This is a genomic window from Phascolarctobacterium sp. Marseille-Q4147 (genome assembly GCF_017968825.1).
Classification (GTDB): domain Bacteria; phylum Bacillota; class Negativicutes; order Acidaminococcales; family Acidaminococcaceae; genus Phascolarctobacterium_A.
The window spans coordinates 1,963,509-2,021,179 of record NZ_CP072874.1 but is presented as its reverse complement, the minus strand read 5'-3'; the positions used below and the strand labels follow the sequence as shown (position 1 = coordinate 2,021,179).

The following is a 57,671-nucleotide window of genomic DNA, read 5'->3' as shown; positions in this document are numbered from 1 at the left end:
ATGCTTGCGGATGTACTTGTTGGAGCCTACGCCGCCAACCAAAATCACATCACGCACACCATATGCCGCTGCGCCGTTACGCAACAGACGGGCAAAGGTCTCAGCCAGCGTATACTCTACGCCCAAGGCCAGAGAAGCAGCATCCGCCCCCGCCTCCAGCTTGCGCATAGCGGCAGTTGCAGGTCCCGATAAGCTCACATCCAGCTTACGCACGGACACCGGCAGCTCCAGCGGCGCTTCCGCCTGTTCTGCAAGCTGCTCCAGTGCCGGACCTGTCGGAAACTGCAGTCCGAGCGCCACACCTATGCGGTCAACAAACTGACCGGCGTGCAAATCCAAACTGCCGCCAGCCTGCGTCAGATTGTAACGGCTGTCCTCACGGCGTTCGCACAACAGCAAATCGGTAGTGCCGCCGCTGGCATGCAGCAGCAAAAAACGCTCCGCTTGCGGACCGCCTGCCGACCAAAGACCGGCCTCCAAGTGATTTTCCTGATGGCTGATAACCTCCAGCGGCACATTATAAACAGCCGCCAGGCTGCGAGCAACGCTCATACCGGCTAGGAACGCCGGCATATAGGAGTCCGCGAGCGGACGCGGATAACCGCTGACACCAATCGCCGCCAAGGTACAATCCTTATCGGCAAAGACATCCTCCACCAGGCGCGGCAGATTACGTGTATGCTGAAAAACCATTTCGGACTGCTGCAAGCCGCAGCGTCCCGGCTTAACGCTTAAAATCTGTCTGGCCTCGGCAAGCAGGCTGCCATCCTCCGCCAAAAGTGCGGCAGAAGTAGTATAACAGCTGGTATCAATGCCTAAATAAACCTTTTGGCTCATTTTCTTGCCAGCTTACCTAAAACACCGTTGATAAAGCGCGGAGATTCTTCGGTACCATAAGCCTTGGCAATCTCCACTGCCTCATTGATAGCAACACCTGCAGCCAGAGCAGGCTTTTCATGGCGCATTTCAAAAACCGCCACGCGCAGGATATTTCTGTCGGTAGCAGGCATGCGCTCTACAGTCCAGTCGGTTGCACAGCTGTTCAAAGTCGCATCAATAGCTTCTTTATTTTCTACAACACCGTTAACAAGCACCATGGAATATTTCTTTACATAATTTCTAGCACTTGCTGCACCCAGCTCCTTATGCTGGTCCAAAGCCTTGTCTACAGCAGCCTCAGGATGCAGCAGTTCTTCATGCTCATCCAGCGCTGCGTCAACAGCCTGTTCTACCTCATTACCGGTAAAGTCTATTTGGAATAACGCCTGTAAGGCAACCTCTCTTGCAAGTCTACGAATCATTTGCACACTCTCCTTGTATAAAAATTTTTAATAAATATCTTGTATGATGATGGATTTAGATTAGGCAGATGGGGCCTTATCTTTCGTTGCTACCTATTAATTTGAGGCGAAATAGAAGGTTTCAGATGTGAAGCAAGGGCAACGACGGCGTACTGCCGCGTACTCTTAGGAACCCTTGTAAAACAGATGATACCTTATCTTTCGCCGCTGCCACTGTTATCTGTGGTAGCCTGGCGGCAGCAGCCTATCCAACCACTCCAGCAAATCCTCTTTCTTATCCAGCTTGTTGCCGATAAAAAAGCCCAAGCCGATGCAGATCATCAGAAACAGTGCCTGGAAAAATCCCAGCCACAGCACAACCACGCCGATAAACAGGCCAAACACCGAGCAAAGCAGACGGCCGCGATAATTATTCCAGATATCATTAAGAATATCGTTAAACATAGCTTCTGCCTCCTATTCTTCCTTTGCCTTAATCTGTTTGAAGAACAGCTCTATTTCCTTAACCTCAATGCCGGTAACCTTTTTGATGGTTTCACGGACGTTGTTCTTAATCTCACCGGAGGTTTCCGGAATATTTATGCCGGGTTCAATCGAAGCATTAATGCGCACATCAATGCATTGATCCTCCAGCTTAACAATAACCTTTACATGATGAATGCCGTAAATTTCCTGCGACAGAACAGCAATATAATCCTCCAAGGCGCCCTTGCCTACAAGCACCTTGCCCTTATCGCTGTCACTCAGTTTCAGCGAGCTTACGCCCGTCAGTCCCAGGCCGGTAATCAGCAGGCGTACGCTCACCAGCAGCATAATCACGCCGCCGACAGCATAAACCCAGTTGCCGGGAATATGGCTGATAAACGCCACCATACCGGTATCAGAGAAAACGCCCAGACTGCACAACAGCGTCAGCACTGAAGCTACCGTCATCAATATCGTATACAGCGTCAGGATAATTCTATCCGCAATACCCATAACAGTTAATCCTCCTCTAAAAACTTCCTATGCTTTTCATCCATGTCTTCCTCCGGCGGCAGTTCAAAATCATGGTCATCATGCAGATTAACCAACTGCTGCTCAAAGGAATTGGCCTCCGTTGCTTCCGCACGCTTAGCCTGCGCCTGCAAAATCTCTGCCATATCAACATCAGATGAGCTTTCCTTTTCCAGCTCACTTTCACGCCTCTTGGCCACGCCTTCAACATTGACGTCAACAAACTGCACCTCGTAACCGGTCATAGCCTCAATGGCATCTTTAACCTTTTCCTGTACCTCCAAAGCAATCTCCGGAATGCAGCAGCCGTATTCAATAACAATATACACACTGGCATTTACCGTCTTGCCTTCAAAATGCAAGTGTACGCCCTTAGAAGCGTTCTCCTTGCCCAAGAAGCGGTTAATGCCATCTGTCAGACCACCGCTCATGCCGACAACTCCCGGCACCTCCTGCGCCGCCAGGCTAGCAACGATACAGATAACCTCGTCGGCAATACGTATATCACCATATTCTTCCTTGTCCTGTGTTTCCGCTGCTTCGGCAGCAGCTTCAGCGGCTTCTGCAGCCTTGGCCCTGATAGTGTCCTTTATATTTTTTTCTTCCATATCCGGCACCTCCTGCTCGCTTACGTGCCGGCAGAAGCGCGACAGCGTAATGAAGACAGTTATACATTATTATCTTCTTATTATAACACATTTTATACAATCCGTATGCATAAAATGTATAAAAAATAAGTGCTTAGCCTACATATGATTGATTCCGCTTTTCGCTTACAGTACATGAGCAATACAAGGGAACACAGTACTTCACATATCATATGTAATCATGACCACCCGTCAAACGGGTGGTTTGACGACGGGCTATAAGCCCTTAATACTAGCCAGCGCCTCAAGACGCTGGCTTTCACTTTGTTCAAGCCACATTGCACTTTTCTCTTTCGCTGCCCCTGTCAGGGGCGTTTTGAATACTAGTTACCCTTAAAAGGGTCTTCGTACTCTTTTACACTTAACTTATCTAAAGCTATATCGTGCTTTTCTTGTTCCGCAATATATTTCTTTACGGTGGCTTCATTTAAACCTACTGTAGATGCGTAGTAACCTTCTGCCCAAAAATGTCTATTGCCAAACTTATACTTTAAATTTGCGTGTTTATCAAACATTTGAAGCGCTGACTTTCCTTTAAGATAGCCTATAAATGTCGATACTGCAATTTTAGGTGGAATACTAAGTAGCATATGCACATGATCAGGCATCATATGACCTTCGATAATTTCTACACCCTTGTACGAACATAACCGTTTAAAAATTTCTATTAAATCCTCACGGTATTGATTATAAATGATTTTTCGTCTATACTTAGGTGTAAAGACTATATGATATTTGCATACCCACTTTGAATGCGATAATTCGTTAGTTTTATTTGCCATTAATACGTCATTCCTTTCTTTGCAATAGTGACTTGAACACTTACTATTGTATATCGGAATGACGTATTTTTGTATAACAATCAATGCGCACCCGCATAGCGGGTGGTTCTGTGTGAAGCACTATCTCATTTCTTTGAAAAGAAACTCGATAGCGCTCCACGGGCTAAAGCCACATAACGCAAAAAGACCACTCCGCAGAGTGGTCTTTAAGAACAATTTCAAATTAAGCTTACAGCGCTGCTTTTACCTTTGCAACCAGGTTTTCAACAGTAAAGCCGTATTTTTCCATCATTACATCGCCAGGTGCGGAAGCGCCGAAGGTGGTAATGCCCAGAACATTCTTTTCAGTGCCGGTGTAGCGGCTCCAGCCGTAAGGAACGCCTGCTTCAACAGCAAACTTGGTTACGCCTGCAGGCAGAACGCTTTCCTTGTACTCATCGCTTTGAGCATCAAAAGCATCCCAGCAAGGCATAGATACAACGCTAACGTCAATGCCCTCTTCTGCCAGCTTAGCCTGTGCAGCCAGTGCCAGATGTACTTCACTGCCGGTACCGATCAGAACAGCCTTAGCCTCATTCTTAGCCGGGCTCAGTACATAAGCGCCCTTATGAGCGTTTTCATGGATAGTTGCTGCATAGTCATGCAGTACAGTCAGCTTTTGACGGCTCAGCAGCAGGCAGGTCGGTTTATGCTTGTTCAGGCAAGCCTGTTGCCATGCGGTAGCAGTTTCCAGAGCGTCAGCCGGACGGATAACGCTTACGTTCGGAATCAGGCGCAGAGCCATAGTGGTTTCAATCGGCTGATGAGTAGGACCGTCTTCGCCCAGTGCAATGCTGTCATGAGTCAGTACGAATACAGACTGAATGCCCATGAGTGCTGCCATACGAATGGTAGGACGCAGGAAGTCAGCGAATACCAGGAAAGTACCACCGAAGGGAATGAAGCCGCCATGCAGGGAAATACCGTTCAGAACGGTACCCATAGCGTGCTCACGAACGCCAAAGTGAATGTTGCGGCCGGTTCTGTCCAGCTTGGAGAAGTAACCGCCGGTTTTCATGATAGTTTTGTTGGACGGGCCAAGGTCAGCACTGCCGCCAACCAGCTCAGGCAGCTGTGCAGCCAGAACCTGGATAATATCGCCGCTTGCTTCGCGGGTAGCGTTTTTAACGGTATCCTTGAAGATTGCTTCCAGAGCAGTCAGGTTAACCATGGAGTTGCCGGCAATGCGGTCTTCCAACTCTTTAGCCAGCTCAGGATATACCATCTTATAGTCATCCATCAAAGCATTCCAAGCAGCTTCATTTGCAGCGCAGCCATCCAGCTTAGCAGCAAAATGTTCTTTAACCTCAGCAGGTACATAGAACATTTCCTGCGGCCAGCCGGCTTTTTCTTTAGTAGCTGCCAATGCTTCGCCACCCAGCGGCTCGCCATGGCAGGACGGGCTGTCCTGTTTCGGGCTGCCGAAGCCGATGTGAGTGCGTACAATAATCAGAGAAGGATGCATTGTATCAGCCTTAGCCTCTTCGATAGCTGCCTGCATAGCGTCAACATCCTCGCTGCTCTCTACGCGCAGAACCTGCCAGCCATAAGCTTTGAAGCGGGCTTCAACATCCTCGGTGAAGGCAATATCGGTGCTGCCTTCGATAGTAATCTTGTTATCATCATATAAGTAAATCAGTTTGCCCAAGCCAAGGGTACCAGCCAGAGAAGCAGCCTCGCAGGAAACGCCCTCCATCAGGTCACCGTCAGAAGTCAGGCCAAAGGTATAGTGGTCAACAACCGGGAAATCGGGTTTGTTGTACTTTGCTCCCAGCATAGCTTCAGCAATAGCAAAGCCAACGCCCATAGCAAAGCCGTGGCCCAGAGGACCGGTAGAAACGTCAACGCCAGGAGTCAGGCCGAATTCCGGATGGCCCGGAGTCTTGCTGCCCCATTGACGGAAGTTTTTCAGCTCGTCCAGGGACAGGTCATAGCCTGCCAGATGCAGCATAGCATAAAGCAAAGCGCTACCGTGACCCGGAGAAAGGATGAAACGGTCGCGGTTGAACCATTGCGGATCAGCCGGATTATAATTCATAAAGCGGTCCCAAATGGTGTACATCAAAGGAGCGGTACCCAAAGGGAAGCCAGGATGGCCGGATTTAGCCTTTTCTACCTGGTCTGCTGCCAAAAAGCGAAGAGTGTTTACACATGCCTGATCAATTTTCTGCATCGAGAAAACCTCCATTTTTCCAAAATTATCTAAATTAATTATATCACATTTCCTTATATTGTCTACACTTTTTCATTAAAATTGTAAACTATTTACACTTTTAACTGAATCTCCAAGCGAAGTAATACTGTGATATTATTATTTGCCTGTGCTGCCGAAGCCACCGCCACGGACTGCTTTTTCTACCTTATCATCATCATCAACAGTCAGATAGTTGTAGAAAATGCCCTGCGCAATGCGTTCACCCTGCGGAATCGTCACTGCCTCGGTACCCATATTCAGCAGTGCCACCATAATATGACCTTCATTATCAGCATTATTATAATAATCGGCATCAATAATACCGACATTATTCACCAGCATCAGATGCTTCTTCACCGCCATGCTGCTGCGGATATGCAGGCCCAAGAACTCGCCTGTCTGCATATAGGCCTTCACACCGGTAGGCACCAGCACCAGCTTGCCCGGCTCCAGCACAACCTTCTCGGCAGCGCTGATATCATAACCGGCACTGAACTGCGTCTTGCGCTCCGGCATCGGGAACTCAACATCCATATACTTGGCAACCTTTTCAAAGCCTCGTGTTTTCATTAGTAAACCTCCTATTCTATAACCCCCTTCCGCCTCGCTATGCTCGGCACCTTCCCCAAGGGGCAGGCAAGAGGGTTCGTCAAAAACCAAGCATGAGTAAGTTGTATATCGTACAGCGAATAAAATTTTTTTCTGAGCGAAATGACATATCACTTACGATACTAACAACATCATACACATTCCAATCTACAAAAAAGAGCTGTCACAAAAGCGACAGCTCTTTTAAATTCACAAATTATTTTTGCACGCTCTTCATCAGAACAGCCTTGCGGGACAGGTTAATGCGGCCCTTGTTGTCGATTTCGGTAACCTTAACAACAATTTCATCGCCAACACTTACAACATCCTCAACCTTTTCTACATGCTCGGTAGACAGCTGAGAAATATGTACCAGACCTTCCTTGCCCGGCAGAATCTCAACGAAAGCACCGAAGTTCATCAGACGGGTAACCTTACCGGTATAAACCTTGCCAACCTCAGCTTCGGCAGTAATGCCTTCGATCATCTCGATAGCCTTATTAGCAGCCTCGGTGTTAACAGCAGCGATAAATACGCGACCGGTATCATCGATATCAATCTTAGCGCCGGTTTCGTCAACAATCTTCTTGATCATCTTGCCGCCAGGTCCGATAACCTTAGCAATCTTATCAGGATCTACATGGATAGTAGTAATCTTCGGAGCATATTTGGACAGCTCTTTGCGCGGTTCGCTGATGCATTCCATCATTTTGCCCATGATGAACTCACGGCCGCGTTTAGCCTGTGCCAAAGCCTGAGTGAAGATATCCTTGTTGATACCGTCAATCTTAATATCCATCTGGATAGCAGTAATACCTTTTTCAGTACCTGCAACCTTGAAGTCCATATCGCCCAGAGCATCCTCCAGACCTTGGATATCAGTCAGAATAGTGAAGTATTCGCCATCCTTAACAAGGCCCATAGCAACGCCGGCAACAGGAGCCTTAATCGGAACGCCTGCATCCATCAGGGACAGGGTGCTTGCGCAAACAGAGCCCATGGAGGAAGAACCGTTGGATTCCAGAACCTCGGATACCAGACGGATTGCATACGGGAACTCCTCTTCAGAAGGAATAACCGGACGCAGAGCACGCTCAGCCAGAGCACCGTGACCGATTTCACGACGGCCGGGGCTGCGCAGCGGTTTAGTTTCGCCTACGCTGTACGGTGGGAAGTTGTAGTGATGGATATAACGCTTGGTTTCCTCAGCGCCAAGACCATCAAGAATCTGTGCTTCACGCAGCGGAGCCAGAGCCAGAACGTTCAAAATCTGAGTCTGACCACGGGTGAACAGAGAGCTGCCATGCGGACGAGCCAGCAGGCCAACCTCGCAGCTTACCGGACGTACTTCGTCTAATTGACGGCCGTCAGGACGAATCTTATCTACAGAGATAGTGCGGCGAACGATTTTCTTAACCAGCTTTTGGGTGATGTAAGCAACGTCTTTAGCATTATCAGGATATTTCTCCAGGAATACTTCAGCGATTTCAGCTTTAACCTTAGCAACGTTTTCTTCGCGCTCCAGTTTGTTAGCATCCATCAGAGCATCTTTGAGCTTTTGAGCACCGTATTCTTCGATTTCCGCAACCATTTCTTCAGGCGGAGCGTAGAACGGAACTTCCATTTTCTCTTTACCGATTTCAGCAACGATTTTCTCCTGGAACTCAACGAGTTGTTTGATTACGCCATGACCGAACCAGATAGCGTCCAGCATGGTTTCTTCGGAAACTTCGTTAGCACCTGCTTCTACCATCAGGATAGCATCTTTGGTGCCGGCAACAGCCAAGTTCAGTTGACTGATTTTAGCCTGTTCAACAGTCGGGTTGATGATGAATTCACCATCAATCAGACCTACGCGCACACCGGCGATAGGACCTTCAAACGGAATATCGGAAATAGACAGTGCGCAGGATGCACCGATCATAGCGGGCATATCCGGAGCATTGTCGGGATCAACGGAAACAGCGGTAGCAACGATTTGTACATCGTTGTGGTAGCCTTCCGGGAACATCGGGCGAATCGGGCGGTCAATCAGACGGCTGGTCAGGATAGCCTGCTCAGACGGACGGCCTTCGCGTTTAATAAAGCCACCGGGGATTTTACCTACGGCGTACATTTTTTCTTCAAAATCAACAGTCAAAGGGAAGAAGTCTACACCCTCACGCGGGGTTTTGGTGCCGGTAACGGCAACTACTACGGCGGTATCGCCATAACGAACTAATACAGCGCCATTAGCTTGTTTTGCAATCTTGCCGGCTTCAATAGTAAGAGTTCTGCCGCCAAGATCCATGCTGTAACTATGCATATCTTATGCCTCCTATTCTTTTCACACATTGTGTACCTGCATATTATTCGCCGTCAATCAGAAAAATCCTCTATATTTTTACGGCTTTTTAAAATTTTTTTGAAAAAATTTCTACAACAGACGAAAACAACCGGCAGCTCTGCCCAAGGCAACACTGCCGGCCGTCAGAAATACATTTTTTAAGCCATTAAAAGCCCATAAAAAGGCGCATGATAAACAAAACAACTGCGCCCACAGCGGCAAAGACAATAAACGTCGGCAGCAGGAAGAAGATAACTGCCACAATGCCGCACAAAATCAGAAAGGTAATCAGAATGCCGCTGCCACAGCCAAAGGTATGTACCTTGATATTCGGCGGCACCTGCTGCTGTCTTTCATTGTAAGCATCAGCGCCGCTGTCATATACAGCGCCTTCCCGGGCACTTTTATTTTCCTCTGTGCCTGCGCTCTCGTCTATAGTCACGCCCTCAAAGGTATCGCGCTCCTCCGGACTGAGCACCTGCGCATCAATCTTGAACTGATAATGGCAGTACGGACATTCCACTGTGCCGGGAGCAACCTCGTGGCCACAAAAATCACATTTCATATTCGGGTGCCTCCTCTCACTGCAGCAGCATCAGCAGCAAACCCTCTTCGTTAACGTAACGCGGGTCATGCGCCTCCAGCTGCAAGGTTTCATTTAGCATATCTATCATCTGCTTCAGCTTTGCATGGTCGGTAGCACGGCACATAGCAAAAACCTGCTTTTCCGTAAAGGTATAAACATCATTCAGCTTCACAAAGCAGTACATAACAGCTGCCGTCCAATGCTCAAAATCAGCGTCTGTATTATCAGGCAAAGCATTGCCACGAAGCATAAAATCGCTCCACATGGTACGCATCAGCTGTATATCATAGGCAGAAAAAAGGCCTGTTCCTCTAAGAGATTCCAGCATAGCCGAGGTCTTGTCCACAAGCAGCGCCGCCGGCTGATAATCGCTGATCTGCGTGCTGAAATTAAAGCCTTCCATACGCACATAGATGGCATACAAAACAGAAATATGGCGTACGAACATCGGATTACGGTTGATGAACTCCTCCCAGCTCATCTCGCCGCTTTGGCGCACGGCAAACCAGTCTTTCGCCGCACTGACAACCTCGAAAAAGCGCTTACGCGAGGTTTGCGACATCACCAGTCCGCGCAGGAAGTTCATCACCATAGTATTTTCATAAAAAATATGGCCCATGAAAATATAGCCTTCCGTGTCAATATTATCATCTACCGGCAGCATCAGCGTATATTTTTCATTGGTGAAAATATTTCTGCAGACATACATTCCCTCCTCCGTGCGTCTTTGCACATCAAAGAGAACCAGCTTTGCCTTAATCAGCTCATTCAAAATATCAACAGAGGTATCCATCTCTGAAGCGTCACGGCAGATTACATCACGGTAATGCTGTAGCGGCGTTTTGTCATCTTCAAGCAGACGATAATCAAAAAGAAAATAATCCCAGAAGGTCTGTGAGTATTCCTCCGTGCCCGGCTTTTCCTGAACCGTACCATTCTGGAAAATACCGCCGAAAAGGAAATCGGCCCGCTCCAGATCGCGGCGGAACTGCTTCTGCGTATAGTAGCTTTGCACATCATCCAGCAGATTCTGCATCCTCTCGCCGATGTTCAAGTACACCTTCGTCGGCAAATCCGGCGTAGAATACACATTGTAGCGGTCATGCCCGGGTAAAAAGCTGCCATCCTTGCCGACAATCTGCAGTTTTCCGTCAACCAGCAGCTTGGCTTTGGCTTCGGCAGGCGCATTATCACGGGTAATAATGCGTTTCTTTTTCATATATGTATAAAACTCCTGCATAACATCCAGGAAATGTGCGATATTGCTCTCCGTTGCCGGGAAACCGGAAACATTGCGGCAGCACCAGCCTACGCAGTCAATAAAATCCTCACGCGACATATCACCGAGAAAATTCTCGGAATTGCCAAGGTAAATACAAAGAATCGTAATATAATCCCAAATCTTGACCAGCTCGCCGTCCTTGGCTCCCTGCCATGTTTTATAGCGCAGGAAATCTTCAGCACAAGCTTGCTGCAGTACCGAATTCCATTCTTCATCCTGTGTATAAAATTCTTCTATCAAATCGAAAACATTAGTCATTTTTTCTCCATTCTCTGACGTATTATGGAGATATTATACCACACTTTTGTGGCTAATTTATGTTTTTTTGCGCCAGCTGTGCCGCCAGATAGATATCCTGCAGCGGCACTCCCTGCTCCTGCGCCAGTTTGGCAGCGCTGTCATATTCCACATAACAGCGTTCGCCGTTCTCCAGCAGGCAGCGCTTCACCGCCACATCACCGTAAGCAGTGTGCACTACATCCCTGCGACGCGGCAGCACAGTGCGCTCCAGACGCGCACGACGGATGCCGATGGTTGTCGTTTCCGCAAAAATCAGCACTTCCAGCTTCGCTCTGTCCTCCTCGCGGCAGATAACAGTAAGCTCCCACGCCGGACGGCTCTTCTTCATAAACACCGGCTGATAATGCGCATCCAGCGCACCTGCCGCCAGCAGGCGCTCCAGCGTGTAGCCCAAAAGCTCGCCGCTGCAGTCATCAATATCAGACTGCAGCTGGCAGATGCAATCTGTCTGCAAAGCATTGCTATTTACAGAGTTTTTTTTTGCGCGTTATCCTCAATCAGCAGCGCACGCAGAATGCTGGGGCGCTCATACTGACGCTTGCCTGCACCCAGACCAATGCCCAGAATCTTAAAGCTCTGCGGCAGCTCGTCCGTAGTCATCAGCGCAGCAGCGGCAGCAGCACCGGTCGGTGTAACGAACTCGCCCTGCACCGGCAGCAAGCGTACATTAAAGCCAAAGCGTTGCATAATATTAGCTGTTGCCGGAACAGGCACCGGCAGCACGCCATGCTGGCAGCGGACAGTACCGCGGCCCTCGCACAGCTCCGGCACAATTACGTTTTCAACACCAAGACTATCGGCACACACAGCAATCGCCACAATATCAACGATGGAATCAATCGCACCAACCTCGTGGAAATGCACTGCATTCTTCTCCACTGCATGTGCCTTTGCCTCGGCATCCGCAATAATATCAAAAATCTTCAGTGCCAGTTCCTTGGCTGCAGCACTCATATCCGTAGCATCAATAATCGCAATAACCTCTTGCAGACCGCGGTGCTCATGGTGATGATGATGCTCATACGGTACATGGCTGTGTTCATGTTCGTGACAATGCTCATGGTCATGATCATGATGATGTTCATGCTCGTGCTCATGTTCATGGTCATGATGATGTTCGTGTTCGTGCTCATGCTCGTGGTCATGATGATGTTCGTGTTCATGCTCGTGGCTATGCACTACAGCATCACCATTGCCATGCAAAAAGGCCATATCATGGTCATGATTAGCATGCTCCTCGTCTAAAATAACATCAAAATCACAGCAGTCAACGCCTGCCTTAGACACTCTGCTGATTTTATACTCAAAGCCCTTTGCAGGAATACTCTGCAGAGCCTTATCAAGCGCCTCTTTGTCCGCGCCCAAATCCAAAAGTGCTGCTACCAGCATATCGCCGCTGATGCCGGCATTACATTCCAAATATAAGCTTTTCATAAATCTTCCTCCTAATTTGAAGCCTGCATACTTGTAGCAGGCTAATGCTAAAATTCGCTGTAAGTACAAATTAATCCTGCTTTAAAGTTTCATTCATGCTGCCTGTACGATAGCCCTGTAAATCAAGTGCCACATAAGCAAAGCCTGCAGCCTTCAATCCTTTGTAAATCGTACTGCGCATCGGCTCAGCCACCGCCTGCTCCAGCTGCTCTGGCAACAGCTCAACCCGCGCCAGGCTACCATGCACACGCACACGGAACTGCTTAAAGCCCAGCTCCCACAAAAGCTGCTCCGCCTTATCCACCGCCGCCAGTTTCTGCGCCGTGATACGCTCACCGTAAACAAAGCGCGAAGCAAGACAAGCAAATGACGGCTTATCCCAAGTCGGCAGCTGCAGCTTGTGCGACAGCAGGCGGATTTCCGCCTTTGTCAGCTCTGCAGTGCGCAGTGGGCTCTGCACTTTCAGCTCAGCCAAAGCCCTCAGACCGGGGCGGTAATCGCCCAAATCATCCATATTCGAACCTTCGCAAAGCACAGCACCGTTTTCCTGTGCCATGCGCAGAAAATTACTGAACAGCGTTTTTTTGCAGATATAGCAGCGGTCCGGCGGATTTTCAGCAAACCCCGGCACCTGCAGCTCATCAAAATCAAAGTAAAGATGACGGATTCCCTGCTTTCGACAGAACTCCTCCGCCTCCGCTATATCACGCTGAGGCACAACGCCCGAACGCGCCGTCACAGCAAGCGCCTTATCTCCCAACGTCAAATGCGCCGCCTGCAGCAAAAACGTCGAATCAACGCCGCCGCTGAACGCAACCAGCACACTGCCCAAGCGCCGCAGCTCCTGCTGCAGCACGGCAAACTTGGCTTCCGCCTGTATTTCTAAATCTTTATCTTTTGGCATATTTTTCTCCCTCATAACAAATTAAAGACATAGCTTGATTTTCCCCATTCCGCCTCGCTTCTCTCGGCACCTTCCCTATACTAAGACCCATTTTTCATAAAATGAAAAATGCTGGTCGTGTTATACTCGAAGAGTGCGAGGGGCAGGCAAGAAGGTTAAGCTAAAGCTTACACAAGCAATTAATATATTGCAGAGCACAACCCTCAGTCATCGCCTACGGCGATGCCAGCTCCCTTGCAGGGAGCATATAAAGTTAAGCAGATTTGCGAAGTTTAGCCTTCCGCAGGTCTGAGATATCTTCCCTGAAAGGGAAGGTGGATGCGAGCTTTAGCGAGCAGACGGAAGGGTTGCAACGCGATATATCAATTGCGACGCACAGCCCCCTTCCGCCTCGCTTCGCTCGGCACCTTCCCCAAGGGGCAGGCAAGAAGGTTAAGCTAAAGCTTACACAAGCAATTAATATATTGCAGGGCACAACCCTCAGTCATCGCCTGCGGCGATGCCAGCTCCCTTGCAGGGAGCATATAAAGTTAAGCAGATTTGCGAAGTTTAGCCTTCCACAGGTCTGATATATCTTCCCTGAAAGGGAATGTGGCTGCGAGCTTTGCGAGCAGACGGAAGGATTGCCCCTCACTTACACGCCAGCCTGTTAATCTGCGTCGCAATAATACCCGCACCATATCCATTATCAATATTCACAACCGAAACACAGTTAGCGCAGGAATTAATCATCGTCAGCAACGCGCTCAGCCCATGAAAGCTCGCACCGTAGCCGACAGAAGTCGGCACCGCAATCACCGGATTACGCACAAGGCCGCCGATAACGCTCGCCAGCGCGCCCTCCATACCTGCAGCCGTCACCACACAATTCGCCTGCTGCAGCAAATCAACCTTATCCAAAAGACGGTGAATACCGCTCACGCCAACATCATAAAGCCTCTCCACATGCGTCCTGAAAAACTCCGCCGTCTGCGCCGCCTCCTCCGCTACAGGAATATCGGCAGTACCCGCAGTACACACAACAACACAGCCGCAGCGCTCCTTATCCGGGCGTTCCTGCTTCAACGTCCGCGCCACCGGGTCATAAACAATATCAGGCAGCTGCCGCCGCACCAGCTCATACTGCTCCTGCGTTGCCCGCGTGCCGAACACCTCGCCCTGCTCCGCCAAAAGACGCTTATAAATCTCCGCCAAATACGCGTCAGGCTTACCGCTGCAGTAAACCACCTCCGCAAAGCCAGTACGCTGCTCACGCGAAGTATCAAGACGCGCATAATTCAAATTCTCGTACGCTTTACGATTAAAATAGCGCTCCGCCTCAGCCACCGACAGCTTGCCGCTGCGCACCTGTTCAAGTACACTCCTGGAGTCCACTTTATACCTCCTTTTATGACAAAGACTTAGTCCGCCGCCCGGCAGACTAAGTCTTGCATATATAAATATTAAATTTCGGTTATATTATAGCGGAAACATACCCGCAACGCAAGTATTCTCCGCATCAAGTTACAGTTAAACCAGGTTCTTCACAACCGCCAGCTCCATCTTGTCCGCAGGAATAACCTCGGAATGCAACACAGGCAGATTCTCCAATGCCAGCATACGCGGCGGAATCTCCGTACCGGTATCGGCATGCAGCTTCTGCAGCAGCTCAAAAGGATTGCTGCTCTGCGGCTGAGCATCATCAAGCGCTGCCAGCACGCTGTCGGCAAACTTATACGGACTTGCGGTAGACAGCACCACAGTATAGGTTTCATCACTGGTCAGGAAGCGATATTTTTCCATCGCACGCCAAGCAACGGCAGTATGCGTATCCATCAGATAATGATGATCATTATAGATACGGCCGATAGCCTCCTTCGTTTCCAGCTCATCAACCCAGGCACCGAAGAACTGGCTTTGAATCTGCTTCAGATCATCGCTATCAATCTCATAATGACCTTCGGTATTCAAACGCTTCATATAATCTGCCACACGCGCAGCATCATGCTCCGTCACGCTGTAAAGCAAACGCTCCAGATTACTGGAAACAAGAATATCCATAGAAGGAGAAACAGTCTTAAAGAACTCACGGCGTCTGTCATAAACACCGGTATTGATAAAATCAGTCAGCACGTTATTGCTGTTGGATGCACACAGCAGTCTGTCAATCGGCAAGCCCATCAGCTTAGCATAATAACCTGCCAGGATATCACCGAAGTTGCCGGTCGGGACAACAAAATTAATCGGGTCACCGGCAGTAATCTTACCTGCCTTCACAGCATCAACATAAGCGCTGAAGTAGTAAACAATCTGCGGCACCAGACGGCCCCAGTTAATAGAATTGGCCGAAGAGAAGGTATAGCCCTTTTTCTCCAGCTCATCACTGAGCGCAGTATTACCGAAGATTTCCTTCACGCCGCGCTGAGCATCATCAAAGTTACCCTCAATGCCAAAAACCTTCACGTTCTTGCCTGCCTGGGTAATCATCTGCTGCTTCTGGATATCACTTACACCCTCACTGGGGTAGAAAACAATAATCTGCGTACCAGGAACATCAGCAAAGCCCTCCAAAGCAGCCTTGCCGGTATCACCGGAGGTAGCAACCAGAATAACAACCTTATTCGTTTCACCGGTCTTTTGCATCGAACGTGTCAAAAGATGCGGCAAAAGCTGCAGTGCCATATCCTTAAAAGCAGACGTCGGGCCATGCCACAGCTCCAGCACACCGGTGTTATCATTTACCTGTACCAAAGGCACAGGATTATCACCGAATTTTTCCGGCGCGTAGGCAGCATTTACACATTCGCGCAGCTCGTCCTCGCTGAAATCAGTAAGATACTGTAGCAACACATCAACAGCACGCTCTGTATAAGGCTTGCGCTCCATCGCCTTTATATCGACCATACGCATCGCAGGAATATTCTGCGGTACAAACAATCCTCCATCCGCTGCCAAGCCACGGGTTATCGCGTGTGCAGCGGAAAACAAATCAGTTTTCCCTCTTGTACTAACATATAACATATATTCAACCTACTTTCCTCTTTAAATTTTGACGTCATACTGCCATCAGCGTTAACTATACGCCTTCAGGCCAGCACAGCCGTATTTCTTTCAAACACAATTGTGCAAATAGGTTATCAAGATTATAATAGCATATTTTATAGGAAGGAACAAGAGTTACTCTGCAAAAATCAGCGGTGCCACCGTTGCTGCCGTAGCGCGCTGCAAATCGGCAGGTGCTGCAATAATCTGCATACCGCGCTGACCGGCGCTGATTGCAATCTCCGGCCAATTATTGCTTGTCTCGTCCATATATACAGGATAGTTTTTTTTCGCGCCCAAGGGTGAACAGCCGCCGCGAATATAGCCTGTCAGCGGCAGCACCTCCTTCAGGTGCACCAGCTCGGCACGCTTATTGCCGCTGGCTCTGGCCAACGCTTTTAAATCAAGCTCGCCATCACCGGGAATCACGGCAAACATAATGCCGTTCTTGTCACCGCGCACTACCAGAGTTTTGAAAACCTGCGACGCAGGCATACCAACCTCCGCAGCAACATGCACAGCATCCAGATGCTCCTCGTCCACCGGATATTCCATAATACGGTATTCTATCTTCAGCTCGTCCAGACGGCGGGCTGCATTAGTTTTTTTGTTATGTTTCATAAGGAAAAACCCCCTCTAAGCTAGAGAAATTACTTCATCTCTGTTATAATAGCACTATAGTAATGTAAAATGCAAATAAAATTGTGAGGACAATAAATTGAAGCTGAAAATTATCTGCGGACAGCTGGAAATAACTCCCGGCCGTCCTGATGTAAACTATAAGAAAATCATTGACGCTATTGAAAAAGCACGTTGCCTTGAGGCCGATATCCTGCTTCTGCCCGAAATGGCACTGCCGGGTTATCTTATCGGTGACATCTGGGAGCAGCAGACCTTTTTGGATGACTGCGCCTATTATGCCGAAAAAATCGTCGCTGCCACCAAAAATATCTGCCTAATCTTCGGCAGCGTTGCCACCGAACCCGGTAAGCTCAACGAGGACGGACGCGTGCGCAAATACAACGCCGCCTTTGCCTGCCAAAACGGTAAATTGCTCGGCGGTTATCAGGGACGCAGCTTCTTCATCAAGACATCGCTGCCCAACTACCGCGAATTTGACGACTGCCGTCATTTTTACAGCCTGCAGAAGCTCTGCGCCGAAGAAGGTGCAAGCGTCAGCGAAGCACTGCAGCCTTTGGAAATCATCATCCGCGGCGCCACCCTGCGCATCGGCGTCATGCTGTGCGAGGACGGCTGGACGGAAAACTATCACCTGAACGTACCGCAAACATTGGCAGCTAACGGAGCACAGCTTTTATGCAACCTTTCCTGCTCACCCTATACGCTGGGCAAAAACCGTAAGCGCAACCGCCTTTTCAGTGCGCAGGCACGCACCGCAGGCATTCCGCTCATCTATTGCAACAACGTCGGCATTCAGAACAACGGCAAGAACATCTTCACCTACGACGGCTGCACTTCCGCCTATAACAGCGACGGCAGTCTGGTAACCTCTGCGCCCATGTATGCCGATATCTTTTTAGAATTCACCTGGGATACAGAAGCGAACCGCATCATTCCCACCTGTCCGCCGGCAGAGCTGCCACAGGAGCCGGAATCCGTATACCGCGCTCTGCGCTACGGCACCGCCAAATTCCTGCAGCAATGCGGCATCAAACGCATGACCGTCGGCCTTTCCGGCGGCATCGACAGCGCTGTAACCGCCGTCATGTATGCGGATATTTTGGGACCTGAGAACGTGCTGCTGCTCAATTTGCCTTCACGCTTCAACTCTGCTGCCACACGCAATAGCGCGCAGCAGCTGGCGCAGGCACTGGGCGCAAACTATGCCGTAATGCCCATCAGCGAAAACTATGAGCTGACAGTCAAGCAGCTGGAAGAAACTCCCATCACTCATCTGGCAGACGGCACAAACTTCAACCTGCAGCTCAGCGGACTCATTAAAGAAAATATTCAGGCCCGCGACCGCGGCGCACGCGTCATCGCCGCCGCATCAGCAGCCTTCGGCGGCGCCTTCAGCTGCAACTCCAACAAGGCAGAGCTGGCCATAGGCTACGCCACCTTCTATGGTGATATCTGCGGCGCCATGGCCATGATCGGTGACCTTTGGAAGCATCAGGTATATGCTTTGGGACGCTATCTTAACGAAGTGATTTACAAACGCGAGGTAATCCCCGAAGCTATCTTCAATATCCGTCCCAGCGCCGAGCTTTCGGATGCACAGACAGTAGGCAACGGTGGTGACCCGCTGGTTTACGGCTATCACGATTACCTGCTGCGTGCCTTCATCGAAAACTGGCACAAAACAACACCGGCAGACATCCTGCGCTGGTACAAGGCAGGCACGCTGGCCGCAGAGCTTGGCTGCTCGCAGGAAGCGATTGACGAAGCCTGTCCCGATGCCGCTGCGCTGATTGCCGATTTGGAGCGCTGGTGGAAACTGTTCGCCGGCTTTGCTGTTGCCAAACGCATTCAGGCACCACCGGTTTTGTCGCTCACCAAACGCGCCTTTGGCTATGACCATCGCGAAGCACAGCTTACGCCCTATTTCTCACGCGAATATTACGAGCTTAAGGAAAAACTGCTGAAATAAGCAATCTGTCAGGCAGAAGGAAAATATGATTTCAAATATTTTTCTTCTGCTTCATGATTAACAAAGTATATATTTTCTCTTGACATCTGTTTAATTAAATAGTATAATACCTTTTGTATTCGGGGTGTAGCGCAGTTTGGTAGCGCGCCTGCCTTGGGAGCAGGGTGTCGCAGGTTCGAATCCTGCCACTCCGACCATGCGGGTGTAGTTTAGTGGTAAAACCTCAGCCTTCCAAGCTGATGTTGTGGGTTCGATTCCCATCGCCCGCTCCAAGTTAATATGGTTCAGTAGCTCAGTTGGATAGAGCAACGGCCTTCTAAGCCGTGGGTCGGGGGTTCGAATCCCTCCTGGATCACCATGAGAGAAACCCCGCAACCATGCAGGTTGCGGGGAATTTTTGTGTGTAAAAAAAAAGCCCACAGCATGGCTATGAGCTTTTAAAGTATTTCAATTTCGGTAATTTCATGCTTAGCAATTTCAATAAGTACATTATTTTCATTTCTAATAATAATGCTTTCTTCTTCATCCTCTTCAATGGTCGGAATATAGTCAATAACGCGACCTTCAATCGCACCACCATCTAAGCACAAAATTTTAATTTTTTTCCCAAAAGTTTCTTTTAACTTCATATCATTCATCCTTTCTAGGATAAATATGACTACCAGTTTTAGAATAAACTATAACCGCTGCTTTAGTCCTCGTTTCTTTACCATTTTCATTATCTACATGAGCACCTATAATTTTATCACTAACAACCATTTCTTTATTTTTCCAATTACCATTGCTGTCAAAAACAGCCTCACCAGTAGTACTCAACTCATCAACTAACCGTTGAGCCTCTGCTAAATCACCGTCCAAATAGCTTCTTCCGTCAATATAGCCTCTACTACCCTTAATATGCATGTTTTGCTTGTCAGCATTAATGGTTTTAGAAATTTCGCCGAGCCTTAGCTTTTCTTTTATTATACCATTATCTTTATCAGCTTGCTATTTCTCATCAGCGTGAAACTGCAACATAAGTTCAAATACTCTGCTCTCCGCTTCCCGCAGCCCAGCATACCCACGCATATACTTGCGCCAATCCTTGCCGTCTTCCCAAGCCTTCAAGCCTTTACGCCTCAGCACCTGCGCCCTGCGTGATTCTGGCAAGCTATTCAGCCATTTGTCGCCTGCTTCCCGCACCTGGTCACGTTGCTGCTTCATATCAACCTCGCCTTCAATGACTTCCACGTAGCGGCATAAGCAATGCGGGTGTACCCGTAAAGGCGGCAGCGATTTTGTGCTTGGGAGAAGCAACGGAATACTTGACTTCATGATTGTTTGATGATACAGTATCATTTATAGAAGCAGTATTACCACTACCGGTTTTGGACGTATACTGAGGGCTGATTTCATCAGCATGACGTTTAGTGGTTACTGCTTCTTTTCTTGTTCAACACGGTCTTGATTGCAAATCAGTAACACTCATTTCATATAATAAAACAACGCAGAATGTACTCATCTTCTCAGTACATTCTGCGTTTTGCTTTACAGGCTCAAAAAGTTTTTCAAAATCGTCCGTCCCTGCGGCGTCATAATCGACTCCGGATGGAACTGCACACCATACACCGGCAGAGTTTTATGCTGCAGCGCCATAATCTCATCCTTCGCCGTTTTCGCCGTAACCTCCAGGCATTCCGGCAAGCTTTCCGGCTCCACAATCAGCGAATGATAGCGTGCTGCCTCAAAGCCATCCGGCATATCCTTAAAAATGGGGCTTGCCTCCTCCAGATACACCTTATCTGCCTTACCGTGCACAATCTCCGGCGCATGCACCACGTTGCCGCCAAAGGCTTCACCAATCGCCTGATGCCCCAGGCAGACGCCCAAAATCGGGAACTCACCTGCCAGCTGACGAATAACCTCCAGACAAATACCTGCCTGCTTGGGATTACCCGGACCGGGCGAAATAATAATATGGTCAGGTTGCATAGCTCTGACATCCTCAATCGTCAGCTTATCATTGCGCACAACCTTGATATCAGGATTGATTTCGCCAATCAGCTGATACAGATTAAAAGTAAAGCTGTCGTAGTTATCTATAATTAAAATCATTGCTTACTCCTCCTCTGCCGTCATGCGCAGCGCCGTCATGCAGGCGCCTGCCTTATTCACGGTTTCCTGAAATTCATTATCCAACACGGAATCCGCAACGATACCGCCACCGGCCTGAATATAAACCCTGTCGTTCTTTTTAACCATAGTGCGGATAGTAATGCAGATATCCATGTTACCGCCAAAATCGAGATAACCCATGCCACCGCCGTAAATACCGCGGCGCTCCGGCTCCAGCTCGTCGATAATCTCGCAGGCGCGAATTTTCGGCGCTCCGCTCAGCGTGCCTGCCGGGAATACTGCCCGCAGTGCGTCCAATGCGTCCTTATCGGCGCTCAGCTGGCCTGTAACCTTGCTCGTGATGTGCATAACGTGTGAAAAACGCTTAATTGCCTTATAATCGCTCACCTTGACGCTGCCAAAATCGCAGACACGTCCCACATCGTTACGCCCCAAATCAACCAGCATATTATGCTCGGCGATTTCCTTAGCATCTGCCAAAAGCTCCTGCTCCAGCGCTTTGTCCTCCTCGCTCGTCCGTCCGCGGCGGCGTGTTCCCGCAATCGGCATGCTGATGACCTTTTTGCCAACCACCTTTACCAACGTTTCCGGCGAGCTGCCGGCAATTTCCATATCGTCATTATGTAAAAACACCATGTACTGCGAAGGATTCGTCGTTCTCAAATAGCGGTAAGCGCTGAAAAGGCTTTGGTCATAGGTTGCACTGAACTTTTGCGCGTAAACAATCTGAAAGGCATCACCGTTTTTGATATATTCCTTGCAGCGAAGCACATTTTTATTATACTGTTCACGGCTCTGGTTACTGGTGAACTCGCCTAGCTTAGCCTTCACAGGCTTCTTCGGCTGCACAGGCTGCAGCAGCATTTTCTCCATTGCCGCAATTTCGCGTTCCGCTTTAGCGTAGTTGATAGCAGCATTATCCGTTTTGACATTCACAATCAGGAAAATCTTCTGCTTGAGATGGTCAAAGGCAATCAGCTTATCAAACAGCATCAAATCGACATCGGCAAATTCCGCCTTGCGCTCTTTATTCACACGCATATCCGGCTCGCAGTAGCGCATAAAATCAAAGCCAAAGGTGCCTACAAGACCGCCGGTAAAGTTAGGCAGACCATCAATCTGCGGTGCCTTGTATTCCTCCAGAATATGGCGGATGCATCCTATGGGATCGCTTTCCTGATACTTCACGGCAGCACCGCTGATGATTTCCGCATTGCCATCGGTTATTTTCAAACGCAGCACAGGATCATAGCCTACAAAGGAATAGCGCGCCCAGTGCTCACCGCCCTCAATGCTTTCCAAAAGGAAGTAATTGCGGCTGCTGCGTCTTACATTGTCCAAAAATGCCAGCGGCGTAAGCATATCCGCCAAGCATTCCTTCGCTACCGGCACAGCCTTGTAGTCCTTTGCATACTGCATGACCTGCTCCAAAGATAAATTCAACATTTTGTCACCTCATCTGCTTATTTTCACCACCCGTGTCAACAAAAAAGCCTGTCCTCGTACTGCTCGCTCTGAGCAATATCAAGGACAGGCTATAAATACTTATACCTGCGGTACCACCTTGCTTCGCCGTACATCGGCGCTCTCTCGCAGAATGCTGACACATTCCTCACCCTTAACGCCGGTGTAACGTTGCCGAATACTCTCGCCTACGCGATTTGACAGCACCCTCAACGGTCCATTTATCAGCCTGCATCTCTATCCGGCTCCCAGCCTCCCGGACTCTCTGTAAGCGCATCTGCTGACTTGATCTCCGTCTCAACGGTTTGTGGTCTTTTTTGAAGTTGTGCCTAGTGTAACACTCTACATTGATAGAGTCAACAAAATTTTACATATTGAGTGCTTTTGCTTATTTTACAACAAATAATGTAAAGCAGGTTACAGTTTTGCAGTTTCAGTGCAACAATCAGCAAGCTAAAGATTAGATTACGCTAATTTTTCTTCTCTCCAAGAAAAGCTCACCCAAAATCAGAAGTTTTTCTTTTGTAAGCGAAAAACTTTGGATTTTTAAGCACTTTTTCTTCTCCAGGCGAAAAACTTTGGATTTTTAAGCACTTTTTCTTCTCCAGGCGAAAAACTTTTGGTTTTTAAGCACTTTTTCTTCTGCAAACGAAAAACTTTGGATTTTTAAGCACTTTTTCTTCTCCAGGCGAAAAACTTTTGATTTTCAAGCACTTTTTCTTCTACAGACGAAAAACTTTGGCTGCTATTTTTTCTTTCACATGCCAAAATGTAGTCTCTATGTCTACTTTTTTAAATTGAATTTGCGCAACTCATTTTATACGTCATCAAAAAAGGCGGTGCACCAGCACCGCCACAAGGCTTCAATTAACAACTTCTTATTTCATGCACGCATCACGTGGCAGTCCCAGCTGCTCACAGATATCGCCCCATTTTTGCTGACGTGTCTTCATCGCCAGCAGCTCCTCCACACTCTTGTCGCAGTGGCGCGCCAGAAACATCGCGCGCTTCACCTGATGTGAAGCGTAACCCATGCGCATGTACTTGTCCACCAGCTTTTTATCCAGGCCGAACAAACGGTGGATGCGGTCAACCTTGTACTCATGCTCGGCACGCGCCAGCTTCTCCGGTGTCAGCCCAAGAAGATAATCAACGCGTGTCCATACGTATTTGTCGCGCAGCTGCGCAACCTCCTTCACCGGCTTTTTCGCTGCGTAGGCATGCAGACAGAGTTTTTTCAGCTCCATATAGCTGATACCGCTGTCAAAAAGCTCGCCAAGCTCTTCCTTGTCAAAAAGAAAGCTGTCGTGCAGGCCGTTCACTGCCTTTTCCTTATCCATAGGCTTCTTGCCTGCGGCACTGGCAGTAGCTCCGCCAACCACGAAAAGACCGCAAAGCATCAGGCAGATTAAAAGCGTTATTTTTTTCATTCTACACCTCCGAGGTAAGTCAGCAAGTCAAAAAGTGGCGGCGCAAACGCGCCGCCGAAATGGTTAAGTGTTAGAAGCTGTATTCGTAGCCAACCATGAAGTTACGGCCCAAGGAATAAAAATTCGATGTACTGTTACTTGTAATATCTAATCTGTCAAAAATGTTGTTAATGTGCAAAAATGCCTTTTGATTTTTTTCGGGAGCATAGGTAAAATGCAAATCAGTAAAGCATTGCGGCTTGATTTCTCTTTGAGGTTTGGTGATAGAGGCTCTGGTAGACATCCTGTCACCTACAAAGTTTACAGACATGCTGGCAGCAAATTTGCTTTGCGTATAATCAACAGCACCCTGCAGCTGATATTTATTATAAATCTGATGCCAATCCATATCACCGTAGTTATGAATATTTTGTGCTTTAGGATTTTGGTAGGTAGCACCCCAACGTGTAGACCAATTATCATCATGCTTTATTGCATAAGATAATTCAACACCGGTGTTTTTAACATCTTCGTTGAAATAGTCTACTTCATCAATAACGCCATCTTTATCATATTTTACGTCAGCGTCTATGGAATCCTTAATTTTATAATTGAACACTGCAAAACGCAAGTTGCCTTTACCAATGTTCGATTTATAACCGATTTCATAATGTGTTCCCTGTTCAGGTTTCAAATCAAGAGCAGGATTCATATTACCGTTACCGAAAATCTGTGTCAAATTAGGCAAACGGAATGATTTACCAATCTTTGCATAAAAACTGCTATCATCATTCACCTTATAAATATATTGCAGTTCAGGAGTAAATTTGCTTAAGTTATCATTGTGGGTATATTTACTGGTACCGGTTTTATTATCCTTTTGGTAGCCGTCACAGCCTGTTGCCCACGTTTCACGCGCATTAAAAATTAAATTGGAGTTATCGGAAACCTTCCAATCATAAGAAGCATAGACAGAATAGTTATCACGTTGATATGTACTATTATTATTTTTGCTAGACGAGAACAAATCCATATCTTCTTTTTGATAACCGGCACCGACTAACAATTTGTTTTCACCCATATCAAAGGTTTTTTGTAAATCAATATTGGTATTGTGTCCTTTGCGCCAGCTGTAAGGAGACTTTGCGGACCAGGCACCTTTCGCAAACTTGGACTGATCATATGATTTTTCCTGAGTTCCGTAAGACACATTAGCTTTCAAACCATCTTTATCGTATTGAAGCAAAAACATATTGTCGGTATCTTCGTAATAGTTATTTTGAGTACGTTCGCCGGACAAAGCCTTTTTCTGCCAGTATTCATGCTTGTTGTTTGAATAACTATGCGTAAATGTTAAACCGTCAAGCATTTTCCAGTTCCACAAAACGCTCTTTCTATCACCCTTACCATAATCATAAACAGTAGTCTTAGCGGTAGGTTTACCGATATAGCCACTCATATTATCGGCTTTACCACGCTTCTCATAGCCGGCAACAATGTTAAATTTATCGGCACCGACACTTACATTATAGCGTTGCTTGCCAAAATTGCCCGCAGCAACTTTAACAGTATTGCGCATTGCTTTCTTGGTAATAATATTAATTACACCGCCGGTAGCTTCACTGCCATATAATACAGAGCCACCGCCCTTTACTACCTCAATTTTTTCAATGGATTCGGTCGGAATATCCTCCAGGTTATACTTACCGTCCTGATTCATAGGAACGCCATTAACCAAAACCAATGTGCCCTTTTCAACGCCACGAATCATAACCTTACTGGTCATTGTACTCATACCGGTACCGTTGAAACCTTGAGATTGTGTATTAACGCCTAATGTATTTTGCAATACATCATAAGCGTTGGCAGCACTGCTTTTTTCAATCTGCTCTTCAGAATAAACCTCAACAACAGCCGGAATATCCAAATCCTTTTTTTCTGTTCTTGTTGCTGTTACAACCATTTGGTCCAACGAATACTCCTGCAGCTCTTCGGCAAAAGCAACTGCACTGCTCATTACCGTACCGGTAATCAAAGCGGTCATTAATAAGCCTTTTTTCATCTTCATTTTACACATGCTCCTATCAAAAAAATTATTGAAAAGCTTCAGTACATCCAATCTTTCATGGCCATATACCGCGAGCCTTAAAATAGTAAGGCAATATCTATATAATTGATTGCCTAAATGATATTATATCTCATATTAAACCATTTGACTACTTCATAATGAAAATCTCGCAAAAAAAATTTGCAGACGAAAAAGGCGGCGCAAATGCGCCGCCGTAATGGTTAAGTGTTAGAAGCTGTATTTTACACCAATCAGGAAGTTAATCGGAGTATAGTAATATGATGTAGAAGCAGATCTGTAAGAAATATCCTCTCTATCAAGAATATTATTAACTGTCAGGAAAACACTGCCGTTTTTAGTCATCTGATATTCAGCATTGAAGTTAGTGATTAAGGACGGTGTAGTATCCTTATCAGACAATACTCTGTCGCCGGTATAAGCCGCATTCAAGGCTGCACTGAACTTATCCATTCTATAAGTCAGTCCTGCTTTAAGATATAATTTTGCGTAATCTCTTTCCCAATCACCAACAACACCATTCTTCATATTTCTGGTTTTAGGACTGCTGTAGGAAGCAGATAAGCTGTAACCAAAGCCTTTATCAGCACTTAAGGAGTATTCAGCCTCAATGCCGGTATTCTTCAGATCTTCGTTTTCATAAGTGAAATCATTTAATTTATCGTCATACTTAGCTGTAATATTGTCTTTTACTTTATAAGAGAATAAAGCGATTCTTGCTTTTCTAAAATCATCAAAATCCTTCTTCAAGCCTAACTCATAATGCATACCTGTTTGAGCCTTTAAGTCAGCACCGGCTTTAGTCTTATAAATCTGATGTAAATCAGGCATCTTATAAGATTGGCCAATGCTAGCATACAGATTCGTATCTTCTGCTAATTTATGAGTATACTGAACCTGTCCGCTGAAGTTGGTATTGTTATAATCATTAGGTGCACCGGTAGTCCAAGATTCACGCGCACTTAATGCAAGTGTATTCTTCTCATCAAATTGTTTTTCGTAGGAAGCATAAACAGAATAGTTATTTCTGCTCTGCATAGCTTGTTCATACGGTGTATATTGTTCTGCCTTATAGTTAGCACCAACCAATGCTACATCGCCGTCATTCAGATTCCAGGTTTTCTGTAAATCCAAGCCAAAGTTTTTGTTATTTTCTTCATCGTAAGCTAATTTGCCAGTTTTCAAGGTAATAGCATCTTTTTCACGGTTTCTGTCAACATAATAAGCAGTTGCCTTGAAGCCGTTATCATCATAAGCTAATTGAAGATTGTTACGTTTAACATGTTGTTTGGTATCGGTAGCTTTTTTACCTTTGGTAATGTAATGATACTTAGAATCATTGTGACCGGCAGTAAACAGCAATTTGTCATTAATCTGATAGCTTAAATCGAAGTTGTTGTTTTCAGGGCCTTTCCAATCTCTGCCATCACTGGCAACATTGTCAGTAGTGCCTACTTTGGTATATTTATAGCCAAAGCCAAAGCCTTCAGCCTGGAAGCTGCCGCTATATTCCTGACGGCCGTCGTTACCTACAGCAGCTTTAACATAATTCTGTTTAGTTTTCTTGGTAATAATATTGATTACACCGCCGGTAGCTTCACTGCCGTAAAGTACAGAACCGCCGCCACGGACAATTTCAACACGTTCAATATTTTCAACAGGAATATCTGTCAAATCATACGTTCCGCGAGCATTTAACGGAATGCCATTAACAAGAACCAGCGTACCGTTGGCGTTACCACGCATAACAATTTTACTGGTCATATTACCCATGGAGCTGCCTGCAGGACCATACTGATGTGCTTCCAGACCTGCACCGAATTTCAGTGCGTCATATAAGTTCGTTGCACCTGTCTGTTCCAATTTTTTAGTATCAAGAACCTCGGTAGAAGCTGCAACCTCTACATCTCTTTTCTCATAGCGGGTAGCTGTTACAACCATCTGGTCAAGAGTGTACTCCTGCAGTTCCTCGGCAAAAGCAGCTGCACTGCTCATCAAGGTACCGGTAATCAACGCCGTCATCAATAAGCCTTTTCTCATCTTCATGTTTACTCATACTCCTATCAAAAATATTTATTGAAAAGCCCTCACATATCCAGTCTTTCATGGTCATATGCAGTAAACTTCACAATCGGTAAAAAATATCTGTATACCAACTCATCTAGATAACATTATATCTTATTTTAAACCATATAGCTACGCTATACGCAAGAGTTTTATGAAAATTTTTACAAAGAAAAAGGCGGCGCAAATGCGCCGCCGTATGGTTAAGTGTTATTAGAACTTATAGGTATAAGTAAGCAGGAAACTTGTCGGAACAGCATAATAATCAGAACCAGAATGGTTCAAGTTATCTTGTCTGTTAAGCAAGTTATCAATAGTTAAAGTGATATCGCTATTTTTATCAGGGCTATAAGTAGCATTTAAAGTAGTGATGAAATAAGGTTTAGTCTTAGAAGAATGTGCACTGCTCGGAGTATTTACACGATCAGCCAAATAGCTACCTGTTAAGCTGCTTCTAAATTTATCTTTAGCATAGGTAATGCCACCATTAAGCTGCCAACGACCAAATTTTCTATCCCAGTAAGTTTTGCCTGTTTTAGCTTTAACCTTAGGATCGCTATAGTTCACGCCATAGTTATAAGAGAATCCGTTGTCACCTTCAATGTCACAAGTAAGTTCTATACCGGTATTTTTAAAATCTTCATTTTTGTAAGTGTATTCAGTTTTGCTTGGAGTCCATGTAGCAGAAATATTATCTTTTATATCAATATGATACAATGCTGCTTTCCAGCTATGGCTATCAGATACTTTTTTCCAACCCAATTCGTAGTTTTTACCTGTTTGTGGTTTTAAATCCGGATTCGGTTTTGCAGTATCACTGGCGCCATTCATCTGAGCATAAGTCGGCATAATGAAAGATTCTGTATAGCTTGCATAAATTGTCTGATCATCATCTAATTTATGGATGTATTGTACTGCACCACTAAAGTTGTTATAGTTTTGATCTCTGAACGCATTAGTTGTCCAAGTTTCACGCGCACCAAAAATCATAGAATTTTTATCATCAAATTTTTGATCCCACTGACCGAAAACTGCCCAAATATCACGACTTAATGAACCACCACTGAATACTGATTTCTCATACATTTCATGTTGATAATCTACACCAAGAACTGCTTGAGCTTTTTCTCCAATTTTCCAATTACGTTGCAAATCTGTACCAACTGTAGAATTTCTCTCTTTAGTATGATACATACTAAATTTCTTTGCACCACCACTTGTCGTACTTGTATTGTAGAAAGTCGGACCTTCTGATTCTACGTTAGTGATATTATAGTAAATACTAGCTTTGTAATCATCATCTTTATAATTTAATTGAATGTTATTTTGTTTTGTTGTATACAATCGACCATTAAACTGATCATCGATTTTCGCATCACCCTTTTCAACATCAACAAATATTCTCTCATAGTTAGCTTGAGACTCATAGTAATTATAAGCTAAGCTAAGTCTATCATTAAAATTATACCCTAAATTAACGCTCTGTTTCTTAATATCATCCGCATCAGTTCTTGTTTTACCTTTCAAAACCGGTTTTTTGCTAGGGTAATTAACATCACTTATGTTACGATAATTAACTCTTCCCATTTTTTCCAAAGAGTAACCAGCAGTAAATTTTTCGTCGCCAACATTTACTCTATAATTCTGATGGCTTCTGTTACCATAACCTACGCTAATTTTATTACTGCCCTTTTTCTTAGTAATGATATTAACAACGCCACCCATTGCCTCAGAACCATAAAGTACAGAGCCACCACTCTTTACAATTTCGATACGCTCAATACTGTCCGTAGGAATAGATTCCAAATTATATTTACCACGCCAAGAAATAGGATTACCATTGACTAATACCAATGTACCATTACTGATACCACGAATATTAACCTCATTAATCATTGTACCCATCGAAGTACCCAAAGGGCCAAAGGATTTGTACTCGATACCTGCTTGTTTGCCTAAAACTTCAGCAATACTATTGGAACCAGAATCCTCCAATTGTTTTGAAGTAATTACAGTTGTACTTGCAGGAACCTCAACATCACGTTTCTCCGTTCTCGTTGCCGTTACAACCATCTGATCAAGCGTATACTCCTGCAGCTCTTCAGCAAATACGTTTGTGCCCCCCCATATTACACTACCGGTAATGAGGGCCGTCATCAATAAACCCTTGGAAAAATTACTCTTCATGTTTACTCATACTCCTCAAAAATATATTTTGACCACTCTTCCCCCGTCCAGTCTTGCATGGCCTCAGGCTACCAAGCGCATCAAGCAGATTTACAAGCTATACGGCAATATAGCTATAAAAAAAGCGCCCTTGCTTTTATAATCAGCAAAGGCGCAAGTTTCTCTTCTGATAATCTATGAGAAAACTTCCTTGCAAAATCAGATTTTGCATTAAGAACTTCTCTTTTTATATACATATAGTATACTACACAAACCTTACATATTCAATGCAGATTCTTATTTTTGAATTAGATTCGATTAGGAAATTTTTCTTTCAACCATAAAAACAGTATCGGCAATACCAACAGCGTAAACACTGTCGACGTTATCATACCGCCGATGATTACCCATGCCATGCTCACGCGCGTTTCCGAGCCTGCGCTCAGCGACAGCGCCGTCGGCAGCATACCCACCACCATCGTCATCGCTGTCATAAAGATTGGCTTCAGACGCGTTTTGCCTGCTTCGATTACCGCTGCCTTCGCCGTCATGCCTTCATGCATCAGCGTCAGCGTATAGTCCAAAAGCAGCGTACCGTTTTTCGCTACCAATCCATCCATAACCAAAATGCCGATGAGCGAATACAAATTTATCGTATTATGTGTCAGCAGCAAACAGAAGATGGCACCGATAATACCAAGCGGCAGTGAAAACATACGGATGAACGGCGTGAATACCGATTCATAAAGCACTGCCAAAAGCAGATAAATCAACAGCAGCGACAGTGACAACGCCATAGCCATTTCGGCAAAGGAATCGTTCATGGTCATAGCCTGACCGGAAAAAGCATAGCTGCTCTTAAGCCCTGCGGCATTGAGCTTTTGCGTCAGCTCTTTGATTACTTCGTTCAGCGGTCTGTCTGTCAGGTTGCACTGGATGTTGATAATGCGCTCCTTGTTCACGCGACGGATAGTAATTGGGCCTACGCCCTCTTCTACGTCGGCAAGGTCGCCAAGAAAGACGCTTCCTCTGCCTGTCTGCACGGGAATAGCGCGTACATCCTCGATATTATAACCGCTGCCGCCGGCAAAACGTACTGCAATGTCTGTATCATTGCCATGGTTTTGCACATCGTTCGCCAGCACGCCGGCACTACGTCCGCCAATAGCGGCGTTAAAAGACTGCGCCACATCATTAACTGTCGCATGATAATATTTCAGCTTGTCGCGGTCTACCGTCACCTTCAGCTCCGGCATACCCTTGACATAGGAATTTTTTATATCCTTCAGGCCTGCGGTCGAAGCAAAAATCTGCTCCACCTTGGCAGAATCATCCACAAGCTGGTCCATATCACTGCCCTTAAGCTCTATCTGCACCGGCGAACGCACAAGGTTACGGCCGCCGGAAACGCCGGTAACAGATGACTGAATTTCGTTGACACGCACTTTGATTTCGCCCAAATTCTGTTTGGCGAAGCTGCGGATGCCCTGTGCTACCTGCCAAACGTCCTTACTGCGTTCATCGCTGCTTTTCAGCGCAATGACTAGCTTGCCCATGCTCTGCGTGGTCGTTACATTCGTCATATAATGCTCGATTTCCGGCACCTTGGCCAGATAATCTTCGAATAAAAGCAACGCCTCGTTGGTTTGGTCGGCGTTATAACCCGTCGGCAGCTCGATATTAACCTGAATAGCGCTTTCGTCGGTACGCGGCATGTACTCCGAGCCGACGATACCGAGCGGCACCAGCGCCACCGCCACCGCAAAGGCTGCCAACACCCCCAGCACCAGCCTCTTCGGCTTTTCTATGCATTTGCGCAGAAGCACGTCATACTTTGCAATCGTCTGCTCTTCAAAAGCATCCAGTCTGCTCCACAGCTTGCCCTTAGGCTCTTCTACGCCGTTTTTATAAAAGCGCGAAGCCAGCATCGGCGTTAGCGTAAAGGAAACAACCAGCGACATCAGCGTTGCAAAAACAATCGTCATGCCAAACTGCTTGAAGAACTGTCCTGTCGCGCTCTGCATAAAGGCAATCGGCAAAAATACCACCACATCACAAAGCGTCATGGCAATTGCGGCCATACCAATCTCATTGCGGCCTTCCTCCGCCGCCACGTCGGCGCTTTTGCCCATCGCCAGAAAGCGATGGATATTCTCCAACACAACAATGGAGTCATCGACAAGAATACCGATACACAGCGCCATACCCATAAGTGACATCATATTGAAGGTAAAGCCTGCCAAATACATAAGGAAGAAGGTTGCAATCAGCGAGGTCGGAATAGCAATCATAACTGCCATAGAGGACTTCCAACCACGCAGGAACAGATACAAAACAAGTCCTGTAGTAACAAGACCTTCCAGCAAAGTTTTAAGCGTGTTGCTAAGGGAATCACGCACGAAATGCGACTGATCATAGACAACAGTAAAAACGTAGTCCGGATAATCCTTACGCAACGTTTCCAGCTGCTGCAGAACGCCATCCGCTGTATCAACGATATTGGCACCGCTGGCCTTATACACCTCCAGCGATACCGCCTCGTTACCATCAACACGGCTATAGGCCACGGCACGCTTATCCTTGGCCTGCACGTTGGCCACCTGGCCCAGCTCGATGTATCTGCCGCCTGCACCCTTAAGCTGCAGATGCTGAATCTCCTCCGGAGCCTTATACTGCGCCTGCAGACGCACGGTTTTTTCCAAAGCATCGGTATAGACGGAGCCGGAAGAAACAATGACGTTTTCCTTGCGCACCGCCGTAATGATATCCTGCAGCGTCAGTCCGTAATAATTGAGCTTATCCTTATCAACCTCGATTGCTATTTCCTTGGCACGTCCGCCTGTAACGTCAACATCGGCTACGCCGGCTGCCTGCTGCAGGCGTTCCTTAAAGCTGCTGTCTGCCAAGGCAAAAATATCATCCAGGTTATCCTTGGATGTTGCTGCAATCTGGATAATCGGATATTCCTCGGAGGAACGCTTGAGCACTGCAGGCTCATCAATATCCTCCGGCAGATTCTTACGTATACGGCTGACTTTTTTCGTCGCCTCGATGGCCACCATATCAGCATCAGCCTGACTGTCCAGCTCGACAAAAATCTCTGCACGGCCGGGACGGGTAGCGGAACGCACCTGCTTAAAGTGCGAAATTGAGGACAGCTCATCCTCAATCGGCTTCGTCACCTGCTGCTCTACGGATTCCGTACTGGCGCCCGGATAGTTGACAATGACACTGATAAATTTAGAGTCCACGTCCGGCAGCAGCTCCACGCCAATGCGAAAGAAGCTGATAAGACCGAGGACGCAGACTAATATGTAAATCATGCAGATACCGATAGGCCGTTTAATAGAAAAGCGCGTAATATTCATTACTTCGCCTCCTCCTTGGCCACCTCAACCACCATGCCGTCACGCAGACGCGCAAGATTATCAAGGATAACCGTTTCGCCTACCTTCACACCCTGCACTATTTCAATGCTTTCATTATTACTTGCACCGGTAGTAACAGGCTTTTTCAGAGCCTTATTACCCTTGCCCAGCACATAGACAAAATATTTGCCATCCCGTTCCAGAACGGCATTTTTAGGTAAATATATAGTGGATGGCTTTTGCAGAAAACGCAATTCACCCTTGGCAAACAAGCCTGCCTTTACATTGGAGCCAGGCTCATCCAGCCTGATGCGGAGGGTAAATTTGTTTGTTTCCCTGCTTCTTACAGGGCTCACATATACAACGGTACCCCGGCATATTTCGCCAATCGCCTCCAGCTTCAGCTCGACCTGCGTGCCAACGGTCACAGAAGCAGCCTCTGCTTCCGTAATATCGCAGTCCACTGTAAAACCACTGTCATCTAAAAGGGTAAGCAGCCTGCTGCCTGCAGGCGCATAGCCACCCACTTCTGCATCGCGGTAGGTAATAATACCTGCGCGTGGTGCCTTAAAAATCAGATCTTGATACTTGTTTTGCGCAATAATGTACTCCTGCTCGCGTCTGGCAGCAATCTTCTCCTGACGATAGACCTGCGACGGTGTGCCGTCATAGCTCACCTGCTGCGCCAAAGCATCATACTGCGCCTTTTTATTCGCCAGCATCTGCTCCATACTGTCCAGCTCGGACTTGGAAACAGCGCCCTGCGCATACAGCTTACGGTAACGCTCCGCGTTGACCTGCGCAAGCTTATAATCCGCCTCATAACGGGTCAGACTGGTACTGTAGCTCACATCCGTAGTTGCCGCATTAGCTCCGGCCTCGGCATAGCGTGCCTTGGCCTTGAGCATTTCGGCGCGGGCATCATCAAGATGCTGCACCAGCAGAATATCTCCTGCCTGCACCTTGCTGCCCAAATCCACATTAATCTCATCGACGATGCCGGCATACTTATTGATGATATCAATCTGTGCTTTGGCCTTGAGCTGTCCAAAAAGATTAATGCTTTTATACAATGGTCGTCTGCTTACTGTCTGCGTGTGCACAATAGGTTTCATTACTGCTTTTTTTGACATAGACTGGTTGGAGAGATGCCTAAGGCCCAGTGTCAAGGTAATGCCTATCACACAGATAGTAAGCAGACTAAGGAGTTTGTGTTGTACTATATAATTTTTTGCCTGAGTAAAATCGGGGCGCAGCATTATTTCGCTGCTGCTTGGGCATCAGCAGCTACGGCTTGCTGGCAGACTTCCAGCATAGCCTCGGCAAAACTGCCTGCGGGAACCGGAACAAACTTCAGTTCCTTAGCCTGATGGCTCAGCAGAGTTTTCTTGCTGCCATAAACATCCATTACCTCTACGCCGTAGGTTTTATCCTGCAGATTAAAGGTCATGACGATTTCACAGTATTGCACCTTCTCTTTTTTAGTCAGAGAAGCCTTGTATTTTTCATTGAGCTTTTTCAGCATATCCTTATCGGTAAAAACGGTTTTCGTCAGCACGGAAATAATATTTTTATCGGGCAGGCCGTTAGTAACCTTGCTGAAGGTCAGAGAATCCATATCGTAAGCATAAATACCTACGTTGTTTTCTACAACGATAGACCAACGTGCCTGCTCCTGTTCTTCTTCGCTCGGTTTAGGCATCATGCTGATTTCCCAGTTCATGCCCTCCTGGGTTGCAGGCTTCTTGTCTGCATCCGCAGCAAAAGCGGTGGCACAGCAAAATAAGGTCATCAATAAAATAAGCAGTTTTTTCATGAAAACTCCACTCCTTTATATTTCAATATACCTATTAGTATACTATACTCTTATCTTTAATTCAAATTTCTTACGATATGAATGATATTTTCCTTAGACAGCTTCTGCAGCGTATAATAATTGGCCTGCATTGCGGCGGCAACCTTCTTTGCCAGGCCCAGCTTAATAAAATCGCTTTCCGTATCAATCACCACAGAGGTAATTTTAGTCTTGGCGATTTTTTCGGCAATACTTATCGCTGCAGCGACGGGATCCTTTTCGCCCTCGTGCACGGCATTCGCGCGTCCGTCAGTTACAACAATCAAAATCGGCTCCAGCTCGCTGTCACGCTTGTTCAAAAGCGCCAGTGTCTGCAGTGACAGCGCAAGTCCATCAGCCAGCGGCGTTTTGCCACCGGTCGGCATTTCTGCCAGACGCTTCTGCGCCAAATCCACGCTGCGTGTAATCGGCAGCAGCATATCTGCCTTATCGCGACGGAAAGCAATCATGCCTACGCGGTCACGCTTTTGGTAAGCCTCCTGCAGCATATAGAAAATAGCACCCTTAACGGCACGCATACGCTCGCGTGCACCCATGGAACCGCTGGCATCCACTGCAAATAGGAAGGTGTTACCGATGCGTTTTTCGCGCACCTTCTGGCGTAAATCCTCTTCCTTAATGTTCAACGCACAGCCGTTATCCTCACGCAAGCGCTGATAAGGCGCTGCAGCACGAATGGTTGCGTCAAAGGCCAGGTCCGTAACCTTGCTCTTAGGCTGTTCGGCGCGCACGTAACGTCCCTGTTTAAGGTCAGTCTTTGTCACGCTACGCTTACCGCTTCCACGGCGCACATTGCGGTCCTTGCCCAAATCCAGCAGCATCTTCGGCAGGCGGAAGCTCTTGTCGATATCGGCAAGCTGTTCCTCCGGCGCAAGATTGCTGTTATTATGCTCCTGCTGCTCATCCTCGTCGCTTTCGTCATCCTCATCCTCGTCATCAGAGGCATCGTCATCTTCGTTGTCCTCGCCGTTATCCAATGGCGGTGGTGGCGGCAGCTGATTATCTTCGTTGTCCTCGTCGTTATTATCATCGTCAGGATCGTCTTCATTATCCTGCTCGTTTTCATCTTCGTTTTGGTTATCGTCCTGTTGCTCCTGCTCCTCGGGCTGTTGCTCGGGTGGCTTGCGCATACGGTGCGGCAGTACAAACTGCGCTGCTTTCTCCACATCCTTCGGCAGCACATAAGCGCGTCCCGCCAGAGCGGCGATAGCACGTGCAGCCTCCAGCAGATAAATTTCCGCACGATGGCCTGCACAAAAGGCCTGTGAGCACAGCTGAGCAGCAAGCATCAGCATTGCATCGCTCACCTCTACCTGCGGCAGCAACTCACGCGCTGCCTGCACCTTCGCTGCCAGGGCAGCGGTTTCTTCCGCATACTGCTCGCAAAACGCAAGGGTATTGTTACTATATGCCAAGGCACGTTGGATAACCTGCACGCGTTGGCCGATATCCTGCAACGCCTGCATATCTGCGTACATGCCGAAGCGGTCCAGAATATGTCCTGGCAGAGTTCCTTCCTCCGGATTCATCGTTGCAATAACAGTCGTGCGTACCTCATGGCTGCAGCTGATGCCATCACGCTCCACATTGTTGATGCCTGCACTGTTGGCATCCAGCGCTGCAGTAAGCAGCTCCTGACGCAGCAGATTCGCTTCATCAATATAAAGAATATTATCGGTCGCACGCGCCAGAATGCCGGGTGAAAAACGTTTTTCGCCCAGGCTTACGGCAGCCTCCAAGTCAATGCTGCCAAAAAGCATGTCCTCGGTTACGTTCAGCGGCAACGTCAGCATCTTTTGCGAACCAATCAGGCTCTGCACACTGCGCGCCAGTACGGATTTCGCCGTGCCCTTGGCACCGCCTATGAGCAGGCCGCCTGCTCTACGGTTGACAAGAGCAATAAGCAAGGCCTTTTTAGCCTCATCCTGCCCTACAACCGCAGTAAAGGGATAGAGATTATTTTTCAGCATATTCAACGCTCCTTAGGCTTCGGCAGCCAAAAAGCTCTCTACTTTATTCCAATCAAGCTCGCCCTCTTCAAACGGACGGCGGCGCATACGGTGCGGCAGCACCAGCTTAGCAGCTTCCTTCAGGTCATCAAGGTTAGCCTGCTTGCGGGCGTTGAAGGCAGCCAAGGTCAACGCTGTCTTGATAACGGTAATATCCGCACGGTGGCCGTCTACGCCCAGTTCTACCGACAGTTTAGCCACAGTTTCCAGCAGCTTGTCATCAATAGTTACCTCCGGCAGCAGCTTGCCGGCAGCAATAATTTTTTCTGCCAGCTCCTCCTGTGCCTCTTTATAGCCTGCAATGAAGCTTTCCGCATCGTTTTCGTAAGCCAGACGGCGTTTGATTACCTCTACGCGCTGCAGCGGGTCATGCTCGCCGGTAACAACAACGCTCAAACCAAAGCGGTCCAAAAGCTGCGGGCGGATGTCACCCTCCTCAGGGTTCATCGTGCCAACCAGCACAAAACGTGCGGGGTGGGAGTAGGAAACGCCCTCGCGTTCAACAGTGTTTACTCCCATAGCAGCGGCATCCAACAGCACGTCGACAACATGGTCATCCAACAGGTTGATTTCATCTACATATAAGATATTACGGTTAGCCTGCGCCAAAATACCGGGTTCAAACTTTTTCTCACCATGCTTAATCGCATGCTCAATATCCAATGTACCGACAACGCGGTCTTCTGTTGCGCTGACAGGCAGCTCCACTACGCGCATGTTGATGGTTTCTTCCGGCAAGCTGCCCTCTGCCTGCAGCTTCGCAGTGCAGTCATCGCACAGCTGGCTGCTGTGCGGGTCGCAATGGAAGCGACAGCCGTGCACAGCCGCCATCGGCGGCAACAGCTCGGCAAGAGCGCGCACAGCGGTGGACTTCGCCGTGCCCTTTTCACCCTTAATCAAAACACCGCCTAAAGCCGGGTTAATAACATTTAAAATCAAGGACAGCTTCATTTCCTCCTGTCCTACAATCGCAGTAAAAGGATATACAGCAGTACGTTTCATTTATATTCCTCCGTTTATTAAAAAGAACTATCAATAAAATATGTATCTAATTATACAGTGTCTACTAGGTATACACGCAAGCGAATTAATGAAAATTTTTATTCATCGCCGCGTTCTTCAATTTCTCCTTCAATATTCAGCAGCAGCTCCTGCAGCGACTGCTTTGTTTGCGGCTTAGCATTCCACATCTGGCGCTGCTCCGCCTCAAGCAAAACCTCCGTCAGTCTGCGCAACGCCCAGGGATTAACCTCAGCAAACCATTTTTGCATATCTGCATCCAAGGCATATTTTTCCGCAAACTTTTCATACATCCAGTCCTCCATAACGGCACTGGTAGCATCCCATTGGAAACAGTTATCAACATAGGTTGCCAAATCGCCTGCTCCCTTATAGCCAAACTCCTTCATGCCTCGGATATATTTGGGGTTAATCGCTTCACCGCGGAACAGACGCTTGACCTCTTCCGCCAACGTGCGAATCACAACATGCTGACGGTCGGAACTGTCACTGCAATAGTTCTTCGGCATCTTGCCGCTGAAATTGCGCACTGCGGCAATCATACCGCCACGATAAGCGTTGTAATCATCGGAATTCAGCAGATTAGACTCGCGGTTATCAATATTGCTGACGGTAACCTCCAGCTTCGCCATACGATTAGTGAACAGCTGCGGCCTGTACTGACCTTTTTCGCCCTCGCCGTAAACATGTGCACCCCAACGCACATACACATCGGCAATATCGCCCAGGTCATCCCAATTGCGGGAAGCCAAAAGTGCGCTCACGCCTGCGCCATGCGCTCCCGGCGGATCGCCGAAAATGCGGTAGGATGCCTGTCTCCAGGCCTGCTCCTTGTCCACGCCCTCGCTTTCCAATCGTTGAGATTCCTCCATGACATGCTTGCGCACAAAGTTGTCCTCGAAGCTTTCGTCAAGCGCTACCACCTGCTGTACTGCTTTATCCAGCCAGCAAACCGCTCCAGGCAGTGTATCACGGAACAGGCTGCTGATACGTCCGGTAACATCAACACGTGGACGCTTCAGCTCATTAAGCGGAATAATCTCGATGCCTGTCACCTTCAGGGTTCCTTTCTGCCAAACAGGACGCACTCCCATCAGACGCATAAATTCCGCCATACACTGACCATTAGAGCGCATGTTATAGGTTGCCCACAGCAAAATACCAACACTTTCGGGATAACGCCCTTCCTCCGCCACAAACTTGTTGATCACGTCCTCCGCCATCTGCGAACCGATTTTCCACGCTACGGGCGTAGGCAGCAGCTGCGGGTCAACGCCGTAAAAATTGCGTCCGGTCGGCAAAATCTCGGCACCGCCGCTCGTAGGAGCACCGCCGGCGCTAGGCTCGATATATTCTGACTGCAGCGCACGGATGCAGTTGCTTCGTTCCCAGGTAGTATGTGCCAGACTGGGATACAGCTTGTCGCAGATGAAGCCGGCAATTTTTATAATATCCTGCTGCACAGTCTCATCCCAACACTTTACGCACTCCAACGCCCGCAATTTATCTTCGTGGACTACGAAACCATCATTTTGCAGCAAACGGATAATCTCCAAGCATTGGCTGTTGATTTTATCAAGCAGCATGCCGTAACTCAAAATACCGTCAGGCAATAGCTTACTGCTGTTGTCAATCAGCTCATAATAATCATAGCCGTAAGCCTGTGCCAATGTTTTAGGCAGTGACGGCATATCGGGATTTTCCAGACGCACCAACGCATAAAGATATTCCGTAAGCTTTTCGCCCTGCGGCGGATTGCCCATGATATGCAAGCCGGTAGTCATCTGCATATTCTTCAAATCCGTCAGATATGTGTGCAGATGGCTGACATATTCATCAAAATCAGCAGCATCCTCCTCACGCACCTCATCCATAAGGTCAGCAGCAGCGGCCTTCTCCCTGATTTGTGCCATCGGCTCACTCAAATCGGCATCCTTATCAGCCTTAAAGTGCACATATTCCTCCAGAGCCTTTTCCAGCTCCGCCAGCTCATCATATACACCGCTAATACTCAGAGGTGCCGAAAGATAGCTGATAAGGCAGGCAGCACTGCGGCGTTTGGCCTGTATGCCCTCACCCGTATCGACAACCCAATAGGGATAAACATTGGGCAAATCACCGGTGCAGATATCCGGATAGCATTCATTGCCCATCGCCACGCCCTTGCCCGGAAGCCATTCCAAACTGCCATGCGTACCGATATGCATCATCGCATCTGCGCCCCAAATATCGCGCAGCCAATGATAAAAGCCTATATAATGATGTGTCGGCGCACAGTCAGGGGAATGATAAATTTTGTCAGGATCCTCGCCAAAGCCGCGCGGTGGCTGCATCGTAATAAAAATATTGCCGTTCATCGTTCCTGGAATCAACAGAAAATCATCATAAAAGAAAACATCACCTGGCGCTTCGCCCCAATCGTTCGCCAGACGTTGCTGTACCTTTTCCGGCAGCGTCCTGTAATAATCGCGGTATGCACTGACTAAGAGCTTGGCATCGGCATTATCAATCTGCTTTTCGCTCATGTAGTCCCTGTCATTCGTCGCACCGGCAATAAGCTCATCAATGAATTTCTGCCTGTCTGTCGGAATATGGTCAACGACATAGCCTGCATCCCGCAAATCCTGCAGCAGCAGGCGCACACTTTCAATACTGTCTATCGCCGCACAGCTGCCAATGTTGGAATTGGTCGACGGATGGTTGTGAAAAACAATAGCGATTTTCTTTTCCGCATTCGGTTTAATACGCAGAAGTGCCAGCTTTTTTGCTTTGCGCACCAGCATATTCATGCGCTCGGCAATCTCCTGCGTAACCTGCTTGCCTTCCGCATCACGCTCCACCGTCGTCACCGGGCAGCTGTGGATAATACCGTCAAACTCCGGCAGGCTCACGCTGTACGCCACCTCTACGGCGCTCATGCCATCAAAATTTTCGTACCATTCCTGATACGAACGATACAGGGTATAGGCCTGCAGCACCGTGATATTAAGCTTCGTCAAATCATCCAAGGCACAAGCGCGAATGCTGAACAAGGAAAATTTTATAGTGTTGATGAAAACATCGGCATAACATTTTCCTTCTGTGCAAACATACTTGCTTAAGGCTTCTTTAAAGCCGCCGCAACCGCTTGCGGCGTCAGGCGAGCTTGTAGAAAAGAAGCATAAGGCGTTGCACCCCAGCGCTTCAATCTCTCTGACTACCGCATCTGCAAAAACGGTATTGCCCCACAGCCAGTCACTGCGGAAGAAAACTACTGCCAATGTCGGTCTGTCCGCCTTGCAAAAATCACGGCGATACTCCTCCACATCATCATAAACCTTGGCTGCACGCGGATGGTAAATGCCATCCCAAGGCAAAAGCTCGGGAGCAGGCGCATTACATCCTGCCTGCAAAAACTGCTGCGCCAGCCACAGCCATAAATTTGTCCAGTTCTGCAGACCGCCGAATTTATAATAATCATTTATCCGCTTCAGCTCCTCCTCAGACAGCCCGCCGTGCAGTATATCCTCCGGATTACCGGTCATCAGATAGACGTGCTTCTTTTTGTTGGCCAGCAGATAGGATGAAGATTCCGACAGAAACTTGGTGCTCAGGCCAGTTCCCATCCAAGGGAAGATGACTACCTCCGCCTGCTGCAGCTGCTTTTCCATATCCTTTGTCCACTCTGTATCGCTGGGGACATACAGCACCTGTCCTGTGACAGCGTCCTGCGTCTGCTGCGCCAACTTCAATGCGTCCTGCAGATAGGCTGCAGTCTTCTCCATATTGGTGAGAAATAAAATTTGTTGCATTCTTTCACCTCCGAAAATTATCGATACTCCTATTCTTTCATAAAAATGAGGACGAACAACCATCGCCCTCACAACACTAAAAATATTACGCTATATAGTTCTCATACAGTCAAGCACTTCGGCCTTATTTGCTAATATCCCTTAAGAAAAACTTCCTCTTCATCAGTAAATATATTTCCATAAGCAAGATTGGCAATCTTCTTAATTGCCCATACGCAGTTTTGATTGGAAGCATATAAATACTTGTCCTTCAAATAACAGACATGATTATTCTTGACCGCCTCCAGATTAGCCAGCGCAGGATCATCCAAAAATTCCTTTTTATACCCGTCCTTGTTATCATGCTTAAGCTCCCATGACAGTGAAAGCAGAAAGTAATCCGGGTTAGCACGTAGCATTATTTCTTTATCCATTAGCTGACCGTTGAGCACACCTATCTCTGCAGGTGCATTTTTCACCCCGGCAAAGTGGCACATATCGTCAAAAAAAGAGCCCTTACCACCGTAATTATGGTTCATTTTAGAAACAAGCATCACACTTTTTGGCTTCATGCTAGCGCTATCAACCTTGCTTTTGATATAGTCAAGCTGTGTCTGCATCCTCTGCTGTAGCTTTTCCGCACGCTCTGATTCCCCCACAGCCTGACCTATCTCCTGAATCTGCTTTTTTATCTCTTCCACATTATTCGCATTGCTCACCACGTATACAGGTATCCCCATGGCGCGATAGGTCTGTATGCGGTTTTCACCTGTGCTCTCTCGGGCGATGATTAAATCCGGCTTAAGTGCCAGAACCTGCTCTGAAGAAAAATCATAATTTAATTTTGTAGGCTTTTTTATTGCCTCAGTACTTATGTAAGATACCGAAGCATCATACATTGATTTAGAAAGTGCAACAACACGCTCTTCATAAACAAGTCCCATCACAATATTATCCAGATTAAAATGTGTTGTCATAATCCGCTGGGGCTTTTGGGAAAATTTTATTACAGTCCCTTGCGAATCAACTACCTGATAGGCTGCTCCGCTTGTTTTTTCAACATACTGCTTTTGACAGCCTGCTGTACAAAATGCCAACAGCAGCAAAAGCATCAGTAACTTCTTCCACATCGTTTCACCTCATTTTCCTGTTATATGAAAAAGCAGGACGGAATACATCCGCCCCACTTTTTCGGGAGTGTGAAGTTTGAAAAAAGCTTAAGTTTTGTCAAATATGCTTAAAATGCATATTCCATGCCTACCAGGAAGGAACGACCGGGAGCACGCCACCATTGTCCGTCAGGATCTGCGCTCCAGTTATAACGGGCATTAGAATGCTCTGCATAGAATTTATCAAAGATATTATTAACTTTGAAATAAATCTTCGCATTCTTATTAACATTGTAGTTCATAGATGCATCCCAAACAAAGTAGGTTGTTGCCGGGAAGAAAGCATCAGCAGCGTCTGTAGACTGAGGTCCCATACGGTCAATAACACCCTTACCGATCAGGCTGGCATTAAAGTCCTTGTTATCATAATCCAGGCCAATATCCCATGCGCCTTTCGGTACATAGCCGTCAACATTTTTCGCACGTTGAGCAGTTGCATCAATAACTGAATGTGTATAACCGACATAAGTAGAGAATTGCGGTGTAAATTGTTTCTTCAGCTGGATATCCCAACCACGCGCTTTTTCATCACCTACATTCGCATATTTAGGATATACATAACCGATTCTATTCTCAGAATAACGTTTAAAAGCATGTGCAGATAATACAAAGGTATCATCAAATTTATGGTTAATGCCTATTTCCTTAGTATTACCGGTTTCCGGCTTGATATTCGGATTGCCGTATGCTGCACTGTAAAGGTTGCTTGGAGAAGGCGGAATAAAATACTCGCTGTAGCTTACATAGACATTAGTTCTGTCTTTATTAAAGGTATAACCCAGGTTAGCACTGGGAGTAGTGTGCTTGCCAAAGCCGGAGTTATTATCATGACGCACGCCGGCAGTCAGCTTCAGCTGGTCGGTAATATCAAACTGATCCTGCAGGAAGAAGGCTCTATTCATCATCTTCTTGCCGTTAAATGTAATAACCTTATCATGGCTGAACTCAAAGCCTGCAGTCAGTAAATGATTACCTAACTGTGTAGACAGCTGGTCAGTAATACGTTTAGTATTTGTTTTGGTCTTGTAACCATTAAAATCAGTATCATTATCAAGATTTACGAAAGACAAAACATTTGTCGTATTGCCGTCAAAATCACTGTTCAAAATAAATTTATAGTTTTGATTGTCTACTTTACCATTCTTCAAAGCAGGCTCCCACAAAGCAGTATATTTATAATCTGCTTTATAGGAATCATAAGTAGCTGTCAGCTCATGCTTATCGCTCAGTTTTTTAGTGATTTTGAAATTAGTGCTGGTAGACTTGGAAGAAGACGGAGTAGTTACACCATTGCCATCTTTGAAATCGCCACTAAGGTTTCTGCTTACGTTAGCATCCCATGACCAGTCTTTTTCTCTGCCGGACTGACCCATATAGTAATTGGTTACGCTATTGCTGCCGCCGTCTACACGGAAATAAGTAGAAATTTTTTCCGGTTTTTTGGTAATAATATTGATAACGCCGCCCTTAGCATCGGAACCGTAAAGAGTAGAAGCAGAACCCTTCAGAACCTCAATACGTTCAACATTATCCATGTTTTTGAGCATTACCGCAGAAACACGATTGCTTACATTGTTAATCTTAACGCCATCTACCAAAACAACGATTTCGTCAGCACCATTAATTTTCAGAGCATTACTGTTATCATAGCCGGCAGGAGCGTAGTTACCGATATAGACACCGGGAACCATGCGCAATGCTTCAGATAAATCACTATAATGTCTTTCCTTAATTTCCTTGCTTGTAATAACACTGACGTTGGCATTTGCTTTAAATGCTTCTACCGGAGTTCTTGTTGCCGTAACAACCATCGTATCCAAAAAATATTCCGGAGTGTTTTCAGCAGCAAACGCTGTTGTACCCCATACTACACTTGTACTCATAAGTGCAGACATCAATACCGCGTTACTCAATACCTTGACCTTGTTCATTGTTGATTTTCAATCCTTTCATAATCATCGGTTTACTTTTTGTTCCCGTACAAACACAGCTAGTCTTTCATAGTCCTGTGCTATCTATTGAAACATGAATTATCATAAACGATATAGCAATCATATAGTCAAGTATTTTTATTTTATTATTTTTCTTTCTAAGACTCATTCCGCTTTTATATTAAAAAGCAGGACAGAATAAATCCGTCCTGCCTGGCATTGCATACTACATTATTATTTTCTCACATATCTCTGCTTGGAGCTTTTAGGCTTATCTGGCAGCGTCAAAGCAATTTTGCCGTCATCAATCAACGGCTGCACAATTTTCGACATGGAATAATAGCGCGAAAAGCCCAGAAAAGCAATAATCTCTTGTCTGGAGCGCGGCACTGCGCAGAATGCCAACAATCGTTCTTCAACGCTGTCCGCCTGATTGCTACTATATTGCACCTGCTCCTCATGTACAGCGCCAACGCCAGAAGCAGGCATATCATACACCTGGGCAATTTTACTCTTAAAGGTAACTACAAACTCGCCATGACGTACAGCAAAAACCGGCGGCGGCAGCTGTGCCTTTTCCAGCTCGTGATAAATAGTCGGAATGCCGCTGTAACGGTTTTCGGTAACATGCAGCAGCTCCAAAATATTCGCCAGCGCACTGTTGCGCGTATCCGGCCGCACCTTGCCCAAAGCATCAAGCGTCAGCTTGCCATACAAGCCACCACTGGAAATAAGCTCCAGACGATTACGATATATTTCCAAACGCACAGGCACGTTTTCCGAGTGAATACTATAATCCCGGTGCACCAAAGCATTAAGAATCGCCTCACGCACTGCCTTTAAAGGATACTCATCTCTGTCTGCACGCTTGCCCTTATCATCAATAATCGTACTGTGACGACTGTTGCGGTTCACAAAATCAACTGCCTCGTCCACCATTTCATCTATCGTTCCTGTAATCCGCTCGTTATCAATAAAGCGCTCGCCCTGCAAGCCGGGCTCGCCCATTTCATTCCCCGGCAAAGCAACGGCCGTAATGCATAGCTGCGGAAACGCTCCCTGCGGGTATTTAGAAAAGCACAGCTCGCCCGCTAACGTCGGCTGTCCGTTTACCGTAACACCCATCAGCTCCAGGATTTCTTCGTCACTGACATGCTTAGCAAGATTTTTGCGGTCCTTTTTGACTGCCTGCAAAAACGCTGCTAGCTTTTCTTCATCAAAAAAGCTTCTGCGTGCACCCGTTGCTTCGCGAATATCGTCGCGAATGCGTTTGCGAAAGGCATCATAGCTGTAAATCTCATATTCACTCATTGGCTCATCGGCATCACCCACACGGATATAAGCGCCTTTTAATCTGCCTGTACCACGATAAAAACAAGGCCTTTCCGCAACATCTATCCCCGGAATCTCTACCGAAACTACAACCTTGTCATCAATTTCGCAAACAGTAAATAAAGCACGCACGCAAGGTGACATCTGATTACACTGTTCCGTTACCTTTTTCTGCAAATCCTGCGCATCATAAACGCCGACAACCTCAAAGCCTTTGCTTTCATCTATGCCGAACACGATAACGCCACCCTCGTCCTGATTAGCAAAACTCGACAATGTATCGTATAAACGTGTAGGACAGCCCTTATTAGCAGATTTAAGTTCTACTGTTTGCATTTCGCATTGCAGGCGTTGTATCTTGTCAACAAGCTTGCGTAAGTCTTCAGTTTGCATACTTTTTCTTCCTTTCCGTTGCTATTTATCTATAGTTTAACAACTATTTGTCAACTAGTCAATAAGTTTGGCAACTATTTTGGCAACTGTTGCAAAAAAAAGTCGGCAAGCAGCATTTCACCGCTCACCGACGTCATTGATAATTTTATTCACTATATACAGCGTCCGCCAAATCCTCTACAGCGTTGACAATGTACTGCGACACGCACAATACATGCTTAGCCGGCACCGTATAAACCTTTCTGTTTTTCACAGCATCCGTTGTCAGATAGCCGGGATTATTCAACAGATCTTCCTCCATCTGCTTCGGATCATGCTGGCCGTCATAATTCCAGCCTGCGAGTAAAAATACCTCCGGGTTAAGCTGAACAACTGCCTCCTGATTAACTATGCCGGGCTTATCATAATGCAGCTCCTCCAAAGCATTGCGAACCTGTGCATATCTGCAGACATCGTTAAACGAAGCCTCCGGACTGTAGTAAGCACCGTTGCTGCGCATAAAAACTATACGCTTCTGTTTTTCCTTAGGGATTTTGCCTATTTTATCCTGCACCTTCTTCAGATGCTCGTCCATAGCGGTAACCATCATGTCACCGCGTTCCTTTTCGCCAACGGCCTCGCCCAGAAAGCGTATACACTGACGCACATCTTCCATACTCTTGGGAGTTTTATAAACATAAACCTGCAAATTCATGTCGCGCAGCGACTGAATAACCTCCGGCTTAACAAAATCCGGTATCAATATCAAATCAGGGTGCAGCGCCATAATGGCTTCCGAGCTTTGCCCATCCACTCTGCTGCCCACACTCTGCGCCCGCTCAACAATGTTGGAAATCCCCGGGTCGTCCACCAGACGTGAAAAGGCAGCAATGCGGCTGCTTGGTACAAGGTCAATGAGGATTTCATCCGTGCTTATAGACATAGATATAATGCGCTGGGGTTTTTCTTTAAAACACAGCTTATGCCCCTGCGAATCTGTAACGGTATAGGCAGCAGTGCTGTTCGATTTCTGCGCAGCTTCTCTGCTGCAGCCTACAACTATTAAAAGCAGGCTCAGGCACAGCAGCAGCGATGTTATTATCTTGTGATATTTTTGTTTTTGCATATTTTCTTCATCCTTTTTTTCCTCAGTATAGCTATTATAGCACGAACAACAGCTTTCGCCATAAGCAAGTTATAGCAGTTTGGCATATGAAAAAGGCAGAACAGATTTTGCTCTGCTCCGCCTTTCTCCAAGGAGTTAAGTGTATATGAATAAGGTTAGGGGCTGATTAGAAGGTGTATTCTACGCCGACTTGGAAGTTACGTCCCGGTGCAGGATACCAGTTGGAGCTGGAATCGAGAGGAGTCATATTATAGCATTGATCGGTATACAGCTTATTAAAGATGTTGTTTACTTTAAAGAATGCTTTAATATTATCTGTAGCTTTATAGTTTACATTCAAATCGCACAGCCAGAAGGATTTAAAGCTGTCAGGAACGGTACTTTGAGTTACCATACGGCCAGGACGTTTTACAATAGCTTTAGCAAACATATTTACATTCAGTTTATCTAAAGTATAATCTGCACCGATTTTCCATTCACCTCTAGGAATATAGCCATCACGGTTGCTGTTTTTCTTTGCAGTTTCCGGAGCTATATCAATATGCGTGTAATTTACATAGGAAGAAAATTTATCACTAAATTTCTTATTTAAGCCAAAATTCCAACCATAGGTATTCTCGCTAGCAATATTAGCATAATGACCTGTTGCACCATTGTAAGCAATCATATTAGAAGCCTTTGTTTTAAAGTAGCTCAATGTTGCGGTAAAGTCATTACCAAGCTGTTGCTTAATACCGATTTCCTTGGTATTACCATCTGCTGCTTTTAATGACGGATCACCATATTTAGAATACAATTCCGCAATTTTAGGTGCAACAAAAAACTCTTTGTAAGACGCATATACATTGGTTTTATTATTATCATAGCCAATAGTCACGCTCTTAGAAGTATTGCTGCCGAACTGAGAAGTTTTAGTATATCTCAAACCGGGAGTAATATTGAAGAATTTAGCAAACTTGAATTCATTTTGAATAAAGAATGCCTTGTTATCAATGCTTTTTCCGCTAAATTTATTAGAACCGCCAGAAGCAGAATAATCATTAACAGTATCCTTATAATAATCATAGCCGGCAATCAATGTATTATTATCAACTTTATAGGTCAACTGGTCGGTAAAGCCAACAGTTTTTAAGTCCATCAGCCAAATGCTTTTTGGCTTATTATAGCTGTCATTAAGGTTATTAGTATTGCGATAAATAACCATACTGTTGCTTAATTCATCTGTCAGTTTTTGCTGCCATGCTAAGGATAATTTATCAATATCCTTTTTACCTTTATTTCTGTCGGCAAGCTGTGGTAATAAACCGCCTTGTGCTGGTCTTTCATAATCGGATTTATATTTGTTATATTTTAATGTAACATCAGCATTATCACCAAATTTATGACCTAAAGTCAGCTTATAATCCTTGCTGTCAACTTTGTGAGAAATCTTATCCCCATCAGCATCTTTGAAATCTTTCGCCAAGTTTTTCTGAGCAGCAACCATCCAATAGGTTCCGTCTACATTACCTTGGTTCATGAATCTGTATGTCTGACGATTATAGCTGCCACCAATTGCACTTATAGAAGTACGTACACCATTCTCTGTTTGTTTTCTTGTAATAATGTTAATTACACCGCCAACTGCATCGGCACCATACAGCGTAGAAGCAGAACCCTTGAGTATTTCTATTCTTTCTACAGTATCCAGGTTTGCATATTCCGACGGAGATAAAGCACCAGATGTAGAACCATTAACATTAGCACGCATACCATCTACTAAAACTACTAAGTTAGAGGAACCATTAATATACAATCTGTTAGAGGAATAGTTTTCACCGGTAACACCATAATTTTGTAAGGTTACACCCGGTACATCCTTTAATGCATCACCTAAGTCAGTATAATGCTTTTTCTCTAAATCCTCACGTGTAATAACTGTAATATCAGCTTGCGTATCAAATGCCTTTTGTTCAACTCTAGTTGCTGTTACAACCATTGTATCAAGCGCATATTCTTGAACCTCATCAGCATAAACAGCTGATGCACTACCCAAAAGCAGTGTCAAAAGCACTGCACTGCTCAATCCCTTAACAACCTTCATTTATTCGCACATCCTTTACTCATACTTTTCGCAGATAATCCTTTAGGCTAACATAATTTATCTGCAATTCATTTTCATCAAATAACGTATACGAGTATAAACTATATACTGTTCATATAGTCAAGAAAAAATTACTCTCCCCGTTCTTCCAACTCGCCCTCCATTGACAAAAACAGCTCCTGCAAGGCCTGCTTCGTTTCCGGATTAGCCTGCCACATACCACGCTGCTCCGCCTCCAGCAAAACTTCTGTAATACGGTGCAGCGCCCACGGATTTACCTCCTGCATCCATTGCTGCATATCCTTATCCAAGGCATACTTGGCCGCATATTTTTCATACATCCAGTCTTCCATGATATCGCTGGTTGCATCCCACTGATAGCTTACCGCAACATATGTCGCCAAATCACCGGCGCCCTTATAGCCATGCTTTTTCATGCCTGCTATATATTTGGGATTCATCGCCTCTCCGCGGAACCAGCGCTTCAGCTCTTCTGTAAGACTGCGCAGCTGTACCTTGCTTCTGTCAGAGCTGTCGCTGACATAATTTCGCGGCATACTTCCCTTATAGCTTCGAACCGCTGCAATCATACCACCGCGATAATTATTATAATCATCACCGCTGAGCATCGAAGATTCCCTGTGGTCAACATTTTGCACCGTAATATCTATCTGCGCCATACGCTTTTTAAAGACCTCCGGCATATATGTGCCTTCACTGCCCTTACCATAAGCATGTGCGCCCCATCTGGTATATACTGCGGCAATATCATCAATCGTTTCCCAATTTTTCGCTTCTAAAACAGCGCCTGTACCTGCTCCATGTGCTCCCGGAGGATCGCCGAACACACGATACGATGCCTGTCTCCAGGCCGCCTGCTTATCCAAGCCTGATTTTTCCAGCTCGCCTGCTTCCTCCAGTACATGCTTACGCACAAAGTTCAGCTCAGTCGGCTCATCCAACGATGCTATTCTCTGCGCAGCATCATCCAGCCAGATGACACTTCCGGGCATACTGTCCCTAAAGAGACCGCTGATGCGTCCTGTTACGTCTACACGCGGACGCTGCAGCTCCTCCAAAGGAATAACCTCCAAATCAATAACACGTTGGCTTCCCGGCTGCCATACAGGGCGCAAGCCCATCAGATATAAAAATTCGGCAACGCATTGTCCGTGATTACGCAAATTACTCGTAGCCCACAAAATTATACCGACGCTTTCCGGATAACGTCCTTCTTCTTCAATAAATCTGCCGATAACATCCTCTGCCATCTGCTTACCAATTTCCCAAGCAGGCTTCGTCGGCAGGCAGCGCGGGTCGATACTGTAAAAATTGCGTCCCGTAGGCAGCAAATCAGCGCCACCGCTTGTAGGCGCACCGCTGGGACAAGGGTCAATATATTTGCCGTTTAATGCGTTTAAAGTATTTTCCTGCTCCAATGTAGTCAAAAGCAGACTGGGCGCAATATGCTCGCAGATATACGTCACAGATTGCAGCAGCTTATCCCGCATTTCCCCTTGTAAGTCCTTCGCCCAGGATAAGGTAAATACTTCTTCAATTTTAGCAGCATCGAAGGAATTCTTTTGCAAAATCAAGATAGCTTCTCTTGCCTGCTCGCGTATTTTGTCCAAAAGCATACCATAGGTCATGCTGCCATCAGCCAGCATCTGCTCGCTGTGCTCCATCAGCTCATAGTAATCATGCCCATGCATAGCAGCAAGGTTTTTCATCAACGACGGCACCTTGCCGTTATCCAGCTTCGTCAATGCCAGCAGATATTCTAGCAGCTCTTCTCCCTCCGGAGGCACACCCAAAACATGCAGGCCTGTACTTATCTGCATATTCTTTAAATCCGTAATAAAGTTGTGCAGCTTGCCGATATAATCATCAAAATTCTCTGCTTCGCTTTCCGGAACATCCTCATCAAGATTGCACTCTGCAGCTTTACTGCGAATCATTTCCTTGATGCTGTCCATACCCGCGGCGGCAGCATCATCATTTTTAAAATGACAATATTCCTCCAACAGATTTTCCAAATCAGCTAGTTCTTCGTAAGTACCGGAAACACTCATCGGCGCAGACAAATAGCTTATCAGGCAGGCAGCACTGCGGCGTTTTGCCTGAATGCCTTCACCGGTACAGGTAATCCAATAGGGATAGATGTTAGGGATATCACCTGTACAGATATCCGGATAGCAGGCATTGCTCATAGCATTGCCCTTTCCCGGCAGCCACTCCAAATTTCCGTGCGTTCCTACGTGAATCATGGCATCCGCGCCCCAGATATCACGCAGCCAGTGATAAAAGCCAAGATAATGATGTGTCGGTGCGCAATCCGGCGAATGGTATATCTTTCCTGGGTCATCACCAAAGCCGCGCGGAGGCTGAACCGTAATAAAAATATTGCCGTTGAGCATACCGGGAACAATCAGCACGTCGCCGTAACGGAAAACATCACCTGGCGCTTCGCCCCAGTCACGCAAAAGCTGCTCCTGTGTTTTTGCCGGAAGCTGCTCATAAAAGCTTTTATAGTCCAGCTTTTCCAGCTTACCATCAGCTGTTTCCAATAACGCCTCCGAAATGAAGCGTCTGTCATTGGTAGCATGTGCCGTAATATCATTTACAAAGGCCTGACTGTCTGTCGGTATATTATCCAGCCTGTAGCCCTGCTTTTGCATTTCCTCCAGCAGCAGGCGTACGCTTTCAATCGAATCCAGACTGGCAGCGCTGCCGATATTGGAATTGGTCGGCGGATAATTATGAAAAACTATCGCTATTTTTTTATCACAAGGCTTTTTATAACGCAACGTTGCAAGCTTGCGCGCCTTTCTTGCCAGCATATCAATGCGGTCTGCAAGCGGCATGCGGTAATGTGTACCGTCCTCACGTTTCTCATTGGTGGAAACCGGCACAGAATGCAGAGCTCCGTCAAATTCAGGCATGCACACAGCATAGGAAACCTCATTAGGTGTCAGTCCGACCATGCTCTGCTGCCACCATTTATAAGGCATATATGTATTTACTATCTGCAGCACAGGAACTCCCAGCTGCTGCAAATCCCGCAGCTTTAAAAAGCCTGTTACTGTCAACGAAAAAACAAACGGATTTATCAGCACGTCAATACAAGGTCGGCCGTTTTTATAGAAAAACCTTTCAAATGCTGTTGCCAGGCTGACAGCACCGGTCTTTTCATTCGGCATCGTAGTACTGAACACAGCAATAACATTACAATTTTGTGCTTCCACTGCCCGGATAATCTCATTTTGATAAGCAAGCCGTTGCCAAAGCCAATCCTCACGCGAAAAAATAAAGCCCACGGTAGGCTTGCTGCTGTCATAATGTTTTGCCAGATATTCATCAAGCTCAACAAACTCATGCTTAAATTCAGGATGATAGATTCCGCACCAGGGCAGCTGTTCCGGCAGCTTATAAGCTGCCTTTTGCTGTGTAAAGGCAGCAACAAGATATAAGCACAGATTCTGATAATTCTTCAGACCACCACAGGCCAGATATTGCTTCAGCAGGCTCTTTTGCTCCTCCTGCAGGCCATAATCCATCTTATCATCACCGGGGTCAATGATATCAAAAAGATGGCACAGCTTCTTCTGTTGTAAAAAGGCAGAGGCTTTTTTCAGATAATCACAGCTCAGGCCTGTTCCCATCCAAGTGCAAAAGAAAAAGCCTGCTCCCTGCAGCTTTTGCTTCCAATAGCCGTTCCACTGCTCACTGTCGTTGATTTGGATTACTTCTACAGCATTGCTGATTTCTTTGTCCTCTATGGTATTTAAAGCATCACGCATACCAACATAATGGGGTTCCATGTTGGTCACAAAAATAATTTCTGCCATCTCCCTGCTCCTCTCAGCTTACTTAAAATATTCAGGATACACCAGATTATCAATAGCCAAAACACTGTCGGCAACATATTGGCTCACACAATACATATCCTGGCCGGACAGCGTTACCAGATTTTTATTTTGAATTGCTTTGACGCTTTGTAAAGACTGGTCATTGAGTAATTCCTTTTCTGTTTCCAGTGTATGAGTAGGAGCACCGTTCCATCCCGGCATAATAATGACATCAGGATTGCACTGAACAATAAATTCCTTGGAAACTGTGGTATTCTGCCCTGTCTGCAATTGCTCCATACAATTATCAACCTGCGCATATCTGCAGATATCGGCAAAAAGCGAGCCTTTAGTACCGATCACACCATGACCTGACATCACAACAACCTTTTTCTGCTGTTTGATGTCAGCAGCCTTGATAACAGCTTGTGCCTTGGCGATTTTAGCATCATATTCCTTAATCACAGCTTCTCCCTGCTGCTTAGCATCCACAACATCGGCAATCTCGCGAACAGCTTTTTTTATATCTGCCACTGTATACGGTGTTTTATAAACATATACGCTAATTCCCATATCGCGGATAGTCTGAATGCAGTCAGGTGTCCACCAGTCGCCCAAAATGACAAGGTCGGGCTTTAAGGCCATGATACGCTCTACACTTGGCGTGCCCTTAATACGCTCTTTAACCGCCTTGCTTTTTTCCACAACATGCGAAATTCCTGCATCGTCGCAAAGATAGCTGACAGAAGCAATTCGCTCCGGCTCCACCAAGCCAAGTAAAATTTCATCACAGCTGATGGAAAAGGAAACTATCCGCATAGGATGTGCAGGTACCTTTACCTCATAGCCCTTGGCGTCCTTAACAACTCTCGTTCCACTGCCTTCCGGCTTATCATTGCCGCACCCCAGGCAGGAGCAGCATGCTATAATTACACAAATAAAAAATACTGCTAGTTTTTTCACTGTTATTCACCTTAAATATCTGTCAAATTTATTGTTACAAATTCTGTAGACAAAACTTGTTTCTTTTCTTCATCAAAATCTATGATCAGCACTGCCTCGCGTCCTTCATAAGTAAAAAGTACTTCACCATTGCAAATAACAGCACTTTGCGCACGGCTGCAGTCCATGCCTTCCGTACCCGTCTGATTACAGATAAGCACAGGAATACCGTTAGCTGAACGGCTCAAACGCTTCCACGCCTCCTCCGGCGGTCCTGCATGTCCTCCCGGCGGCCAGGCAGCAACAACTACAGCAAGCTCTGCTCCCTGCTCGGCAATTTTTTCTCCGTGCTCAGCAAAATATGCATCCGCACAGACCATAACACCGGTATTAATACCTTCTAAATTCCAAACCTCAAATTTTTCTCCGGGATGTGCCCAGTTTTCCGTTATCCATGGCACAACCTTCGTTTTATCGTGACGATTATAATAGGTTCCGTCCGGCGAAATAATTGCACAGCTGTTACGCGGCGTTTTTTCGTCGACAAAACCACAGCCCAAAAACAACCTTTGCTTGTAGTGCCTGCAAGCCTCCATAAACTCCTGTAAAAGCTTATTTTTCAGCGAAGCAAGCTGAAACTGCTTATCGCTGCGCATCATATAATAACCCTGCAACGCCATTTCCGGCGTCAGTACCCAGCTTGCGCCATACTGTGCCGCCAGCTTCATCCCCTGTAAAATTTTCTTCGCATTATCCGCTTGCGGTCCGCAGCAATATGCAAAATGCAAAAAAGCTATTTTCAAATTCAAGCCCCCTCTCCGAAAACGTCTGTATATAGGTGTGGTGGCATAAGCGTTATGTATGCCTATGCCACCACTGGTGTATGAGAAAAAAGATTAAGCTCTTAGAAGGTGTATTCTACACCTGCAACAAAGTTACGGCCCGGTTGTGAATACCAGCCATCGCCGCCAGGATTACGCATATCATAAGTCATATCCGTATACATGCGGTCAAAGATGTTGTTCAGCTTAAAGAATACATTCATGCCTTTAACAGGCTTATAGTTCAAAGCAAGATTTGCAGTCCAGATGCTCTTATAGGTATCTAAAACCTGCGCCACATTAGATTTACTGCCGGGACGGTCTACGATACCTTTAATATTCAGGCTGCCGTTAAATTTAGTATCGTCATAATTAAATGTCAAATCATATTGACCTTTAGGAATGTAGCCATTGCGGTTAGGATTAACAGCTGCAGAGGCTGCCGGAATATATGTATGTGTATACGCAGCAGTAGCGCTGAAGTGATCATCAAAAGCTTTAGTCAGCTGAACATCCCAGCCCTTAATCGTTTCTGCACCTGCATTGTAATACTTCCAGGTAACATTATTGAAGCCGATAAGATTATCGGAATCAGTACGGAAATAATGTGCGGAGAAGGTAGTCTTGTCATCAATACGTGTATTAAGACCAATTTCCTTGGTTTCGCCCTCTTCCGGATTTAGCTTTTCACTGCCATAGAACGGGTTGTACAGCTCATACATATACGGAGCGCGGAAAAATTCCTTGTAAGATACATACATGTTGGTCAGATCATTAAATTTATAGGAAAGCACGCCGCTGCCTGTGGTCTTGTTGCCATACTCGGAATGCTTGGAGAAGCGCACACCGGGAGTAAAGCCCCAAGCGCCAAACTGCATCTGATCCTGAATAAAGAAAGCCTTGTTATCTACAGTACCGGTCATGTTAGGCGTATACTGATCCTGATATTTGTTCATAGCATCTTTATAGTAATCATAACCACCGATAATGGTATGATTACCGTTTGCGTATGTCAGCTGATCCGAGAAACCCCAGGTTTTTTCGCGCATCAGCCAAAGAGAAGCCGGATGGTTCGTGTCATCATCCAGGTCTGATGTACGGGAGAAATATGTCAGTCTGTTGCTCAGCTTATCGTTGAATTTATAATCAAAAGCAACAGTATATTTTGTATTGTCTTTTTTACCATCAGTCATACCGCCGGTAAAAACAGTCGGTCCCATCATGGACGAAGCTGTTTCCGGTCTGCCGTAATCCAGCTTGTAGCGAGAATAAGAAACATTAATATCAGCTTTATCGTCAAATTTTTGGCCCAGCTTTACGCCATAGCTCTTGCTGTCGATTTTGTTGGGAGTGGAATTGCCATGACCATCCTTATAGTTATCCATTTTATCGGTCTGACCGTTAACAGTCCAATAGAAGCCGCCTTTAGTCATACCTTCATTGTAAACATTATAGGTTTTCTTGCCATAGCTGCCCCAAGCGCCGGAAATTTTTGTAGTAGCGCCGCCGGCTTTAGGCTTACGGGTAATAATATTGATTACGCCACCGACAGCATCACTGCCGTAAAGGGTAGAAGCGGAGCCCTTCAGCACCTCAATACGTTCAATATTATCCATATTGCTTACTTCGGAAGGCTGAAATACGCTAAATGTAGAACCATTGGTGTTAGCTCTCTGTCCGTCTACCAGAACAAGAACATGGCTGGTACCG

General features: G+C 46.4%; 42 protein-coding genes and 3 tRNA genes (2 of these 45 cut by a window edge). 4 read left to right on the top strand and 41 right to left on the bottom strand.

The window, feature by feature from the left end; genetic code table 11:
* From KAH19_RS09330 to ybaK, 17 genes are all read right to left on the bottom strand, one after another.
* Positions 1 to 837: the 5' portion of an O-sialoglycoprotein endopeptidase gene (locus KAH19_RS09330; RefSeq protein ID WP_210684371.1), read on the bottom strand. The gene continues 120 nt to the left of window position 1, outside the view; 837 of the gene's 957 nt are visible here — the first part of the coding sequence; it begins with the start codon at positions 835 to 837; its stop codon lies off the left edge, out of view.
* A complete protein-coding gene (gene nusB, locus KAH19_RS09325; protein ID WP_210684370.1) occupies positions 834 to 1,301 on the bottom strand; it encodes a transcription antitermination factor NusB in 468 nt (155 codons plus the stop codon). The genes KAH19_RS09330 and nusB overlap by 4 nt, the downstream gene beginning before the upstream one ends.
* 216 nt (positions 1,302 to 1,517) lie before the next feature.
* Positions 1,518 to 1,745 carry a DUF2273 domain-containing protein gene (locus tag KAH19_RS09320; RefSeq protein ID WP_009145023.1) on the bottom strand — a complete coding sequence of 76 codons (228 nt, stop codon included), beginning with the start codon at positions 1,743 to 1,745 and terminating at the stop codon, positions 1,518 to 1,520.
* Positions 1,746 to 1,757: 12 nt separating this feature from the next.
* Positions 1,758 to 2,279 carry an alkaline shock response membrane anchor protein AmaP gene (gene amaP, locus KAH19_RS09315; protein ID WP_210684369.1) on the bottom strand — a complete coding sequence of 174 codons (522 nt, stop codon included), beginning with the start codon at positions 2,277 to 2,279 and terminating at the stop codon, positions 1,758 to 1,760.
* Positions 2,280 to 2,284: 5 nt separating this feature from the next.
* Positions 2,285 to 2,905 carry an Asp23/Gls24 family envelope stress response protein gene (locus KAH19_RS09310; RefSeq protein WP_210684368.1) on the bottom strand — a complete coding sequence of 207 codons (621 nt, stop codon included), beginning with the start codon at positions 2,903 to 2,905 and terminating at the stop codon, positions 2,285 to 2,287.
* Between the two features lie 362 nt (positions 2,906 to 3,267).
* Positions 3,268 to 3,726, bottom strand: coding sequence for an IS200/IS605 family transposase (gene tnpA / locus KAH19_RS09305; RefSeq protein ID WP_178511231.1), 459 nt, complete (start codon positions 3,724 to 3,726; stop codon positions 3,268 to 3,270).
* 229 nt (positions 3,727 to 3,955) lie between these two features.
* Positions 3,956 to 5,938, bottom strand: coding sequence for a transketolase (gene tkt / locus KAH19_RS09300; RefSeq protein ID WP_210684367.1), 1,983 nt, complete (start codon positions 5,936 to 5,938; stop codon positions 3,956 to 3,958).
* A gap of 138 nt (positions 5,939 to 6,076) precedes the next feature.
* Positions 6,077 to 6,529: a dUTP diphosphatase gene (dut, locus tag KAH19_RS09295; RefSeq protein ID WP_210684366.1), complete on the bottom strand. Its 453-nt coding sequence runs from the start codon at positions 6,527 to 6,529 to the stop codon at positions 6,077 to 6,079.
* Between the two features lie 235 nt (positions 6,530 to 6,764).
* Positions 6,765 to 8,852, bottom strand: coding sequence for a polyribonucleotide nucleotidyltransferase (locus KAH19_RS09290; protein WP_210684365.1), 2,088 nt, complete (start codon positions 8,850 to 8,852; stop codon positions 6,765 to 6,767).
* Positions 8,853 to 9,039: 187 nt separating this feature from the next.
* Positions 9,040 to 9,438 (bottom strand): hypothetical protein, encoded by a 399-nt coding sequence (locus KAH19_RS09285; protein WP_210684364.1) that lies wholly within the window; start codon positions 9,436 to 9,438, stop codon positions 9,040 to 9,042.
* Positions 9,439 to 9,454: 16 nt separating this feature from the next.
* Positions 9,455 to 10,999, bottom strand: a complete 1,545-nt coding sequence (locus KAH19_RS09280; protein ID WP_210684363.1) for a hypothetical protein — start codon at positions 10,997 to 10,999, stop codon at positions 9,455 to 9,457.
* Between the two features lie 52 nt (positions 11,000 to 11,051).
* Entirely contained in the window at positions 11,052 to 11,495 is a 444-nt protein-coding gene (gene larC, locus KAH19_RS11000; RefSeq protein WP_210684362.1) for a nickel insertion protein, read from the bottom strand.
* Between the two features lie 11 nt (positions 11,496 to 11,506).
* Positions 11,507 to 12,475 carry a LarC family nickel insertion protein gene (locus KAH19_RS10995; protein ID WP_256437802.1) on the bottom strand — a complete coding sequence of 323 codons (969 nt, stop codon included), beginning with the start codon at positions 12,473 to 12,475 and terminating at the stop codon, positions 11,507 to 11,509.
* A 70-nt stretch (positions 12,476 to 12,545) separates the two neighbouring features.
* The gene (larE, locus tag KAH19_RS09265) at positions 12,546 to 13,379 is read right to left on the bottom strand and encodes an ATP-dependent sacrificial sulfur transferase LarE (RefSeq protein ID WP_210684361.1); all 834 of its coding nucleotides are present in this window, start codon (positions 13,377 to 13,379) and stop codon (positions 12,546 to 12,548) included.
* 630 nt (positions 13,380 to 14,009) lie between these two features.
* Entirely contained in the window at positions 14,010 to 14,753 is a 744-nt protein-coding gene (gene larB, locus KAH19_RS09260) for a nickel pincer cofactor biosynthesis protein LarB (protein ID WP_210684360.1), read from the bottom strand.
* A 135-nt stretch (positions 14,754 to 14,888) separates the two neighbouring features.
* Positions 14,889 to 16,379, bottom strand: coding sequence for a threonine synthase (gene thrC / locus KAH19_RS09255; RefSeq protein ID WP_210684359.1), 1,491 nt, complete (start codon positions 16,377 to 16,379; stop codon positions 14,889 to 14,891).
* 156 nt (positions 16,380 to 16,535) lie between these two features.
* Positions 16,536 to 17,021 carry a Cys-tRNA(Pro) deacylase gene (gene ybaK / locus KAH19_RS09250; RefSeq protein WP_210684358.1) on the bottom strand — a complete coding sequence of 162 codons (486 nt, stop codon included), beginning with the start codon at positions 17,019 to 17,021 and terminating at the stop codon, positions 16,536 to 16,538.
* Positions 17,022 to 17,118: 97 nt separating this feature from the next.
* On the opposite strand from ybaK, the gene nadE reads away from it, so the two are divergent.
* From nadE to KAH19_RS09230, 4 genes are all read left to right on the top strand, one after another.
* Complete coding sequence (nadE, locus tag KAH19_RS09245) at positions 17,119 to 19,011, top strand: NAD(+) synthase (RefSeq protein ID WP_210684357.1); 1,893 nt, start codon at positions 17,119 to 17,121, stop codon at positions 19,009 to 19,011.
* 120 nt (positions 19,012 to 19,131) lie between these two features.
* A tRNA-Pro gene (locus tag KAH19_RS09240) sits at positions 19,132 to 19,208 on the top strand.
* Between the two features lies 1 nt (position 19,209).
* Positions 19,210 to 19,283, top strand: a tRNA-Gly gene (locus KAH19_RS09235).
* Positions 19,284 to 19,292: 9 nt separating this feature from the next.
* A tRNA-Arg gene (locus KAH19_RS09230) sits at positions 19,293 to 19,369 on the top strand.
* A gap of 79 nt (positions 19,370 to 19,448) precedes the next feature.
* Here the strand turns inward: KAH19_RS09230 and KAH19_RS09225 are convergent.
* From KAH19_RS09225 to KAH19_RS09110, 24 genes are all read right to left on the bottom strand, one after another.
* A complete protein-coding gene (locus tag KAH19_RS09225; RefSeq protein ID WP_210684356.1) occupies positions 19,449 to 19,640 on the bottom strand; it encodes a hypothetical protein in 192 nt (63 codons plus the stop codon).
* 1 nt (position 19,641) lies between these two features.
* Positions 19,642 to 19,935, bottom strand: coding sequence for a polymorphic toxin type 50 domain-containing protein (locus KAH19_RS09220; RefSeq protein WP_256437815.1), 294 nt, complete (start codon positions 19,933 to 19,935; stop codon positions 19,642 to 19,644).
* Positions 19,936 to 19,998: 63 nt separating this feature from the next.
* Positions 19,999 to 20,214, bottom strand: a complete 216-nt coding sequence (locus tag KAH19_RS09215) for a hypothetical protein (protein WP_210684354.1) — start codon at positions 20,212 to 20,214, stop codon at positions 19,999 to 20,001.
* Positions 20,215 to 20,538: 324 nt separating this feature from the next.
* A complete protein-coding gene (locus tag KAH19_RS09210) occupies positions 20,539 to 21,105 on the bottom strand; it encodes an aminodeoxychorismate/anthranilate synthase component II (protein WP_210684353.1) in 567 nt (188 codons plus the stop codon).
* 3 nt (positions 21,106 to 21,108) lie between these two features.
* Positions 21,109 to 22,572: an anthranilate synthase component I gene (trpE, locus tag KAH19_RS09205; protein ID WP_210684352.1), complete on the bottom strand. Its 1,464-nt coding sequence runs from the start codon at positions 22,570 to 22,572 to the stop codon at positions 21,109 to 21,111.
* Positions 22,573 to 23,468: 896 nt separating this feature from the next.
* Positions 23,469 to 24,020 (bottom strand): hypothetical protein, encoded by a 552-nt coding sequence (locus KAH19_RS09200; RefSeq protein ID WP_210684351.1) that lies wholly within the window; start codon positions 24,018 to 24,020, stop codon positions 23,469 to 23,471.
* Positions 24,021 to 24,090: 70 nt separating this feature from the next.
* Complete coding sequence (locus tag KAH19_RS09195; RefSeq protein WP_210684350.1) at positions 24,091 to 26,067, bottom strand: TonB-dependent siderophore receptor; 1,977 nt, start codon at positions 26,065 to 26,067, stop codon at positions 24,091 to 24,093.
* A gap of 228 nt (positions 26,068 to 26,295) precedes the next feature.
* The gene (locus tag KAH19_RS09190; RefSeq protein ID WP_210684349.1) at positions 26,296 to 28,131 is read right to left on the bottom strand and encodes a TonB-dependent siderophore receptor; all 1,836 of its coding nucleotides are present in this window, start codon (positions 28,129 to 28,131) and stop codon (positions 26,296 to 26,298) included.
* A 231-nt stretch (positions 28,132 to 28,362) separates the two neighbouring features.
* Positions 28,363 to 30,336, bottom strand: coding sequence for a TonB-dependent siderophore receptor (locus KAH19_RS09185; protein WP_210684348.1), 1,974 nt, complete (start codon positions 30,334 to 30,336; stop codon positions 28,363 to 28,365).
* Positions 30,337 to 30,623: 287 nt separating this feature from the next.
* Positions 30,624 to 33,683 (bottom strand): efflux RND transporter permease subunit, encoded by a 3,060-nt coding sequence (locus KAH19_RS09180; RefSeq protein ID WP_210684347.1) that lies wholly within the window; start codon positions 33,681 to 33,683, stop codon positions 30,624 to 30,626.
* Positions 33,683 to 34,756 (bottom strand): efflux RND transporter periplasmic adaptor subunit, encoded by a 1,074-nt coding sequence (locus KAH19_RS09175; RefSeq protein ID WP_210684346.1) that lies wholly within the window; start codon positions 34,754 to 34,756, stop codon positions 33,683 to 33,685. The genes KAH19_RS09180 and KAH19_RS09175 overlap by 1 nt, the downstream gene beginning before the upstream one ends.
* 185 nt (positions 34,757 to 34,941) lie before the next feature.
* Positions 34,942 to 35,499, bottom strand: coding sequence for a hypothetical protein (locus tag KAH19_RS09170; protein WP_210684345.1), 558 nt, complete (start codon positions 35,497 to 35,499; stop codon positions 34,942 to 34,944).
* 56 nt (positions 35,500 to 35,555) lie between these two features.
* Positions 35,556 to 37,508: a VWA domain-containing protein gene (locus KAH19_RS09165; RefSeq protein WP_210684344.1), complete on the bottom strand. Its 1,953-nt coding sequence runs from the start codon at positions 37,506 to 37,508 to the stop codon at positions 35,556 to 35,558.
* 12 nt (positions 37,509 to 37,520) lie between these two features.
* The gene (locus tag KAH19_RS09160) at positions 37,521 to 38,549 is read right to left on the bottom strand and encodes an ATP-binding protein (protein ID WP_210684343.1); all 1,029 of its coding nucleotides are present in this window, start codon (positions 38,547 to 38,549) and stop codon (positions 37,521 to 37,523) included.
* A gap of 98 nt (positions 38,550 to 38,647) precedes the next feature.
* The gene (gene cobN, locus KAH19_RS09155; RefSeq protein ID WP_210684342.1) at positions 38,648 to 42,358 is read right to left on the bottom strand and encodes a cobaltochelatase subunit CobN; all 3,711 of its coding nucleotides are present in this window, start codon (positions 42,356 to 42,358) and stop codon (positions 38,648 to 38,650) included.
* 131 nt (positions 42,359 to 42,489) lie between these two features.
* Positions 42,490 to 43,467 (bottom strand): ABC transporter substrate-binding protein, encoded by a 978-nt coding sequence (locus tag KAH19_RS09150; protein WP_210684341.1) that lies wholly within the window; start codon positions 43,465 to 43,467, stop codon positions 42,490 to 42,492.
* 107 nt (positions 43,468 to 43,574) lie between these two features.
* Complete coding sequence (locus tag KAH19_RS09145) at positions 43,575 to 45,389, bottom strand: TonB-dependent siderophore receptor (RefSeq protein WP_210684340.1); 1,815 nt, start codon at positions 45,387 to 45,389, stop codon at positions 43,575 to 43,577.
* Positions 45,390 to 45,671: 282 nt separating this feature from the next.
* Positions 45,672 to 47,162, bottom strand: coding sequence for an ATP-binding protein (locus KAH19_RS09140; protein WP_210684339.1), 1,491 nt, complete (start codon positions 47,160 to 47,162; stop codon positions 45,672 to 45,674).
* A gap of 145 nt (positions 47,163 to 47,307) precedes the next feature.
* Positions 47,308 to 48,267, bottom strand: coding sequence for an ABC transporter substrate-binding protein (locus KAH19_RS09135; protein ID WP_210684338.1), 960 nt, complete (start codon positions 48,265 to 48,267; stop codon positions 47,308 to 47,310).
* Positions 48,268 to 48,433: 166 nt separating this feature from the next.
* Entirely contained in the window at positions 48,434 to 50,350 is a 1,917-nt protein-coding gene (locus tag KAH19_RS09130) for a TonB-dependent siderophore receptor (RefSeq protein ID WP_210684337.1), read from the bottom strand.
* A gap of 131 nt (positions 50,351 to 50,481) precedes the next feature.
* Positions 50,482 to 54,198, bottom strand: a complete 3,717-nt coding sequence (cobN, locus tag KAH19_RS09125) for a cobaltochelatase subunit CobN (protein ID WP_210684336.1) — start codon at positions 54,196 to 54,198, stop codon at positions 50,482 to 50,484.
* 18 nt (positions 54,199 to 54,216) lie between these two features.
* Positions 54,217 to 55,161, bottom strand: coding sequence for an ABC transporter substrate-binding protein (locus tag KAH19_RS09120; RefSeq protein ID WP_210684335.1), 945 nt, complete (start codon positions 55,159 to 55,161; stop codon positions 54,217 to 54,219).
* An 11-nt stretch (positions 55,162 to 55,172) separates the two neighbouring features.
* Positions 55,173 to 55,943: a carbon-nitrogen hydrolase family protein gene (locus KAH19_RS09115; RefSeq protein WP_210684334.1), complete on the bottom strand. Its 771-nt coding sequence runs from the start codon at positions 55,941 to 55,943 to the stop codon at positions 55,173 to 55,175.
* A gap of 101 nt (positions 55,944 to 56,044) precedes the next feature.
* On the bottom strand, positions 56,045 to 57,671 hold the 3' portion of the coding sequence (locus tag KAH19_RS09110) for a TonB-dependent siderophore receptor (protein ID WP_210684333.1). The gene runs 308 nt beyond the window's last position; the window shows 1,627 of its 1,935 coding nt (coding positions 309-1,935); its start codon lies beyond the right edge, outside the window; it ends in the stop codon at positions 56,045 to 56,047.

What these genes read in the sequence shown, in the direction of transcription:
- amaP (WP_210684369.1), bottom strand. Translation starts at nt 2,279, where the DNA reads ATGGGTATTGCGGATAGAATTATCCTGACGCTGTATACGATATTGATG.
- KAH19_RS09160 (WP_210684343.1), bottom strand. Translation starts at nt 38,549, where the DNA reads ATGAAACGTACTGCTGTATATCCTTTTACTGCGATTGTAGGACAGGAG.
- nusB (WP_210684370.1), bottom strand. Translation starts at nt 1,301, where the DNA reads ATGATTCGTAGACTTGCAAGAGAGGTTGCCTTACAGGCGTTATTCCAA.
- cobN (WP_210684336.1), bottom strand. Translation starts at nt 54,198, where the DNA reads ATGGCAGAAATTATTTTTGTGACCAACATGGAACCCCATTATGTTGGT.
- larE (WP_210684361.1), bottom strand. Translation starts at nt 13,379, where the DNA reads ATGCCAAAAGATAAAGATTTAGAAATACAGGCGGAAGCCAAGTTTGCC.
- dut (WP_210684366.1), bottom strand. Translation starts at nt 6,529, where the DNA reads ATGAAAACACGAGGCTTTGAAAAGGTTGCCAAGTATATGGATGTTGAG.
- tkt (WP_210684367.1), bottom strand. Translation starts at nt 5,938, where the DNA reads ATGCAGAAAATTGATCAGGCATGTGTAAACACTCTTCGCTTTTTGGCA.
- KAH19_RS09320 (WP_009145023.1), bottom strand. Translation starts at nt 1,745, where the DNA reads ATGTTTAACGATATTCTTAATGATATCTGGAATAATTATCGCGGCCGT.
- KAH19_RS09200 (WP_210684351.1), bottom strand. Translation starts at nt 24,020, where the DNA reads ATGAAAAAAATAACGCTTTTAATCTGCCTGATGCTTTGCGGTCTTTTC.
- KAH19_RS09185 (WP_210684348.1), bottom strand. Translation starts at nt 30,336, where the DNA reads ATGAAGAGTAATTTTTCCAAGGGTTTATTGATGACGGCCCTCATTACC.
- KAH19_RS09225 (WP_210684356.1), bottom strand. Translation starts at nt 19,640, where the DNA reads ATGAAGTTAAAAGAAACTTTTGGGAAAAAAATTAAAATTTTGTGCTTA.
- KAH19_RS09135 (WP_210684338.1), bottom strand. Translation starts at nt 48,267, where the DNA reads ATGCAAAAACAAAAATATCACAAGATAATAACATCGCTGCTGCTGTGC.
- KAH19_RS09140 (WP_210684339.1), bottom strand. Translation starts at nt 47,162, where the DNA reads ATGCAAACTGAAGACTTACGCAAGCTTGTTGACAAGATACAACGCCTG.
- KAH19_RS09285 (WP_210684364.1), bottom strand. Translation starts at nt 9,438, where the DNA reads ATGAAATGTGATTTTTGTGGCCACGAGGTTGCTCCCGGCACAGTGGAA.
- ybaK (WP_210684358.1), bottom strand. Translation starts at nt 17,021, where the DNA reads ATGAAACATAACAAAAAAACTAATGCAGCCCGCCGTCTGGACGAGCTG.
- KAH19_RS09145 (WP_210684340.1), bottom strand. Translation starts at nt 45,389, where the DNA reads ATGAGTACAAGTGTAGTATGGGGTACAACAGCGTTTGCTGCTGAAAAC.
- KAH19_RS10995 (WP_256437802.1), bottom strand. Translation starts at nt 12,475, where the DNA reads ATGAAAAGCTTATATTTGGAATGTAATGCCGGCATCAGCGGCGATATG.
- KAH19_RS09165 (WP_210684344.1), bottom strand. Translation starts at nt 37,508, where the DNA reads ATGCTGAAAAATAATCTCTATCCCTTTACTGCGGTTGTAGGGCAGGAT.
- tnpA (WP_178511231.1), bottom strand. Translation starts at nt 3,726, where the DNA reads ATGGCAAATAAAACTAACGAATTATCGCATTCAAAGTGGGTATGCAAA.
- KAH19_RS09150 (WP_210684341.1), bottom strand. Translation starts at nt 43,467, where the DNA reads ATGTGGAAGAAGTTACTGATGCTTTTGCTGCTGTTGGCATTTTGTACA.
- KAH19_RS09280 (WP_210684363.1), bottom strand. Translation starts at nt 10,999, where the DNA reads ATGACTAATGTTTTCGATTTGATAGAAGAATTTTATACACAGGATGAA.
- KAH19_RS09190 (WP_210684349.1), bottom strand. Translation starts at nt 28,131, where the DNA reads ATGAAGATGAGAAAAGGCTTATTGATGACGGCGTTGATTACCGGTACC.
- KAH19_RS09195 (WP_210684350.1), bottom strand. Translation starts at nt 26,067, where the DNA reads ATGAAGATGAAAAAAGGCTTATTAATGACCGCTTTGATTACCGGTACG.
- KAH19_RS09170 (WP_210684345.1), bottom strand. Translation starts at nt 35,499, where the DNA reads ATGAAAAAACTGCTTATTTTATTGATGACCTTATTTTGCTGTGCCACC.
- KAH19_RS09210 (WP_210684353.1), bottom strand. Translation starts at nt 21,105, where the DNA reads ATGATTTTAATTATAGATAACTACGACAGCTTTACTTTTAATCTGTAT.
- KAH19_RS09215 (WP_210684354.1), bottom strand. Translation starts at nt 20,214, where the DNA reads ATGAAGCAGCAACGTGACCAGGTGCGGGAAGCAGGCGACAAATGGCTG.
- thrC (WP_210684359.1), bottom strand. Translation starts at nt 16,379, where the DNA reads ATGTTATATGTTAGTACAAGAGGGAAAACTGATTTGTTTTCCGCTGCA.
- cobN (WP_210684342.1), bottom strand. Translation starts at nt 42,358, where the DNA reads ATGCAACAAATTTTATTTCTCACCAATATGGAGAAGACTGCAGCCTAT.
- KAH19_RS09130 (WP_210684337.1), bottom strand. Translation starts at nt 50,350, where the DNA reads ATGAAGGTTGTTAAGGGATTGAGCAGTGCAGTGCTTTTGACACTGCTT.
- trpE (WP_210684352.1), bottom strand. Translation starts at nt 22,572, where the DNA reads ATGTTGAATTTATCTTTGGAGCAGGTCATGCAGTATGCAAAGGACTAC.
- KAH19_RS09180 (WP_210684347.1), bottom strand. Translation starts at nt 33,683, where the DNA reads ATGAATATTACGCGCTTTTCTATTAAACGGCCTATCGGTATCTGCATG.
- KAH19_RS09290 (WP_210684365.1), bottom strand. Translation starts at nt 8,852, where the DNA reads ATGCATAGTTACAGCATGGATCTTGGCGGCAGAACTCTTACTATTGAA.
- KAH19_RS09310 (WP_210684368.1), bottom strand. Translation starts at nt 2,905, where the DNA reads ATGGAAGAAAAAAATATAAAGGACACTATCAGGGCCAAGGCTGCAGAA.